At 62.2% G+C, this 57,671-nt stretch carries 53 protein-coding genes, 1 tRNA gene and 1 riboswitch (1 of these 55 cut by a window edge); of the genes, 41 read left to right on the top strand and 13 right to left on the bottom strand.

What is annotated here, in order from left to right:
* The 19 genes in view from QM716_RS24840 to QM716_RS24750 are tightly spaced (at most 58 nt apart) and all read left to right on the top strand, a layout consistent with a single transcriptional unit that may run on beyond the window.
* Positions 1-439, top strand: the 3' portion of a protein-coding gene (locus QM716_RS24840) for a TetR/AcrR family transcriptional regulator (RefSeq protein WP_283306808.1). 167 nt of this gene lie to the left of the window's left edge; only the last 439 of its 606 coding nucleotides appear in the window; its start codon lies off the left edge, out of view; the stop codon is at positions 437-439.
* A complete protein-coding gene (locus tag QM716_RS24835) occupies positions 436-1,641 on the top strand; it encodes a cytochrome P450 (protein WP_283306807.1) in 1,206 nt (401 codons plus the stop codon). Before QM716_RS24840 ends, QM716_RS24835 begins: the two co-directional genes overlap by 4 nt.
* Positions 1,641-2,447 carry an SDR family oxidoreductase gene (locus QM716_RS24830; protein WP_283306805.1) on the top strand — a complete coding sequence of 269 codons (807 nt, stop codon included), beginning with the start codon at positions 1,641-1,643 and terminating at the stop codon, positions 2,445-2,447. The genes QM716_RS24835 and QM716_RS24830 overlap by 1 nt, the downstream gene beginning before the upstream one ends.
* On the top strand, positions 2,444-3,838 hold the full coding sequence (cyp51, locus tag QM716_RS24825; RefSeq protein ID WP_283306804.1) for a lanosterol 14-alpha demethylase: 1,395 nt from the start codon (positions 2,444-2,446) through the stop codon (positions 3,836-3,838). Before QM716_RS24830 ends, cyp51 begins: the two co-directional genes overlap by 4 nt.
* Before the next feature lie 2 nt (positions 3,839-3,840).
* Positions 3,841-4,032: a ferredoxin gene (locus QM716_RS24820; protein WP_020907945.1), complete on the top strand. Its 192-nt coding sequence runs from the start codon at positions 3,841-3,843 to the stop codon at positions 4,030-4,032.
* Between the two features lie 58 nt (positions 4,033-4,090).
* The gene (locus QM716_RS24815; RefSeq protein WP_283306803.1) at positions 4,091-4,642 is read left to right on the top strand and encodes a Cif family virulence factor; all 552 of its coding nucleotides are present in this window, start codon (positions 4,091-4,093) and stop codon (positions 4,640-4,642) included.
* A gap of 5 nt (positions 4,643-4,647) precedes the next feature.
* Entirely contained in the window at positions 4,648-5,895 is a 1,248-nt protein-coding gene (locus QM716_RS24810; protein ID WP_283306802.1) for a hypothetical protein, read from the top strand.
* Between the two features lie 26 nt (positions 5,896-5,921).
* Positions 5,922-7,559, top strand: a complete 1,638-nt coding sequence (locus QM716_RS24805) for an acyl-CoA synthetase (protein ID WP_283306801.1) — start codon at positions 5,922-5,924, stop codon at positions 7,557-7,559.
* Between the two features lie 46 nt (positions 7,560-7,605).
* Positions 7,606-8,859: a cytochrome P450 gene (locus QM716_RS24800; RefSeq protein WP_283306800.1), complete on the top strand. Its 1,254-nt coding sequence runs from the start codon at positions 7,606-7,608 to the stop codon at positions 8,857-8,859.
* A gap of 1 nt (position 8,860) precedes the next feature.
* A complete protein-coding gene (locus tag QM716_RS24795; RefSeq protein WP_283306798.1) occupies positions 8,861-9,634 on the top strand; it encodes an MlaE family ABC transporter permease in 774 nt (257 codons plus the stop codon).
* On the top strand, positions 9,631-10,503 hold the full coding sequence (locus QM716_RS24790; RefSeq protein WP_283306797.1) for an MlaE family ABC transporter permease: 873 nt from the start codon (positions 9,631-9,633) through the stop codon (positions 10,501-10,503). Before QM716_RS24795 ends, QM716_RS24790 begins: the two co-directional genes overlap by 4 nt.
* A 9-nt stretch (positions 10,504-10,512) precedes the next feature.
* On the top strand, positions 10,513-11,682 hold the full coding sequence (locus QM716_RS24785) for an MCE family protein (protein WP_283306796.1): 1,170 nt from the start codon (positions 10,513-10,515) through the stop codon (positions 11,680-11,682).
* Positions 11,679-12,701 carry an MCE family protein gene (locus QM716_RS24780; RefSeq protein WP_283306795.1) on the top strand — a complete coding sequence of 341 codons (1,023 nt, stop codon included), beginning with the start codon at positions 11,679-11,681 and terminating at the stop codon, positions 12,699-12,701. The genes QM716_RS24785 and QM716_RS24780 overlap by 4 nt, the downstream gene beginning before the upstream one ends.
* Positions 12,698-13,720, top strand: a complete 1,023-nt coding sequence (locus tag QM716_RS24775) for an MCE family protein (protein ID WP_283306794.1) — start codon at positions 12,698-12,700, stop codon at positions 13,718-13,720. The genes QM716_RS24780 and QM716_RS24775 overlap by 4 nt, the downstream gene beginning before the upstream one ends.
* On the top strand, positions 13,720-14,982 hold the full coding sequence (locus tag QM716_RS24770; protein WP_283306793.1) for an MCE family protein: 1,263 nt from the start codon (positions 13,720-13,722) through the stop codon (positions 14,980-14,982). Before QM716_RS24775 ends, QM716_RS24770 begins: the two co-directional genes overlap by 1 nt.
* Positions 14,979-16,088: an MCE family protein gene (locus QM716_RS24765; RefSeq protein ID WP_283306792.1), complete on the top strand. Its 1,110-nt coding sequence runs from the start codon at positions 14,979-14,981 to the stop codon at positions 16,086-16,088. The genes QM716_RS24770 and QM716_RS24765 overlap by 4 nt, the downstream gene beginning before the upstream one ends.
* Positions 16,085-17,404: an MCE family protein gene (locus QM716_RS24760; protein ID WP_283306791.1), complete on the top strand. Its 1,320-nt coding sequence runs from the start codon at positions 16,085-16,087 to the stop codon at positions 17,402-17,404. Before QM716_RS24765 ends, QM716_RS24760 begins: the two co-directional genes overlap by 4 nt.
* Entirely contained in the window at positions 17,371-17,907 is a 537-nt protein-coding gene (locus QM716_RS24755) for an Rv1363c family protein (protein WP_283306790.1), read from the top strand. The genes QM716_RS24760 and QM716_RS24755 overlap by 34 nt, the downstream gene beginning before the upstream one ends.
* Before the next feature lie 5 nt (positions 17,908-17,912).
* Positions 17,913-18,371, top strand: coding sequence for a hypothetical protein (locus QM716_RS24750; protein ID WP_283306883.1), 459 nt, complete (start codon positions 17,913-17,915; stop codon positions 18,369-18,371).
* On the opposite strand, the gene QM716_RS24745 is transcribed toward QM716_RS24750, so the two are convergent.
* Positions 18,368-18,958, bottom strand: a complete 591-nt coding sequence (locus tag QM716_RS24745) for a TetR/AcrR family transcriptional regulator (RefSeq protein WP_003943994.1) — start codon at positions 18,956-18,958, stop codon at positions 18,368-18,370. The genes QM716_RS24750 and QM716_RS24745 overlap by 4 nt on opposite strands.
* Before the next feature lie 243 nt (positions 18,959-19,201).
* Here QM716_RS24745 and QM716_RS24740 point away from each other — a divergent pair, with 243 nt between their 5' ends.
* Complete coding sequence (locus tag QM716_RS24740; protein WP_283306789.1) at positions 19,202-20,740, top strand: FAD-binding protein; 1,539 nt, start codon at positions 19,202-19,204, stop codon at positions 20,738-20,740.
* Positions 20,741-20,770: 30 nt separating this feature from the next.
* Here the strand turns inward: QM716_RS24740 and QM716_RS24735 are convergent, their stop codons facing one another.
* Positions 20,771-21,280, bottom strand: a complete 510-nt coding sequence (locus QM716_RS24735) for a MarR family winged helix-turn-helix transcriptional regulator (RefSeq protein ID WP_283306788.1) — start codon at positions 21,278-21,280, stop codon at positions 20,771-20,773.
* A gap of 175 nt (positions 21,281-21,455) precedes the next feature.
* Between QM716_RS24735 and QM716_RS24730 the strand changes: the two genes are divergently transcribed.
* Positions 21,456-22,238: a dioxygenase family protein gene (locus QM716_RS24730; RefSeq protein ID WP_283306787.1), complete on the top strand. Its 783-nt coding sequence runs from the start codon at positions 21,456-21,458 to the stop codon at positions 22,236-22,238.
* Positions 22,239-22,294: 56 nt separating this feature from the next.
* On the opposite strand, the gene QM716_RS24725 is transcribed toward QM716_RS24730, so the two are convergent.
* The gene (locus QM716_RS24725) at positions 22,295-22,753 is read right to left on the bottom strand and encodes a peroxiredoxin (protein ID WP_283306786.1); all 459 of its coding nucleotides are present in this window, start codon (positions 22,751-22,753) and stop codon (positions 22,295-22,297) included.
* Positions 22,754-22,810: 57 nt separating this feature from the next.
* Between QM716_RS24725 and QM716_RS24720 the strand changes: the two genes are divergently transcribed.
* From QM716_RS24720 to QM716_RS24665, 12 genes are all read left to right on the top strand, one after another.
* Positions 22,811-24,397 carry an anthranilate synthase component I gene (locus QM716_RS24720; RefSeq protein WP_283306785.1) on the top strand — a complete coding sequence of 529 codons (1,587 nt, stop codon included), beginning with the start codon at positions 22,811-22,813 and terminating at the stop codon, positions 24,395-24,397.
* Between the two features lie 86 nt (positions 24,398-24,483).
* Complete coding sequence (locus tag QM716_RS24715) at positions 24,484-25,131, top strand: TIGR02234 family membrane protein (RefSeq protein WP_283306783.1); 648 nt, start codon at positions 24,484-24,486, stop codon at positions 25,129-25,131.
* A gap of 125 nt (positions 25,132-25,256) precedes the next feature.
* Positions 25,257-26,066, top strand: coding sequence for an indole-3-glycerol phosphate synthase TrpC (gene trpC / locus QM716_RS24710; protein ID WP_003944016.1), 810 nt, complete (start codon positions 25,257-25,259; stop codon positions 26,064-26,066).
* Between the two features lie 74 nt (positions 26,067-26,140).
* On the top strand, positions 26,141-27,556 hold the full coding sequence (gene trpB / locus QM716_RS24705) for a tryptophan synthase subunit beta (protein ID WP_283306782.1): 1,416 nt from the start codon (positions 26,141-26,143) through the stop codon (positions 27,554-27,556).
* Entirely contained in the window at positions 27,553-28,356 is an 804-nt protein-coding gene (trpA, locus tag QM716_RS24700; RefSeq protein WP_283306781.1) for a tryptophan synthase subunit alpha, read from the top strand. The genes trpB and trpA overlap by 4 nt, the downstream gene beginning before the upstream one ends.
* Positions 28,353-29,438, top strand: coding sequence for a prolipoprotein diacylglyceryl transferase (gene lgt / locus QM716_RS24695; RefSeq protein ID WP_283306780.1), 1,086 nt, complete (start codon positions 28,353-28,355; stop codon positions 29,436-29,438). The genes trpA and lgt overlap by 4 nt, the downstream gene beginning before the upstream one ends.
* Positions 29,435-29,860, top strand: coding sequence for a TM2 domain-containing protein (locus QM716_RS24690; RefSeq protein ID WP_283306779.1), 426 nt, complete (start codon positions 29,435-29,437; stop codon positions 29,858-29,860). The genes lgt and QM716_RS24690 overlap by 4 nt, the downstream gene beginning before the upstream one ends.
* A 127-nt stretch (positions 29,861-29,987) precedes the next feature.
* Positions 29,988-30,818 carry a TM2 domain-containing protein gene (locus tag QM716_RS24685; RefSeq protein WP_283306881.1) on the top strand — a complete coding sequence of 277 codons (831 nt, stop codon included), beginning with the start codon at positions 29,988-29,990 and terminating at the stop codon, positions 30,816-30,818.
* 132 nt (positions 30,819-30,950) lie between these two features.
* Positions 30,951-35,435, top strand: coding sequence for a glutamate synthase large subunit (gene gltB, locus QM716_RS24680; protein ID WP_283306777.1), 4,485 nt, complete (start codon positions 30,951-30,953; stop codon positions 35,433-35,435).
* Entirely contained in the window at positions 35,428-36,930 is a 1,503-nt protein-coding gene (locus tag QM716_RS24675) for a glutamate synthase subunit beta (protein ID WP_283306775.1), read from the top strand. Before gltB ends, QM716_RS24675 begins: the two co-directional genes overlap by 8 nt.
* Before the next feature lie 82 nt (positions 36,931-37,012).
* Positions 37,013-38,431, top strand: a complete 1,419-nt coding sequence (pyk, locus tag QM716_RS24670) for a pyruvate kinase (protein WP_283306773.1) — start codon at positions 37,013-37,015, stop codon at positions 38,429-38,431.
* Entirely contained in the window at positions 38,432-39,313 is an 882-nt protein-coding gene (locus QM716_RS24665; protein ID WP_283306772.1) for an acyl-CoA thioesterase, read from the top strand. It begins immediately after the preceding gene.
* Positions 39,314-39,346: 33 nt separating this feature from the next.
* Here QM716_RS24665 and QM716_RS24660 read toward each other — a convergent pair whose 3' ends face one another.
* A complete protein-coding gene (locus QM716_RS24660) occupies positions 39,347-39,850 on the bottom strand; it encodes an SRPBCC domain-containing protein (protein ID WP_283306771.1) in 504 nt (167 codons plus the stop codon).
* A gap of 174 nt (positions 39,851-40,024) precedes the next feature.
* Positions 40,025-40,105: riboswitch (ZMP/ZTP riboswitch) on the top strand.
* 23 nt (positions 40,106-40,128) lie between these two features.
* Here QM716_RS24660 and QM716_RS24655 point away from each other — a divergent pair.
* On the top strand, positions 40,129-41,031 hold the full coding sequence (locus QM716_RS24655; protein WP_283306770.1) for a bifunctional 5,10-methylenetetrahydrofolate dehydrogenase/5,10-methenyltetrahydrofolate cyclohydrolase: 903 nt from the start codon (positions 40,129-40,131) through the stop codon (positions 41,029-41,031).
* A gap of 5 nt (positions 41,032-41,036) precedes the next feature.
* Positions 41,037-42,335, top strand: a complete 1,299-nt coding sequence (locus tag QM716_RS24650) for an amidohydrolase (protein ID WP_283306769.1) — start codon at positions 41,037-41,039, stop codon at positions 42,333-42,335.
* Positions 42,336-42,358: 23 nt separating this feature from the next.
* Here QM716_RS24650 and QM716_RS24645 read toward each other — a convergent pair whose 3' ends face one another.
* Both QM716_RS24645 and QM716_RS24640 read right to left on the bottom strand, forming a co-directional pair.
* Entirely contained in the window at positions 42,359-42,973 is a 615-nt protein-coding gene (locus tag QM716_RS24645) for an AMIN-like domain-containing (lipo)protein (RefSeq protein ID WP_283306768.1), read from the bottom strand.
* A 75-nt stretch (positions 42,974-43,048) separates the two neighbouring features.
* A tRNA-Leu gene (locus QM716_RS24640) sits at positions 43,049-43,125 on the bottom strand.
* Positions 43,126-43,223: 98 nt separating this feature from the next.
* On the opposite strand from QM716_RS24640, the gene QM716_RS24635 reads away from it, so the two are divergent.
* Positions 43,224-43,850, top strand: a complete 627-nt coding sequence (locus QM716_RS24635; RefSeq protein WP_095973349.1) for an ANTAR domain-containing response regulator — start codon at positions 43,224-43,226, stop codon at positions 43,848-43,850.
* A gap of 207 nt (positions 43,851-44,057) precedes the next feature.
* Entirely contained in the window at positions 44,058-45,389 is a 1,332-nt protein-coding gene (locus tag QM716_RS24630) for an ABC transporter substrate-binding protein (protein WP_283306766.1), read from the top strand.
* Positions 45,390-45,460: 71 nt separating this feature from the next.
* Here the strand turns inward: QM716_RS24630 and QM716_RS24625 are convergent, their stop codons facing one another.
* From QM716_RS24625 to QM716_RS24610, 4 genes are read right to left on the bottom strand one after another with little or no spacing between them, the layout of a single operon-like run.
* Entirely contained in the window at positions 45,461-46,267 is an 807-nt protein-coding gene (locus QM716_RS24625; protein WP_283306764.1) for an ABC transporter ATP-binding protein, read from the bottom strand.
* Positions 46,264-47,292 carry an ABC transporter ATP-binding protein gene (locus QM716_RS24620; RefSeq protein ID WP_230813273.1) on the bottom strand — a complete coding sequence of 343 codons (1,029 nt, stop codon included), beginning with the start codon at positions 47,290-47,292 and terminating at the stop codon, positions 46,264-46,266. The genes QM716_RS24625 and QM716_RS24620 overlap by 4 nt, the downstream gene beginning before the upstream one ends.
* The gene (locus tag QM716_RS24615; protein ID WP_283306880.1) at positions 47,285-48,274 is read right to left on the bottom strand and encodes a branched-chain amino acid ABC transporter permease; all 990 of its coding nucleotides are present in this window, start codon (positions 48,272-48,274) and stop codon (positions 47,285-47,287) included. The genes QM716_RS24620 and QM716_RS24615 overlap by 8 nt, the downstream gene beginning before the upstream one ends.
* 5 nt (positions 48,275-48,279) lie before the next feature.
* Positions 48,280-49,551: a branched-chain amino acid ABC transporter permease gene (locus QM716_RS24610; RefSeq protein ID WP_283306879.1), complete on the bottom strand. Its 1,272-nt coding sequence runs from the start codon at positions 49,549-49,551 to the stop codon at positions 48,280-48,282.
* A gap of 330 nt (positions 49,552-49,881) precedes the next feature.
* Here QM716_RS24610 and polA point away from each other — a divergent pair, with 330 nt between their 5' ends.
* Positions 49,882-52,629, top strand: coding sequence for a DNA polymerase I (gene polA / locus QM716_RS24605; RefSeq protein WP_283306763.1), 2,748 nt, complete (start codon positions 49,882-49,884; stop codon positions 52,627-52,629).
* A gap of 91 nt (positions 52,630-52,720) precedes the next feature.
* Here polA and trxA read toward each other — a convergent pair whose 3' ends face one another.
* On the bottom strand, positions 52,721-53,092 hold the full coding sequence (gene trxA / locus QM716_RS24600; protein ID WP_214890358.1) for a thioredoxin: 372 nt from the start codon (positions 53,090-53,092) through the stop codon (positions 52,721-52,723).
* A 74-nt stretch (positions 53,093-53,166) separates the two neighbouring features.
* Positions 53,167-54,162, bottom strand: a complete 996-nt coding sequence (locus QM716_RS24595) for a helix-turn-helix domain-containing protein (protein ID WP_283306762.1) — start codon at positions 54,160-54,162, stop codon at positions 53,167-53,169.
* A gap of 213 nt (positions 54,163-54,375) precedes the next feature.
* On the opposite strand from QM716_RS24595, the gene QM716_RS24590 reads away from it, so the two are divergent.
* Positions 54,376-55,305 (top strand): DMT family transporter, encoded by a 930-nt coding sequence (locus QM716_RS24590; protein ID WP_283306761.1) that lies wholly within the window; start codon positions 54,376-54,378, stop codon positions 55,303-55,305.
* On the opposite strand, the gene QM716_RS24585 is transcribed toward QM716_RS24590, so the two are convergent.
* Positions 55,250-55,825 (bottom strand): 2'-5' RNA ligase family protein, encoded by a 576-nt coding sequence (locus QM716_RS24585; protein ID WP_283306760.1) that lies wholly within the window; start codon positions 55,823-55,825, stop codon positions 55,250-55,252. The two genes, QM716_RS24590 and QM716_RS24585, sit on opposite strands and share 56 nt — an antisense overlap.
* Here QM716_RS24585 and QM716_RS24580 point away from each other — a divergent pair.
* Positions 55,791-56,888 carry an isocitrate/isopropylmalate dehydrogenase family protein gene (locus tag QM716_RS24580; protein WP_283306759.1) on the top strand — a complete coding sequence of 366 codons (1,098 nt, stop codon included), beginning with the start codon at positions 55,791-55,793 and terminating at the stop codon, positions 56,886-56,888. The two genes, QM716_RS24585 and QM716_RS24580, sit on opposite strands and share 35 nt — an antisense overlap.
* Before the next feature lie 194 nt (positions 56,889-57,082).
* Positions 57,083-57,671: transporter substrate-binding domain-containing protein (locus QM716_RS24575; protein WP_283306757.1), on the top strand; the 589-nt coding region annotated here is incomplete at its 3' end.

Below are 57,671 nucleotides of genomic sequence, written 5' to 3'. Positions count from 1 at the left end.
GGCCGAGGCCGGCGTGGGAACTGCCACCGCCTACACGTACTTCGCGTCCAAGGAGCATCTGGTCGCAGAGGTCTTCTGGCGAAGACTGCAGGGGTCGTCGGCGCCCGACGGTGCCGGGCTGGATCGCACCGCGCACGTGCTGTCTGTGCTTCGCAACATCGCGCTGCTTCTCGCGGACGAACCGGAGGTGTCTGCTGCCGTGACCAACGCCCTGCTCGGTACCGATCCGGAAGTGGAACATCTGCGCGGCCGGATCGGGTTCGAGATCCACCGCAGACTCGCCTCGGCGTTGGATCCGAATGGTGAGCCCGAAGTATTGGAAGCGCTCGAAATGCTCTATGCGGGAGCGCTTCTGCGTGCAGGCATCGGGTACGGAACCTACGCGCAAATTGCCGGACGCCTCGAGGCATCCGCACTACTGATCCTGGAGAAATCATGACAGAAGCTTTGATCGATCCGGTGGTCTTCAACCCGTACGACTACCATTTTCACGACGATCCGTATCCGACGTACAAGCGTCTGCGCGAGGAATCCCCGCTCTATCACAATCCGGACGTGGGCTTTTGGGCGTTGTCGCGGTATACGGACGTGGTCGAGGGGTTCAAGGACAACAAGCGCCTGTCGAGCGCAAACGGAGTGTCTCTCGATCCCGCGGCATACGGGCCACACGCACACTATGTGATGTCGTTTCTCGCGATGGACGACCCTCGTCATATGCGGTTGCGCCAGTTGGTCTCTCGCGGATTCACACCGCGACGGGTTGCAGAACTCGACGGTCGGATACTCGAACTCACGAAGCAACACCTGATACCCGCGCTCGACGCGGGGGAGTTCGACTGGATCACGGAGGTGGCGGGAAAGCTGCCGATGGACGTCATCTCCGAGCTCATGGGAGTCCCCGAACCCGATCGAGCCGAACTGCGGCGTAAGGCGGACCTGGTGGTACATCGGGAGGCGGGTGTCCTCGACGTCCCGCAACCAGCGGTGGAAGCCTCGATCAGCCTGATGGGCTACTACAAGGACATGATCGCGCAGCGTCGGCGCGCGCGGACGGACGATCTGACCTCGGCGTTGCTCGACGCCGAGATCGACGGAGACAAGCTCTCGGATCAGGAGATCCTCGGGTTCATGTTCTTGATGGTGGTGGCGGGAAACGAAACCACGACCAAGCTTCTCGGAAACGCGCTGTACTGGGGCTCGCACCACCGCGCACAGATCACACCCGTGCTCGACGATCCCGAACGAGCCTCGGAGTGGGTGGAAGAGACCCTCCGCTACGACACGTCGAGCCAGATCGTGGCGAGAACGAGTGTTGTCGACCTCGAATATCACGGGCGCACCATTCCCGCTGGAGAGAAGGTATTGCTCCTGATCGGTTCGGCCAATCGTGATGCGGACGTGTTCGAAGACGCGGACAGCTTCCAGATCGGTCGAAGCTCGTCCGGCAAGCTTGCCAGTTTCGGTGGCGGCGTTCACTTTTGCCTCGGCGCCCACCTCGCAAAGCTCGAAGCCAAGATTGCGCTCGCAGAATTCGGCCGCCGGGTCAGCAGCTACGAGGTCGACGAGTCCGGAATCGAACGTGTTCATTCGACCAATGTTCGGGGCTTTGCGGCCCTACCCGTGAAAGTGCAGGTGCGCTGATGCCTCGTTTCGAACCCAACCCGGTTCGCCGGCCGGCACTGATCAGTGGTGCGTCGTCGGGAATCGGTACCGCCACCGCGTATGCCCTGGCTGAACTCGGCCACCCCGTTGCGCTCGGTGCGCGTCGACTTGCAGAGTGCGAGGCCATTGCCGAGAAGATCCGCAGTAACGGCGGCGAGGCCTACGCACACTTCCTCGACGTCACCGACGGTGATTCGGTGGACGGATTCGTCTCGGCAGCAGAGGCGGTGCACGGTCCCACCGAGATCGTCGTCTCCGGTGCCGGTGACCTCGAATTCGGTGCCGCGGACGAGATGGATCCCGAGGCGTTTCTCCGGCAGATTCAAGTCCACCTCGTTGGCGCGCAGCGATTGGCGCACCGCGTTCTCCCCGGTATGCGTCAACGTCAGCGGGGTGACTTCGTCCTGATCGGCTCGGACTGCGCTGAACGCCAGCGGCCGCTCATGGGTGCTTACGACGCAGCCAAAGCCGGACTCGAAGCCATGGGACGCCAGATGCGAATGGAACTGGAGGGAACAGGTATTCGCGCTTCGATCGTGCGACCCGGTCCCACACTGACCGGCATGGGGATGGACACGACGCCCGAGATCATCGGGCCGGTCGGGGAATCGTGGATCAAGTGGGGGTTTGCCCGCCACGGCTACTTTCTGCGTGCCTCGGACATCGCCAATGCCATCGTCGCAGTCGTGTCGGCGCCGCGCGGGGCTCACATCGTGCTCGTCGAAGTTCAGCCTGAGGCACCACTGGACAAACTTCCCACTGCGAACTCACAGGAGACGACATGACGCACGGAGTGCAGGAGACGTCGCGAACACTGCCCGAGCCACCGCGGGTGTCCGGGGGGGACCTCCCACACGGGCATCTCGAGGAACTGAGAACCGACCCGATAGCGCTGATGCGCAGGGTGCGCGAAGAATGCGGTGACGTCGGCGCCTTTCAACTTGCCGACCGCACCGTGATCCTGTTGTCCGGAGCCGAGGCAAACGAGTTCTTTTTCCGCTCCACCGACGAAGATCTCGACCAGCAAGCTGCGTACCCGTTCATGAAGCCGATCTTCGGTGAGGGCGTGGTCTTCGATGCCAGCCCGGAGCGGCGTAAGGAGATGCTGCACAACTCGGCACTGCGCGGTGAACAGATGCGTGGGCACGCCGCCACGATCGGCCGCGAGGTCGAGGCGATGGTCGCGCGGTGGGGAGACGAAGGTGAGATCGATCTGCTCGACTTCTTCGCCGAGCTGACCATCTACACGTCGTCGGCGTGCCTGATCGGCAAGAAGTTTCGCGACGAACTCGACGACCGTTTTGCCAAGCTGTATCACGAGCTCGAACAGGGAACGGACGCTTTGGCTTTCGTGGATCCGTACGCGCCGATAGAGAGCTTTCGGCGTCGCGACGAGGCCCGATTGGCGTTGGTTGCTCTGGTGCAGGAGATCATGAACGGCCGGATCGCGAATCCTCCGCACGGCAAGGAGGACCGTGACATGTTGGACGTGTTGGTCTCGGTCAAGGACGAGAGCGGCGACCTGCGATTCAGCGCAGACGAGATCACCGGCATCTTCATCTCGATGATGTTTGCAGGCCATCACACGACTTCCGGTACCGCAGCGTGGTCGCTGATCGAAATGTTGCGGCACCCCGACACCATGTCGGACGTGGTCGACGAACTCGACAACCTGTACTCCGACGGAGCTGACATCAGTTTCCATGCCTTGCGACAGATTCCGGTTCTCGAGGCAGTGGTCAAGGAAACCCTTCGACTGCATCCGCCGTTGATCATCCTGTTGCGAGTGGCGCGTGGAGATTTCGAAGTGGGAGGCTTCGAGATCCGAGAAGGCCATCTTGTCGCCGCGACACCCGCGATCTCCAATCGAATTGCCGAGGACTTCCCGCGCCCGGACACCTTCGATCCCGGGAGGTACATCGACCCGAATCAAGAGGACATCGTCAACCGCTGGACGTGGATTCCGTTCGGAGCCGGCCGGCATCGCTGCGTCGGCGCCGCCTTCGCTCAGATGCAGCTCAAGGCGATCTTCTCGATCTTGCTGCGGGACTTCGAGTTCGAGATGGCGCAACCGTCGGAGTCCTACCGAAACGATCACAGCAAGATGGTCGTCCAGCTGCAGCAGCCGTGCGCCGTGAGGTACCGCCGCCGAACGAGTTCGGGGAGTGAGGGGTGATCATGCACGTCGAAGTCGACCTCGACCTGTGTCAAGGCCATGCGGCATGCGAACTGGAAGCACCGGAGATCTTCGTCGTTCCGAAGCGAGGGAAGGTCAGTCTTCTGGACTCCGACCCACCCGAGTCGCTCCGCGGTGAAGCCGAGATGGCAGTCAGGTATTGCCCGACCGGCGCACTGAGAATTGTCGACTGATCACAGCGAATTGTCGACTGATTGCAGCGAATTCACGTACTCGAGGGAGGAAGTTCAGATGACCGGTTTCGACCGCGCAGAGCTCGACGAGATGGTCCAACGCTGGATCGAGGCGAACAAGAAGGCCGAAGCCGCCGGCGATTGGAAGCCATTGGCGGACATGTACACCGAGGATGCCACGTACGGCTGGAACTACGGTCCCAAGCAGGATTTCATGGCGGTGGGGCGCGAGGAAATTCGCGAAGTCGCGCTCGGTCTCGAGATGAAGGGCCTCGAAGGCTGGGAGTACCCGTATCAAGACTTCGTCATCGACGAACGAAGCGGCAACGTCATCGGTTTGTGGAAGCAGATTTCCGACGCCAAGCGTGAAGACGGGAGCAATTACTCCGTCTACGGTATCGGCGGAAGTTGGTTCCGCTACGGCGGGGATTTCCAATGGTCCTGGCAGCGTGACTTCTTCGACTTCGGGAACGTGTCGGCACTGTTCATGGAGATGATCAGCAACAACGCACTCTCGAAGGGGATGCAGGGGCGGATCCAGCGATCGATCTCTGGCGACCCGCTACCGGGCTGGTATCCCGTGGGAACCGCGCCGGTTCCGCTGTGGTGAGTCCGATGTCGGTGCGCGATTCCTTCGAGACACTCTCGCAGCGCGACCTTGCCGCGCTGGTGCCCGAGTTGCTCCTGTGTGGGCAGCTCATCGACCGCTCGGGCATGGCGCATCTGATCGTCGAGTTCGGCCGCGAAGGAATGGTGCAGGTGGCCGTCGAGGAGTGGGAATCGGCCAGTCCCTGGTACACCCGCCGCATGCAGAAGGCCCTCGGATATGAGGGCGACGACGTCGTGACGATTTTCAAAGGGCTACAACTCGACATCGGCGCGCCGCCACAGTTCATGGACTTTCGATACCGGGTCGACGATCCGCTGCACGGTGAATTCTGGCTCGATCATTGCGGAGCGCTCATGGACGTCGAACCGTTGGGCGACGAGTTCGTCACTTCGATGTGCCACGACATCGAGGACCCGACCTTTGATGCGACTGCCATCGCGACCAACCCGCACGCCCAGATCCGCCCGATTCACCGACCACCGCGTAGACCCGCGGACCGACATCCGCACTGCGCCTGGACCGTTGTCATCGACCCGTCACACACACCTCCCGTGATGACCGCACACACCGAGCAGATCGGACGCACTGAAGCGGTGACGGTCGAGCTGAGCCCGATCGATCACGGCGGGGACGGTAGGTCGGACTATTCGGGGCCGCTGTTGTCGGACCTGAGGTTCTCCGACTTCTCACGTTCGGCCTTGGTTCGTATCGCAGAGGAGATCTGCGTGCAGCATCACTTGTTGGCGTTGGGTTTTCTGGCCGCGGTTCGCCGTCGTGCCGATGAGGACAAGGCGCGCGACATCACACGGAAGCAACTCACGGGAATCGCAGGAGTAGCCGCACAGCGCATCCGAGATGCGCTCGGGCTTCCTTCGACTCTGGAATCGCTGGCGTTGGTCCTGTCCGTGCACCCCTTGCTGAATCCGAAGCAGTACGTGGAGAGCGAGATTCGACCCGACGGCGACGCTCTGGAGCTGTGGATCTCGCGCGAAGGTCTTGTCGACCGCGACGGCGGTTGGCCGACCTTGGTGGACAGCGGGCATCTCGATGCCCTCCAGGCGTTGGTTCGCGGAGTGAATCCGCACTTCACCGTGAGAGTGGTGGCCGAAGATCCCGCGGGACTCCTTCTGGCCGTGGACATCACGGAAGCTCCAGCTCCGGAATGCGTCGAAGTCGCCATTACGAAGGTCAGTACCGGCGCGGCCTTCGTGTTCGAAGATCGCGGAATTCCCTTGCCTCTCTTCGTCGTCTGAGTGACCGAACCCGAAGGACTCAACCAATGGCCTACACGTTCGCGGACCTGTTCGAGCATTCTGTCGACGCGATGCCCGATCGCCTCGCGCTGATCGTTTCCGGTGAGGAGGTGACTTACCGTGAGCTCGACGAGCGGGCGAACCAATTGGCGCATTACTTCCAGTCCGTCGGGCTGGGTGTCGGTTCGCACATCGGCATTCACCTGCACAACTCGATCGAGGCGATGGTCGCAGTCCTCGCGGCCTTCAAGATCCGCGGGGTTCCCATTACGGTGAACTACCGCTACACGAGCGACGAATTAGTCTACCTGTACGAGAACGCGGATCTCGAGGCGTTGGTTTTCCATCGTGGTTTCGCCGAACGGGTCGCTGAAGCCTTGGTGTCCACAGTGCGGGTGAAGCACGTCATCGAGGTGCCCGACGAACTCGCTCTCGGGAATGAACCGTCGGTTCCGGTGGCAGTGGCGTACGACGACGCCCTCGGTGACCAATCCCCGCTTCGTACAGGTGAACACGCATTTCCGGAGCGCTCCGGCGACGATGTCTACGTTCTCTACACGGGCGGAACCACCGGACGACCGAAAGGCGTCGTCTGGCGTCAGGAAGACATCTGGCGCGTGTTGGCCGGCGGCTACGACTTCTATTCGGGAGAGCCGATCGCCGACGAGTACCAACAGTCGCGCGGTGGCGCCGCGGCAGCCGAACCTATGCGGTGGTGCATGCTTCCACCGCTGATCCACACGTCCGCGTTGATGCCGACGTTCAATGCGCTGTTCTCGGGGAACACCGTCATCTTCGAACCCAAATTCGATGCCGCACACGTCTGGCAGGTCGTCGCCGAGTACCGGCCGCAGGTCATGGTAATCACCGGTGACGCTATGGGTCGGCCACTGGTCGAAGCCCATCGCGAATTGCAACCGGATGCGTCGAGCCTGGCTGTACTCGCGTCCGGCGCCGCACTCTTCTCCGGTTCGGTCAAAGACGCGTTCTTCGACGTATTTCCGAATCTGATGATCTCCGATTCGGTCGGTTCCTCCGAAACAGGCTTCGGCGGAATCGGATTCGCAACCAAAGGTCTCGAGCAGCGCGGTGGTCCCAAAGTGGGAGCCAACAGATTCACTGTCGTCGTCGACGACGACAACCGAGTGTTGGAGCCGGGCTCGGGCGCCGAAGGATGGTTGGCGAAACTCGGTAACGTCCCACTCGGCTACTACAAGGATCCGGTGAAGTCGGCCGAGATATTCCGCGAGGTGAACGGCGCACGGGCAGTGGTGACCGGAGACCGGGCGCGGATCGAGGACGACGGCTCGGTCACCCTCCTCGGACGGGGAAACATGGTGGTCAACACCGGCGGCGAGAAGGTCTTCGTGGAAGAAGTCGAAGCAGTGGTGAAGGCCCATCCCGACATCTACGACGCGACAGTGATCGGCGTTGCCGACGAGCGGTGGGGCAATCGAGTGGCGGCTGTGCTCCGCATCCGCAACGGTGTGGAACCGGATTTCGAATCCATCGAGAAACACGCCCGCAGTCAGCTTGCCGGCTACAAGATTCCGCGTTCCTTCTGGATCGCCGACGACGTTGTTCGAGCGCCGAGCGGCAAGCCCGACTACCGGTGGGCAAAGGAGTACTCGCAAAGCCGAGACCCTGCCCACCGGATCGACTAGCGCTCGCACGCCGCACCCGGCACCCATCCGTAAAGGAGCACCTGCAATGCCTGAGATCGACCTTCCCGACGGGTTCGACGTGACCGACCCCCATCTGTACGGCGAGCGTGTCCCGCTTGCCGAATTCGCCGAACTACGACGGTGCGCTCCGGTCTGGTGGAACGCGCAGGAACCGGGCACCGGCGGATTTCACGACGGTGGTTGTTGGGTGGTCTCTCGTCACGCAGACGTCCGTGACGTCTCGTTGCGCAGCGAGGTGTTCTCCAGCAACGTCAACGGCTGCATTCCGCGCCATGAGGACAACATCTCCGCTGAGGAGTTGGAGGCAACCAAACATGTCCTGATCAACAAGGACGCCCCCGAGCACACGCAGTTGCGCAAGTTGGTGGCGCGTTTGTTCACTCCGCGGTCGGTGGAAGCGATGCGCGCCGGCCTCGAAGCGCGCGCGGAGGCCATAACGTCGGCCGCCGTCGCGGAAGGTAGCGGTGATTTTGTCAGCCAGGTCGCCAGTGAGCTACCCATGCAAGCGATCTCGGAGCTGATCGGTGTACCGCAGGACGGGCGTCGTCAGCTCTACGATTGGTCGAATCAGATGACGGGATACGACGACGAGTCACTCGCCGGAGAGTCCCGGATGGCGTCGGCGCAGATCTTGGGCTACGCCTACCAACTGGCCGAGGCGAGACGAGACGAACCGCTCGACGACATCATCTCGCGTTTGGTGCATGCCGACATCGACGGGCAGAAACTCACCCCGGAACAGTTCGGTTTCTTCGTCATCATGTTGGCTGTCGCCGGCAACGAAACGACGCGCAACGCCACGACGCTCGGCATGATGGCGTTTCTCGAACATCCGGATCAGTGGGAGCTGTACAAGCGTGAACGTCCGCGCACCGCTGCGGACGAGATCATTCGCTGGGCTTCGCCGCTCACGTCGATGCAGCGGACAGCAGTGGTGGACACACAGATTGCCGGCACTGCGATTGCGAAGGGGCAGCGCGTCGTACTGCTCTACGGCTCGGCGAACTTCGACGAGACCGTGTTCGATAACCCCGACGTCTTCGACGTCACCCGAGATCCGAACCCGCACCTCGCATTCGGGGGAACCGGACCACACTACTGCGTCGGCGCCAACCTGGCCCGAATGGAGGTCGACCTGATCTTCGGCAAGATCGCCGATCACATGCCCGACATCAGCAAACTCGGTGATCCGAGCCGACTGTCGTCCGGATGGCTCAACGGAATCAAGGAATTCAAGGTCGATTACGGCAACTCCACGTCGTGTCCTTCGGGGCATTGACATGTACAGCGGAAAAGTTTCACTTGCCGGCCCGATGCGCGAACTCGGCCAGTTCTACCGGATGGGCGCCGATGTTGCAGTGGGCTTGTTCCGCACCCGCTTTCAGGTGCAGGAGTTTCTCGAGCAGAGCTGGATGATCGCCAGGGTGTCGATCGTGCCGACGGTGTTGGTGGCCGTGCCGTTCACGGTCCTGGTGAGTTTCACGCTCAACATCCTGCTCCGCGAGATCGGCGCCGCCGACCTCAGCGGCGCCGGGGCCGCGCTCGGTGCCGTGACCCAGGTCGGACCGGTGGTGACGGTGCTGATCGTGGCAGGTGCCGGCGCGACAGCCATCGCCGCCGATCTGGGATCGAGAACGATCCGCGAAGAGATCGACGCCATGGAGGTGCTCGGGATCGATCCGATCAATCGGCTGGTGATTCCGCGGGTGGTCGCGTCGACCGTGGTGGCTTTGCTGCTCAACGGACTTGTCTGCGTCATCGGTATTGCCGGGGGCTACGCATTCTCGGTGTTTCTCCAGGGCGTCAACCCCGGCGCGTTCGTCGAGGGAATCACTTTGCTGACAGGTCTGCCCGAGGTGGCTTTGTCCATGGTCAAAGCCGCATTGTTCGGGATGCTCGCGGGATTGGTGGCCTGTTATCGCGGACTGTCGGTACGTGGTGGACCGAAAGGTGTGGGGGAGGCCGTGAACGAAACGGTGGTGTACGCGTTCATGGCGTTGTTCGTGGTCAACACCATCGTCACCGCGGTCGGCATCCGATTGACGGCGGGGTGATCGAGGTGACCTTGTCAGAATCGCTCGCACAAATCGGCAAGTTCGGACGCACGCGCGCGCGGGTGGCCCGGACGTCGCGCTCGATCGACGACGTCGGGCGACAAGCTGTCTTCTTCGCGCGCGCTATCGCCCACATCCCGTGGGCAATTCGCAAGCACCCGAAAGAAGTTTTGCGACTGGTCGCCGAGATCAGCATGGGCACAGGCGCTTTGGCGGTTATCGGCGGCACCGTCGCAGTCGTGGGATTCTTGACACTAGCCTCGGGCGGCACCATAGCGATTCAGGGTTTCAGCTCGCTGGGCAACATCGGAGTCGAAGCGCTCACCGGTTTCTTCTCGGCATTCATCAACGTGCGAATCGCCGCGCCGGTCATCGCGGGAATCGGCTTGTCCGCCACGATCGGCGCAGGTTCGACCGCACAGATCGGTGCCATGCGCATCAGCGAGGAGATCGACGCCCTCGAATCGATGGCGATCAGTTCGGTGCCATACGTCGTCAGTACACGCGTCACTGCGGGGATGCTGGCGATTCTGCCGTTGTACTCCCTGGCACTCGTCGGATCTTTTCTGGCCGGAAGGTTCACCACGGTCGTCCTGTTCGGTCAGTCGTCCGGCCTCTACGACCACTACTTCACGACGTTCCTCGATCCGGTCGACGTCGCGTGGTCGTTCGTTCAGGTGCTCGTGATGGCACTACTGGTGATGTTGATCCACACCTACTACGGATACAACGCGTCCGGCGGTCCGTCGGGCGTGGGAACCGCAGTGGGCCGCGGGGTTCGGCTCTCTCTTATCTGCGTCGTGGCGGTGACCCTGCTCGTCTCACTCGCACTCTACGGCGGTTCCGGCAACTTCAATCTGTCCGGTTAGGGGGACTGCGTGCACAGATACGGCTACAAGTTGGCTGCGCTCGGCTTGGCCGCGGCGATCATCGGGGTCATCGCCTTGTCGGTCGCGTCTTTCAACCAGACGTTTGTCCCCCGCGTTCCGATCACGGTGATTGCGGAGCGCGCGGGGCTCGTGATGGATCCCGGCGCGCGGGTGAAGATGGCGGGGGTGACCGTCGGCGCGGTGGAGTCCATCACGCCGAGCGACGACGCCACTGCACGGCTGTCGTTGTCGATCGATCCCGAAGCGCTCGAGTCGATTCCGGCCAACGTGGATGTGGCGATCACGTCGAACACGGCCTTCGGCGCGAAGTTCGTCAGTCTGTCCTCACCGGAGCGGCCCGCGAACACGCGCCTTGCCGCCGGGGCGACGATCGACGCGTCCCAGGTGACCGTCGAGTTGAACACTGTGTTCGAGAAACTGACCACTGTGCTCCGGACGGTGGATCCGGGCAAGCTCGATTCGACATTGGGCGCACTCTCGACGGCCCTGCAAGGACGCGGCGAGCGCCTCGGTGTCGCACTCGAACAAGCCGATACGTCATTGGCCGAATTCAACACTGCACGTGAGGCTCTCGATCACGTGCTGACCGACCTGCCGACCGTCACTCAGACCTACCGCGACGCTGTTCTCGACCTCTTGGACACCCTCGACTCGCTCACGACCACCGGTACCACTTTTCTCGACGAGCAGGAGAATCTCGACCTCCTCCTGCTCAATGTGATCGGGCTGGCCCGCACCGGAGAGGACGTACTGGGAGCCAACGCCGACGGCGTCGACACCGTCCTTTCCCTGCTACGTCCGACGACCGCTCTGCTCGAGGAATACTCCCCGGTGATTCCCTGTATGTTCCACGGACTGCAGGAGAGCAAGCGGATCGGCGACGGCGCCTACAACGGTCAACCGGGTATCAAGATGTCGATAGGTCTGATTGCCGGAACCGAACCGTACCGCTATCCCGACGACCTGCCCAAAGTGGCGGCCACCGGTGGCCCGCAGTGTATGGGTCTCCCATTGCGTGATCCGAACGTCAACGCGCCGTACCTGGTGACTGACACCGGGGTGAATCCGTTTGCGCCCGAGCGTCAACCGAATGGTGGGCAGCCGATGAACACGGTTCCGGATCTGATGAGCTATTTGTTCGGGACGGAGGTCCGATGAAAGTTCGTGGGTACACCGTCAAGTTCGGACTCTTCGTCCTGGTGATGATCCTCGTCAACGCCGGGCTGATCCTCGTGTTCGGCCAGATGCGGAGCGGCGACGCCAAGTCGTACTCGGCGGAGTTCGTCAACGCCTCCGGGCTCAGAGCGGGCGACAAGGTACGCATCGCCGGTGTACCGGTCGGCTCCGTCGGCTCGGTCGAATTCGGTGGGAATCATCGTGCCCACGTGAGCTTCAGCGTGGATTCGGGTGACACCGTGACCACGTCGACCAGGGCCGCTGTTCGATATCAGGATCTGGTGGGCAATCGATACCTCGAACTGCTCGACGACCCGGGAATCGCGGAACCGCAACCCGAGGGCCAGAGCATCCCTGTCGATCGCACCGCGCCGGCACTCGATCTCGATGCGTTACTCGGCGGCTTCAGACCGCTGTTCCAAGCGCTGGACCCGGAGCAGGTCAACGCGTTGTCGATGTCCTTGCTCGACATGTTCCAAGGACAGTCCGGAACTGTGGCTTCGGTGCTGGCGCACACCGGCTCGATCACCAACACACTCGCTGATCGTGACCAACTGATCGGCCGTGTCATCGACAACCTCGACGGCGTGCTCAGTGAATTGCGCAGCCGGGGTGGTCAGTTCAGTGACACTCTCGATCACCTACAGCAACTGGTCAGTGGGCTCGCGGCGGATCGGGAGATGATCGGGAGCGCCGTCGACAGCGTGAACACCGCATCGGGTACCTTCGCCGACCTGCTCGCCGGAGTTCGCCCGGACATCGCCGGGAACCTGTCGAAACTGGATGCAAGCCTGACTCCGCTGATCGACCAGCAGAGTGAGCTCGATCGGATCCTCGCATCGATGCCGTCGAACTACAGGCAGTTGATCCGAGTGGGCTCGTACGGATCGTTCTTCAATTTCTATCTCTGCGGTATCGCACTGAAAGTCGACGGGGCAGACGGCACACCGCTCACTGTCGATTTGGTGGACCAGACGACCGGAAGGTGTGCGCCCCGATGAGAGAGATGGCACAGAACCAGGCAGTACGAGTGGGCGTCGTGGGATTGGTCGTCACGGCGGCCGTCGTACTGGCGTCGTTGCAGTATCAGAACCTCCAGTTCTTGAAATCAGGCGTCGGATGCAGCGCGTTGTTCGCCGACGCCGGCGGCCTGGCTCAGGGGGACGAGGTCAATGCCGCAGGCGTGAAGATCGGGACGGTGGACCGGATCGAGGTCGAGAACGGACTCGCGCGCGTGGACTTCACGCTGGACGGGTCGATCGGTCTGGGGGAAAGCACGTCTGCGGCGATCACCACGATGTCCCTCCTGGGCAAGCGGGCGGTGTCACTCGATGTGGACGGTGCGGGAAGGATTGCGGTCGGTGGCGAGATCCCGGTCGAGCGAACGAGATCGGCGTATTCGCTGCCCGACGTACTCGGCGATCTCACCACGACGGTCGAGGACATCGATCTCGACCAGCTCTCCGAATCGCTCGACGCAGTGGGGCAGGTGATGTCCGGCAGTGCGCCGAATCTGAGGCCGGCACTCGACGGTGTCGCGCGGATCTCCGACAGCGTCAATCGACGGGACGAGATGTTGCGCGGCTTGCTGTCCGATGCAAACGACGTCGCCGGGACGCTGGCCGAACGTGGACCACAGGTCAATGCACTACTCGTCGACGGCAACGCACTGTTGGGTGAACTGGATCGGCGACAGGCGGCGCTGGGGGAAGTGATCACGAACATCTCGGCATTATCGATTGAGCTGAGCGGACTCGTCCACGACAACGAGGCGCAATTGAAACCGGTCCTCGTCAAACTCGACACGGTTGTCGGCATTCTGCAGAACAACAAGGACAACCTCTCCCAGGGAATCGACGGTCTCGGCACGTACGTGGGCACGCTCGGTGACACCGTGGCCAGTGGACCCTTCTACTACGCGTACGTCCAGAACCTGGTACCGGCTCAGTACACCCAACCCTTGATCAACGCCATGTTCGGGCTTCCGCCTGCGCCGCTACCTATTCCGGAGGTCAAGTGATGGGTGCCGCACACGTTCCTCTGCCGTCGAAATGGCGCCGAATCGCCGCCGTCGGCGCAGGGATCATCGGCGTCGCGATCATCGTCGTATCGGGATGCGTTGTGCTGCAACACGTGCGCTACTACAACGTGACGGCATACTTCACCTCGACTACCGGACTGTACGTCGGTGACGACGTTCGTGTCGTGGGAGTCGACGTCGGTCACGTCACCGGCATCACCCCGCAAGGAGACCGGATGCTCGTCGAACTGAAACTGGCACGCGAGGTTCCGGTGGCCCGAGACGCAAAGGCGGTGATTGTCGCGCAGTCTCTGGTCTCGGCTCGCTTCGTGCAGTTGACGCCGGCGGTGACGGACGGCGCCGACGCGCTGGCCGACGGTGCGGAGATCGGTCTCGACCGCACGGCCGTGCCGGTGGAATGGGACCAAATCAAGGAACAGTTGGGCCGGGCCGCGGATGCGTTGGGCCCGAACGGAGACGATCGGGGGCCTGCTGCCAACTTCCTGGACGGTGCCGGATCTGCACTCTCGGGCAATGGTGAAGCTCTGGGACGCTCGGTGACCGAACTCTCGGAGGCGATGAGCACACTCGACGAAGGCGGCGCCGACCTGTTCGGCACGATCCGCGGCCTGCAGACTTTCACCACCGCACTCGCGGCAAGCGACGAACAGATCGTCCAGTTCCAAGGTCGGCTGGCGAATGTCACGAGTGTGCTCGCCGAGAGCCGGACGCAATTGGCCCCTGCACTTGCCGATCTGGACGCCGCCGTCGGCGACGTGCGGCGATTTGTCGAACAGAACCGAATTGGACTGACGGAGCAGGTCGCGAAGTTGGCCGACGTGTCGCAGGTGCTGGTCGACAAGCGCGCGGGGCTGGAGAAGGTGCTCCACCTGGCTCCGACGGCATTGTCGAACTACTACAACGTCTACCGACCGGCGCAAGGCGCAATGGTGGGCGTGCCTGCATTTCAGAACGTGGGTAATCCGATCGACTTGATCTGCGGCGGAATCGCCGGTCTGGCCAACGACACCTCGAAGAAGGGTGCGGATTTGTGCATCGAATACCTCGGCCCGTTGCTCAACACGATCAAGTCGAACTACCCGGATCTGAGCCTGAATCCGACCAGGGCGCTCGGCGCGTTACCGGATCAGTTGATGTACAGCGAGCCTGATCTGAAACCGACTGCTGCCTTGGGCTTTCCGACCATGCCCCCGGCGCCTGACCTGACCGGACTGCTCATGCCGTCGACGGAACCGCGATGACTACCCGGCGGTGGGTGACAGTGTCTCTGGGGGCGAGCACCGTGCTGGTTCTGACGGGTTGCCAATGGAGCGGGCTGAATTCGGTTTCGCTGCCAGGCGCGGCTGGGCGCGGTGAGGGGAGTTTCGCAGTCGTGATCGAGATGCCGGACGTCACGTCGATAAGTCCCAACTCTCCGGTCATGGTCAACGACGTGACAGTCGGAAGTATCAGTGCGATCGAGACCGACAACTGGCACGCACGGGTGACGCTCGCGCTCGACGGTTCGGTGTCCCTGCCGGCCAACGCGACGGCCAAGATCGGCCAAACCAGCTTGCTCGGATCCAAACACGTTGCGCTCGCGCCGCCCACCGACGTGGAGCCGGAAGGGCGGTTGTCGGAGGGATCGGTGATCCCCCTGGCGTCGGCCGGCGTCTATCCCACCACCGAGGAAGCGTTGACGGCACTGTCGTTGGTTCTCAACGGCGGTGGGCTCGCTCAGATTCACAGCATCACCACGGAGCTGAACGCGGCGCTCGGCGGACGGACCGATGCGGCTCGCGACCTGCTGAGTCAGATGGATACAGTGACCGAAACACTCGACCGCCAACGTGATGCGATGGTCACGACCATGGAGAATCTCGACGTCTTCGCCGGTGAAATCACGGCCCAGAGAGATGTTCTCGGTCAGGCGTTGGAGACGCTCGATCCTGCCTTGGCGGAACTGAGCGCCCAGCGCGTCAGCCTGACCACCGCGCTCGATGCGGTCGGTAGGTTCGGGGACGTCGGGACCGATCTGGTCGATCGGACCCGCGACGATCTGAAAGCCAATTTGAGTTCCTTGGAATCGACGCTGCAGAAGGTGGTCGAAACGGGGCCGGACCTGATCAACAATTTGGGCAACCTGAGTACCTTCCCTTTCCCCCAGACGACCATCGACGACGGAATGCGCGGCGACTACACCAATCTCTGGGCGTTGATCGACCTCACGAGTAATCGTCTCCAGTCGGGGCTCGGCTTCGGCACTCCGTTCGGGGCGCCGCAAACCCCGGTGGAGAACGGAATCCTGGTCGATCCCTTGACCGCCCCACTTGGCGCAGGGCAGACCGCCCAGGGCGGTGGACGATGATTCTCACGAAGTTGGTGCGCAGGCAATTGACGATCTTCGCGATCCTGGCGGTTATAGGCATGAGCGCGGCGGCGATCTCGTATCTGAGAGTTCCGACGATGCTCGGAATCGGGCGCTATACGGTGACTGTCGAACTGCCCGACGCCGGTGGCCTCTATCGCAACGCGAACGTGACGTATCGCGGCGACACCATAGGTCAGGTCAGGTCGGTGCGTCTCTTTCCGGGAGATGTGCGAGCCGAATTATCCTTGGAGAGTGCGATTCCCGTTCCCGCCAGCGAGCTGACGGTAGCGGTGCGAAGTGTGTCGGCCATCGGCGAGCAATACGTCGACATGCAACCGAGTACCGCTGACGGACCCTTTCTGGCCGACGGAGACGTGATCGGTCTCGACGCTGTCACGATCCCGACCGAGATCGGACCGGTCCTCGATCAGGCGCAGGCGACGCTCGCATCCGTACCGCAGGACAAGTTGCGATCGGTGATCGACGAGTCCGCGGCAGCGTTCGGCGGCAGGGGAGAGGACCTGGCCCGTCTGCTGGATTCGACCACCTCGTTCGTCGATCAGATGTCTGCTGCCACAACCCCGGCCACGACGCTTGTACAGCAGTTGGATCCGCTCCTTCAGACCCAGGTGGTGACGGGGGACCAGATCCGCCAGTGGGCGTCCAGTGTCGCTCAGCTCAGTGGGCAGTTGGAAGTCGCCGACGGATCCGTGCGCAATATCCTCGAAACCGGACCGGGCCTTGCGACCGAGGCCGACTTGCTGTTTCAAGGCTTGAAACCCACTTTGCCTGTGTTGCTTGCCAATTTCACCAGCACCGCTCAGGTGGCCCTGACCTACAACGCGGGGTTGGAGCAAGTACTGGTCATCCTGCCGCCACTGGTCGCGGCTCAGGAAACCGTCGTCCAACGTGGGCAGGTGGACGGCGCCGCGAACGTCAACTTCCACCTCCAGGCGCAGGACCCTGCGGCCTGCTCGACCGGCTACCTTCCGGCCGATCAGCGACGAGACCCGACCCAGATGAGTGTTCCGGACACCCCGGCCGACTTGTACTGCAAAGTTCCACAGAACTCGGTCTTCGCAGTTCGTGGATCCCGGAACATTCCCTGTATGGAGGTACCGGGCAAACGAGCACCGAGCCCGGAGATCTGTCGGAGTCCATATCCGTACGTCCCCTCGGGAACCAATGCTCCCGGCGAGTTGTACACGGGGCCAGACGGAGTCGACTATCAACACACGGAATTGGCTCCTGCTGCTTCCGATTCGGGGGAGGGTGAACCGTGGCAACAGTTGCTGACGCCGCCGAATCGCTGAGAGGCGGGGTGCTGGAACCGGTCCGAGGGAAACGCGGTGTTCTCACTGCCCTGGCATGGATCGCACTCGCGGCTCTGAGCGTGGTTGTCGTCTTCGGTTGTCTGGCAGTTCGATCCGACCGGGCGCGAGAGACCCAGCGTCACGAGTTCGTCGACGGTGCTGTCGCGGGAGCCCTCGCTCTGATCGACGTTCACTCCGCCACAGTCGACGAGGATCTCGAGACGCTGCAGTCGCTGAGTACGGGAACCTTTGCCGACGAACTGAAGTCCGGCGAATCTGCGTTCGTCGCGTCCATCCGTGATTTTGCCGTCGAATCCGACGGGCGTGTCGACACCGCAGCCCTGGCATCGGAATCCGGTAACTCGGGGGTGGTGCTGATCGCGGCATCTTCCCAGGTCGGCAATTCAGCGGGAGAATCTTCGGCGCGAACCTACCGTCTGCGAGTCGGTGTCGAGGAGGTCGACGGGCGGGTACTGATGTCGAGTGTGGAGTTCGTGCCGTGAAGCGCATGGTCATGGCGCTTGCAGCGCTGGTCTTGATGGGAGTCGGCGGCACTGCGATCTGGAGTCACCACCGTTCGGGGGACGCTGAAACTGCACGCGTCGAGGTGATCGGTGTGGCGCCCACGCTCGTCGAGAAGCTCCTGAGTTACAACAGCGATACCGTCGACGAGGATCTCGCACGAGCGGCCGATGGTGCCGGTGGATCGTTTCAGGACAGTTTCACCGAATTCGGATCGAAAACAGTTGCCCCACAGTCGAGGGAGCAGGGAATCAGCACGAAAGCCCGGGTGGTCGATGTCGGAGTGCTCTCCGCTGGTGCGGACCGCGCGGAAGTGCTCATGTTCGTCGATCAGATCACGACGAGTACCGCGCAACCGGCACCGGCGTCGACGTCGAGCCGAGTCGAGGTGACGCTCGATCGAGTCGAGGGAACATGGTTGGTGAGTGCCATGACTCCCGTCTAGTGGAGGTTGTCGCGACCCGCCATGATCAGCCTGGCGGTGACTTCGAGACGATCTGCGATCTGCGAATACGACTCGTACCCCATGCCGGCTCGGACAAGCGCTCCGGACCAGGAGATTTCGAGTGCTTCGAGCACGTCGGGATCGTATGACGGCCCCAGTGCCTCGATGAGCCGCTCACGGATGTTCTTGCCGATCCGCCCGCGGAGGTGTTCGACGTCGGGATCGTTGCCCATCATCGCCGTGGTCACTGCCGCCGCCAGCTCCGGTTCGTCGGAGACGAGCAGTGCGACGCTGCGTAGGACCGAGCAAACCTGCGCTTCCCGTTCCGCTTCCGGGGAGGGCTCGTGAGGTACCGCGTCGAGGCGGCGCCAGAACAGTTCTGCCACAAGGTGACTCTTGGACGAGAAATAGGTGTATGCCGTTGCTGCGGCGACACCGGCTTCCGCTGCCACCATCCGCACCGTCAGATCGGCAAACCCTTTGTCTCGCAGGACCGTGATCGCTGCCGCGGTCAATCGATCGACGGTTTCGGCTTGCTGCTGCGTCAGCCGGCGGCGAGTGGACTCGAACTTGGTCTTACCAGACATGTGTCCAGACACTACGGGATCGAACCCACGCGAGCAAAGTGTGCGCTATCGCCCCGCGTTCTCGCTCCCACTCGGTGTCATGTCTCGCTCCCACTCGGTGTCATGTCTCGCTCCCGCTCGGTGTCCTGTCTCGCTCCCGCCCGGTGGGAGAGAATTTCGAACCCTCGCGATCGCTAAGTCCATGTGTTAGAACGATTTCTAGAACATGTTCGGAAAATGTGCCCAGAATCAGAGAGGCTGACGATGACGAAGTGGGACGAGACGTGCGACGTGCTCGCAGTGGGATCAGGCGGTGGACTCGCCGGTGCGTACACGGGCGCCCGCGAAGGTCTCGACGTCATTGCGATCGAAGCAACCGACAAGTACGGCGGCACAACGGCGTACTCGGGCGGCGGCGGAATGTGGTTCCCGTGCAACGCTGTTCTACGCCGCGGTGGCGACGACGACACCATCGAGGATGCGCTGGAGTACTACCGATCAGTGGTGGGTGATCGTACGCCCGCCGACGTCCAGGAAGCTTACGTTCGAGGTGGCGCCGGGTTGATCGACTATCTCGAAAAGGACTCGAACTTCGAATTTCAGATACTGCCGTGGCCTGACTACTTCGGTGAAGCGCCCAAGGCTCGAGCGAGCGGACGGCACATTGTTCCCAAGCCGATGAACGCGAACAAACTGGGTGCGCTTCGTGATTCGCTTCGCCCGCCGCTGGCGACGGAACGGCTGGGAGCGGAGTTGCCGAAGTACCTCGTCGGTGGCCAGTCGTTGATCGGCCGATTCCTGTTGGCTCTTGCAGAACTCCCGAACGCCACCATGCACCTGAAGACCACTCTCGAGGAACTGGTTGTCGAGGACGGAGTGGTGGTCGGCGCCGTCGTCGACCGCGATGGTCGGCGTCGAACCACCCAGGCATGCAGAGGAGTGATCCTCGCCGCCGGCGGATTCGAGCAGAACGAGACCATGCGTGCCGAATTCGGTGTTCCCGGATCCGCTCTCGACACGATGGGCTGCCCCGGCAACCTCGGGAAGGCGCACCAGGCGGCGGTCGCTGCGGGTGCCGACACCGACCTGATGGGCGAAGCTTGGTGGTCGCCGGGACTCACCCATCCAGATGGGCGCTCCGCGTTTGCGCTGTGGTTCACGGGCGGAATTTTCGTGGACGACAACGGTTGTCGGTTCGTCAACGAATCTGCGCCGTACGACCGCTTGGGCCGCGCCGTCATCGAACACATGCGGGCTGGGAAAGTGACCACGCCGTATTGGATGATCTACGACAGCCGGGAAGGTTCAGTGCCACCGGTGAAGGCACCCAACGTCCCGTTGGCTCCGTCGGAGCAGTACGTGGATGCCGGATTGTGGAAGAGTGCCGAGACACTCGAAGACCTTGCCTCCCAGATCAATGTTCCCGCGGAGAATCTGGTGGAAACCGTGAAGCGGTTCAACGCATTGGCGGCAACCGGCGTCGACACGGACTTCGGTCGAGGAGGTACTGCGTACGACCGAGCCTTCTCGGATGGCGCGTCGCCACTCGTCCCGATCGATCAGGGACCGTTCCACGCCGCTGCTTTCGGTATCTCCGATCTCGGGACGAAAGGTGGTCTACGTACCGATGGGACCGGGCGCGTGCTGAAGGCTGACGGGACGGTCATCGCGGGGTTGTATGCGGCCGGAAACACGATGGCAGCGGCCAGCGGGACGGTGTATCCGGGCGGTGGAAACCCGATCGGAGCGAGCATGCTGTTCAGCCACCTGGCTGCGCTGGACCTGACGAAGCCGCCGTCGTAGGCAGAAGTCGCCCGTTTCGGGACTGGCTGGTCAGGCCTTGCCGAGTCCGGCGGCGATTCCTTTGTCCAGTTGGGTGAGCATTGCCGTACCCAGGGACGAAAGCTGGGCAACTTGGCGATCGTCGAGGCCCTCGAAGAGCAGGCCTTGGACAGACGCGACGTGCGGTGGCGCGGCCGCGACAACCTTTGCCATGCCTTCGTCGGTGAGTACCGCGTTGGATCCACGGCTTCCGCGGATGACTTCCCGTTTCACCCAGCCGGCCTTCTCCATCTTGGTGATGACGTGCGATAGACGGGACAGGGACGCGTTCGCGCGCTGCGCCAGTGCCGACAACTGGAGTTTGTGGTCGGGGGCGTCCGAGAGTGCGGCCAGAACGAAGTACTCGAAGTGTGTGAGTGCGGAATCTCGTTGCAGTTGAGTGTCGAGTGCAGCCGGCAACCGAGTCACGAGAGCGATCAGTGTCAGCCAGGCTTCCTGCTGCTCGGCTGTGAGCCACTTCGGCTGAGACTGCGCGTCGGTCTGCGCGGTCGGTTCACTCATCGGTGACTTCTCCTTCGGGTCGAGCATTCTTCTTGCACAGAGCGTGCTGGTGTACAGCGTCTCAGACGCATGTCCAGAAGAATCTTGCGGGGAATAGTTGCGGGACGCAAGTGTTGAGTTCTATATTAGGTTGAAACTTCAACTTAACGACAAATGTCTATCCCGAGGAGTCCGAATGTCCACCACGACAATGCCTGCGCTGTATCTCAGCCACGGTGCTCCGCCCCTGGTGGACAGTGCGTTGTGGGTCGAGCAGTTGGGGGCGTGGGCCGGCGATCTTCCGAGACCGACGGCAATTCTCGTCGTCTCGGCGCACTGGGAATCAGCACCGCTGACGATTGGATCGACGACAACGGGGACCCCGCTCATCTACGACTTCGGCGGTTTTCCCGAGAGGTTCTACCGCGCCAAGTACAACTCTCCCGGCGCTCCGGACCTCGCCGCACAGGTTGCCGCATTGATGCCGGACAACGAACGGGTGGTTCAGCAGCCGAATCGGGGCCTCGATCACGGTGCCTATGTTCCGTTGACGGTGATGTACCCGGATGCAGACATCCCGGTCCTGCAGATTTCGCTGCCCACTCTCGACCCCGAGCGTCTGCTCCATCTCGGTGAGCGCCTGCGGCCCCTCCGCGAGCAAGGTGTGCTGATCGTGGGATCCGGATTCACCACGCACGGGCTACCGTTCCTGCGCGATCCGTCGCCGGAAGCGCAGGCCCCGGGATGGTCGGCGGAATTCGATGCGTGGGCAGGCGAGAGGTTCGCTGCCGGTGACGTCGATTCGTTGATCGACTTCCGCGCCCAAGCTCCCGGGATGCCGTACGCGCATCCGACCATCGAGCACTTCGCCCCGTTGTTCGTCACGCTTGGTGCGTCTTCCGATCCGGAACAGGTGCCCACCCAGGTGATCGACGGATTCTGGATGGGACTTGCGAAGCGCTCGATTCAGGTCGCCTAGAGATTCAGGTCGCCTAGAGATTCAGGTAGCCCGGAGAATCAGGTTGCCCAGGAAAGTCAGCTCCGATTACGAAGGAACTCGAGTGCCTGGTCGCCGTGTGTGTTGGCGCGCAGCTCGCTCGAGATGACTTTGAGAACAGTCCGGTCGGTGTCGATCACGAAGGTCGAGCGTTTGACCGGAGCCAGCTTGCCCAGAAGCCCGCGCTTGACGCCGAACTGTTCGGCTACGGCGCCGTCGGTGTCGGCAAGCAGGGGGTAGTCGAACGACTGTGCCGTTGCAAAGGTGGACTGGGCTTCGACGGTGTCGGTGCTGATACCGGCCCGCGAAGCGCCCACCGCGGCGAATTCGCCGCCGAGGTCACGGAAGTGACACGCCTCGGCGGTGCACACCGGCGTCGAGGCGGCCGGGTAGAAGAAGAGGACCAGGGGTCCGTTCTCGAGCAGGCTCGTCAGCGAGCGCGGAGTTCCGTCCTGGTCGGGCAGCGAGAAATCGGGAGCGAGTTGGCCTGGTTTCATTCGGCCGAGGTTACCCGCGCACGACGACCGAGTGGGGGAGCCTGGGATGATGGAGCCATGCACGGCGAGCCCACCTCCATGTCCGCACGGTCGTCCGACACCGCGATCGTCGGTGACGCGTCCGATTCCACCACCACTCGGGAGCAGTTCCGTGCTCTCGCAGCCGAGCACCGGGTCGTTCCGGTCACTCGGAAAGTGTTGGCGGACTCCGAAACTCCGCTCTCGGCATACGAGAAGTTGGCCGGCAATCGTCCCGGCACCTTCCTGCTCGAGTCGGCCGAGAACGGTCGTTCGTGGTCGCGGTGGTCGTTCATCGGCGTCGGAAGCCCGGCTGCGCTGACCGTCGTGGACGGGGAAGCCGCCTGGTACGGCAATGTTCCCGCCGGTGCTCCGGCCGGCGGCGACCCGATCGACGCGCTCGATGCCACCCTTGAACTACTTCGTTCGGAGCGGCTGCCTGACCTGCCGCCTCTGACGGGTGGGATGGTCGGATTCCTCGGCTACGACGCGGTTCGGCGACTCGAGAAATTGGGTGACTCGGCGGTCGACGACCTGCAGATACCCGAGATGGTCATGCTGCTCGCTGCCGACATCGCCGCCGTCGATCACCACGAAGGGGCGATCACCCTCATCGCCAATGCCGTCAACTGGGACGGTACCGACGAGCGCGTCGACACGGCGTACGACGACGCAGTTGCCAGGTTGGACGCGATGACTCGCGCTCTCGCAGCGCCGGCGAAATCGACGGTCTCGACATTCTCGAAAGCCACTCCGAACTACCGCCGTCAGCGCACCACCGAAAGTTTCGGTGTCGACGTCAAGAAGCTGATCGGCGACATCGAAGCGGGCGAGGCATTCCAGGTAGTCCTCTCGCAGCGATTCGAGATCGATTGCACTGCAGCTCCGATCGACGTGTACCGGATGCTGCGCGCGTCGAACCCCAGCCCGTACATGTATCTGCTCAACGTGCCGAACGGTGATGGTGAGACCGCGTTTTCGATCGTCGGTTCGAGCCCCGAGGCACTGGTCACGGTCGCCGAGGGCGTCGCGACCACGCACCCGATCGCGGGAACCAGATGGCGCGGTGCCACCGAGGAGGACGACATCCTGCTCGAGAAGGATCTCCTCGCCGACGAGAAGGAAAACTCCGAGCACCTCATGCTCGTCGATCTCGGGCGAAACGATCTGGGTCGTGTCTGTCGCCCGGGCACCGTGAAGGTGCACGACTACCGGCACATCGAGCGTTACAGCCACGTGATGCATCTCGTGTCGACCGTCACCGGTCATCTGGCCGAGGGAAAGCACGCTCTCGACGCCGTCACCGCATGCTTCCCTGCTGGAACCCTCTCGGGGGCGCCCAAAGTGCGGGCAATGCAGTTGATCGAAGAACTCGAGCCCACCAGGCGGGGTATCTACGGCGGCATCGTCGGCTACCTCGACTTCGCCGGCGACGCCGACACCGCGATCGCGATCCGAACGGCGTTGATCAAGGACGGGGTCGGATACGTCCAAGCGGGCGCCGGCGTCGTGGCCGACTCGGATCCCGTGTACGAGGACACCGAGGCCCGCAACAAGGCGATGGCAGTACTGAGCGCCATCGCGTCGGCGCACACCCTGCGCACCATCGGAGGTGACGATCAGTGAGTGAGAACGATTCGACCGCAGCGCAGCAACCTACAACGCAGCAACCTACAACCGGGCGGTCCACAGGTACTTCGCGTGGAACGGCAGTGCCGAGAACGCTTCTACTCGCATTGGCGGCGGCTGCTCTGTGGGGCAGCTCACGAATGACGTGGGTTCATCTGACCTCGAGCGACGGCAAGACGCTGGAGCGGACGACGGACCTCGACGGCAGCACGTGGGCGGCGGCGATGACTCCGCTCGCGCTTGCGCTGCTGGCGGCGATCGCGGCTTCGTTTGCGGTGCGAGGTTGGGCCCTGCGGGTAGTCGGACTGTTGGTGGCACTCGTCGCAATAGCGGTTGCGGTTCCGGCGGTGCAGTTGTTGGTTTCCGGAGCTTCTGCGGATCGAGCGGTGGAGTTGGCGGAGTTGTCCGGTCACCCTGAAGATCTCTCGACGACTGTTTCGGTACTGCCTGCCCTGCTCGCCTTGGTCGGAGCGGTGGCGGCGCTCGGTGCGGCAGTGCTCCTGATGCGCAAACCTCCAGTGCGAGGCGGGTTGTCGTCGAAGTACGACAACCCCGCTGCGCGTCGGGAGGCGGCCGCAAAACTGGGCAAAGCTGACACAGTTGCATCGGACGAGCCTGTGACGCAACGGATGTTGTGGGACGCGCTCGACGCCGGAGAGGACCCGACAGTCGCTGACGGGGACGACGGAGCTGGGGGAGGCAACGGTGCGAAACCGGGTTCGACGCACTGAGTAAGACTGAACCCTCACCTGCGTGGGTACCCCGACGGAGTAGCAAAATTTCGTCCCACTAGGCTGAGACCACCCTGATGACGTATCTCACATCGGGCTCTTGCCCAGAAAGGATTCGGGCCACGATGACCGTACTCGACTCGATTCTCGACGGGGTGCGCGCTGATGTCGCCGCCCGCGAAGCCGTACTCGACTTCGCTGCAGTCAAGGCTGCTGCGGCCGCTGCACCGCCTGCACTCGATGCTGCAGCAGCACTTCTGGAATCGAGCATCGGCGTCATCGCCGAGGTCAAGCGAGCGAGCCCGTCAAAGGGTGCGTTGGCCGACATCGCCGATCCCGCAGAGCTTGCCGCGGCCTACCAAGCCGGTGGCGCACGCATCATCAGTGTTCTCACCGAAGAGCGCCGTTTTCACGGCTCGCTCGCCGATCTCGACGCGGTCCGCAAAGCGGTCACCATTCCGGTGCTGCGCAAGGACTTCATCGTGGGGCCGTACCAGATTCACGAGGCTCGCGCTCATGGCGCCGACGTCATCTTGCTGATCGTTGCCGCGCTCGAACAGCAGGCGCTCGCCTCGCTGATCGATCGCACCGAATCCCTCGGAATGACTGCCCTCGTCGAGGTGCACACGGAAGAAGAAGCCAACCGCGCGCTCGAAGCCGGCGCCAAGGTGATCGGTGTGAACGCCCGCAATCTCAAGACTCTCGAGGTGGACAAGAACACCTTCGGTCGCATTGCTCCCGGTCTACCGACCGAGACGATCAAGATCGCCGAGTCGGGTGTTCGCGGAACAGCCGATCTGTTGGCGTACGCCGGTGCGGGTGCCGACGCGGTGCTCGTCGGTGAAGGCCTCGTGACCAGCGGCGACCCTCGCAAGGCCGTCGCAGATCTGGTCAACGCCGGCGCACACCCGTCCTGCCCCAAACCGTCTCGATAAAGCGCATCACCGGCCCGGCGTGCTTTGACGCACCCGGGCGGTGACCAGCGGCACCCTTGGGGCAGACTGGTGGGGTGACTTCACGTACTCAGGAACCAGGCTCCGATGCAGTATCAGGTGCAGCATTCAAGGGCGGCAATCTGCCGCCCGCCAGCGCAGGACTCACCGAGCGCTCACATGATCCCGATGCCGGAGGCCATTTCGGCGTCTACGGCGGACGGCATGTGCCGGAAGCTCTCATGGCGGTCATCGAAGAGGTCACTGCGGAGTACGAAAAGGCTCGCGCGGACGACACGTTCTTGAACGAACTCGATCGCTTGCAGCGCGATTACACCGGACGTCCGTCGCCGATTTTCGAGGCAACGCGAATGAGCGAGTTCGCCGGCGGTGCGCGCATCATTCTCAAGCGTGAAGATCTGAACCACACCGGTTCTCACAAGATCAACAATGTTCTCGGTCAGGTTCTGCTGGCAAAGCGCATGGGTAAGACCCGCATCATCGCCGAGACCGGAGCAGGCCAGCACGGTGTGGCATCGGCCACCGCCTGTGCACTGCTCGGTCTCGAGTGCGTTATCTACATGGGTGCTGTCGACACCGAACGTCAAGCACTGAACGTCGCCCGCATGCGCCTACTCGGCGCGGAGGTCGTCTCGGTCGAGACTGGTTCGCGCACGCTCAAGGACGCGATCAACGAAGCCTTGCGTGACTGGGTTTCCCACGCGGACAACACCTATTACTGCTTCGGTACCGCGGCAGGTCCGCACCCGTTCCCGACCATCGTTCGCGACTTCCAGCGAGTGGTCGGCCTCGAAACACGTGTCCAGGTTCAGGCACTGACCGGCCGCCTGCCCGACGCAGTCACAGCCTGCGTCGGCGGTGGTTCGAATGCGATCGGAATCTTCCACCCGTTCATCGACGATCTGTCGGTACGGCTGGTGGGCTACGAAGCAGCCGGTGACGGTGTCGAAACTGGTAGGCATGCAGCAACATTCGCCGGTGGTACACCGGGTGCATTCCAGGGCGCCTACTCCTACCTGCTCCAGGACGAAGACGGTCAGACCATCGAATCGCACTCGATTTCTGCCGGTTTGGACTACCCGGGTGTCGGGCCCGAGCACGCCTATCTCAGCGACATCGGGCGCGCCACCTACGAACCCGTCACGGACAGCGAAGCCATGGATGCGCTTCTGCTGCTCTCGCGCCGCGAAGGCATCATCCCGGCCATCGAATCCGCTCATGCCGTCGCCGGCGCGCTCCGACTGGGCAAGGAACTCGGCGAGGGCGCGATCATCGTCGTCAATCTCTCCGGTCGCGGTGACAAGGACATGGACACCGCCGCAAGCTGGTTCGGACTTTTCGACGGATCTTCGGATCAGGCAACCGCTCCGGATGACGCAGCAGTTCCGGATGACGCAGCAGTTCCGGATAACACAGCAGTTCCGGATAACACAGCAGACCAGAACGACAACACGGAAGGCTCGGACAAGTGAGCGAACGACCATCACGCCTCGCACCCACTTTTGCAGCGTGCAAGGCTGACAAGCGCGCCGCCCTCGTCGGATACCTTCCTGCCGGTTACCCGACGGTTCCCGAGTCGATCGACGTGTTCAAGGCGATGGTCGACGGTGGCTGCGACATCATCGAAGTCGGTGTCGCGTACTCCGATCCGGTCATGGACGGTCCGACCATCCAGCGCGCAGCCGAAACTGCTCTCTCGAACGGTGTCCGTCTGCGCGACATCTTCACCGTCATCGAGCAGATCAGCTCGGTCGGCGGCAAGGCCGTCGTGATGACGTACTGGAACCCGGTGCTGCAGTACGGCGTCGACAAGTTCGCACGGGACCTCGCCTCCGCCGGTGGACTCGGACTGATCACCCCCAACCTCATTCCGGAAGAAGCGGGCGCTTGGATGGAAGCATCCGAGGAGCACCACCTCGACCGGATCTTCCTTGTCGCTCCATCCTCGACCGAGGAACGGCTCGCGATGACGCTCGACGCAAGCAGTGGATTCATCTATGCGGCCTCGACAATGGGTGTCACCGGCGCGCGAGACGCCGTCTCGTCCATGGCTCCGGAACTGACCGCACGAATCCGCGCGCACTCCGACATCCCCGTCGGCGTCGGATTGGGAGTTCGCTCCGGCGCACAAGCTGCCGAAATCGCGGCCTACGCCGATGCCGTCATCGTGGGTTCGGCCCTGGTCTCCGCGGTCGAGAACGGGTTGGGTGCGGTTCGCTCGCTCACCGAAGAACTCGCCGAGGGCGTCCGCTCGGCTACCGTGGCGTCGTGACCTCAACTGTGGACCTGCTGGCCTATATCCCCAGCCCTCCCCAAGGCGTCTGGTACGTCGGACCGGTGGCGCTGCGCGCCTACGCGCTCTTCATCATCCTCGGCATCATCGTCGCGATCGTGTGGGGAGATCGTCGTTGGGTTGCCCGCGGTGGCGAGAAGGGGACCGTTCTCGACATCGCGATCTGGGCTGTTCCCTTCGGTCTGATCGGTGGCAGGCTCTACCACGTATTGACCGACTGGCCCGCCTATTTCGGCGAGAATGGTCAGCCGCTCGACGCACTCAAAGTGTGGCAGGGCGGCCTCGGAATCTGGGGAGCAGTGTTCCTCGGCGGTATCGGTGCGTGGATCGGCTGCCGGCGACGCGGCATTCCCGTATCTGCCCTCGGTGACGCGATTGCGCCCGGCATCCTGCTCGCACAGGCCATCGGCCGTATCGGCAACTACTTCAACCAGGAGTTGTACGGTCGCGAGACCACCGTGCCGTGGGGCCTCGAGATCTTCGAGCGTGTGAACTCTTCCGGCCAACTCGATCAGCTCGCGGGTGTTTCCAACGGAGAAGTCATTCGGGTCGTTCACCCGACGTTCCTGTACGAGGCTGTGTGGAATGTCCTGATCGTGATCCTGCTGGTCCTCGTCGACCGCCGTTTCAAGATCGGCCACGGACGCCTGTTTGCTCTGTACGTCGCGGGCTACTGCCTGGGCCGGTTCGTTGTCGAACTGATGCGCGACGACTTCGCCTACGAGATCGCCGGCATTCGAGTCAACACCTTCACTTCGGGGATCGTCTTCTTCGCCGCACTGGCCTACTTCTTCCTGGCGAAGAAGGGGCGTGAGGATCCGGCTGATTTGAAGTCGAAGAACTACGTTGCTGCGGTATCTGCCGGTGAAGCAGGAGCAGCGACGCCCGCCTCCGCGAGTGATTCAGCACAGTCCGATACAAAGGCCGATACAAAGGCCACTGAATCTGATTCCCCTCAATCTGATTCCCCGGAATCCGATTCCAGTGAGGCAAGCGACTCCACGGCAGCATCGGATGAGTCGTCGGACGCGGTGACGCTGTCGAAGAAAGACAAGCCGTGACGGGTCCCTATTCGCAGGGGGGATTCCCCGAGGACCAGGGGCCGGTCTACGGCGTGCCCAATCCGTACGGCTATCAGCAGCCACTGCCTGCTCCGTCGATGTACGGGTTCGGTGATCCCTACGCGCCGTACGGTCGGCACCCGGTAACCGGGGAACCGTATTCCGACAAGTCGAAGGCCACCGCTGGACTGTTGCAGATTTTGCTGGGCTTCTTCGGAATCTGTGGAGTCGGCCGTCTCTACATCGGAAGTGTCGGCATCGGACTGTGCCAACTGCTCGGCATGTTCTTCGCGCTGTTCATGTCGGCGTTCCTCATCGGAATTCCATTTGCCATCGGAATTTGGACCTGGGCGTTCGTCGACGGCATCGTGATACTTTCGGGCAATGCGCGGGACGGTGCTCGCCGGCCATTACGAGGATGAGCCGCGAGCACGAACTGAGGACAGATGTGTGGGGGACGGGCCACGAGAAGGTCGAACCCTTCTCGCGGCCCGATAACAAAAGCTATTACGTACCGTCGTCGAATCGAAGGAAAGTACGTTGCCTAACTTGAACAAGAATCCGGAACCTTCCGAGTCGGGGGACTCGTCTGGATCGCAGCCGCCGGTTCCACCGCAGTTCGGGTCGCCGTTCGACTACGACGCGACGGCGGATGCGTCGTTGACGGAGACCTCGGCGCCCACGGAAAAGACCCCGTCGACGGAGACCACCGGCACCGGTCCAGGCTGGGACACGTATTCGGGAGTCGGAAACGGTCCGGGTTGGGGTAACCACCCCATTTACCCGCCGCCGACCGGAACCGAATCGACCACAGCGTTTCCCACTGCTGATTCCACACCGAATCAGCCCACAGCGCCGTACACGTCGCAGGAAAGCTACGCCGCTCAAAACTATCCGGCGCCTGACTACTCGAGCCCGACCCAAGCCCCGACGGACGGTCCCGTCTACGGTGCGCCGGCAGATCAGACTCCGAATCCCTACGCGGCTCCGCCGCAGGGAAGCCAGAGTTACGGTCAGCCGCAGAGCTACCCCCAGTCCGGATATTCACAGCCGGGTTACGGTCAGCAGGGATACGCTCAAGCACAGGGATATCCTCAGGCTGGTTACGGCCTGGTCGATCCGTCCGCACCGTACGGACGTGACCCGATGACCGGCGAACCGTACTCGGACAAATCGAAGACGACCGCCGGATTGCTGGGTATTCTGCTCGGAGGATTCGGAGCGGGACGGTTTTATCTCAATCAGCCCGGCATGGCTGTCGCGCAGATCGCGGTCACTTGGTTGACGTGTGGCATCGGCGGTATCTGGCCGCTCATCGACGGAATCATGATGTTGACCGGCAGCGTGCGCGATCAGTACAACCGTCCTTTGCGAAGCTGATCGAGACGACGTTCGGAACTGTGACCCCCTGATGCCTCGGTATCAGGGGGTCACAGTTTTACTCTCGCGACCTGCGGTTATGGGCTGATAAACTAGCGCTCGTCGGCTGCATGTCCGCGTGGAGGTCGCCGAGTGCCGTTTTCTCGAATACCTGATCCTCGAGGCCTGTACGACCCCGATCAGGAAACAGATTCATGTGGTGTAGCCGTGGTGGCAGACACCTCTGGACGGCACATGCATTCGATTGTCGACGAGGCGCTCGCGGTCTTGGGCAATCTCACCCATCGCGGCGCAGTCGGGCGCGAATCCAACAGCGGCGACGGCGCGGGCATTCTGATTCAGCTGCCGACGGAGTTCTTCGACGCTGTGACCGAGTTCGAGCTTCCACCGCCCAATTCGATGGGTGAGAACACCTACGCAGCCGGAAACTGCTTTCTCCCGGTGGACGAGGAAGCACGTCGTCAAGCGGTTGTTCGGATCGATCAGTGCGCAGCGCCAGAAGGACTGCGAGTTATCGGGTGGCGAGAGGTACCGGTCGACAGCGACTGCGTCGGAACCGTTGCCGCGCAATGTGCTCCGTACATCAACCAATGTTTTGTGACGTGCGCCGAGCCTAGAGATCGCAGTGTGGGCGGAATTGCCTTGGACCGACGAGTGTTTGCGCTCAGGAGGCAAGTCGAGCGGCTTCACTCGGACGGCACTGCAGTGTATTTCCCCTCGTTGTCTGCGCGAACCATCGTGTACAAGGGCATGCTGACGCCGACGCAGTTACCCGATTATTTCACCGATCTACGCGATGTCAGAATGCGAAGTGCCTTGGCGGTCGTGCACAGCCGATACTCCACGAACACTTTTCCGTCGTGGCCACTTGCTCAGCCGTATCGCTGCATCGCTCACAACGGCGAGATCAATACGATTGTGGGAAACAGGAATTGGATGCGCTCTCGCGAGCCGATGCTGCGGAGCGCACTTTTCGATGGGGACATCGATCGCCTGTTTCCGATCTGTACCCCGGGCGGATCCGACTCTTCGTCGTTCGACGAAGTACTCGAGCTTTTGACGCTCGGGGGCCGCAGTGTGCAACACGCCATCGCGATGATGATTCCCGGTGCCTGGGAGAACGATTCTTCGATGCCCGACGAGATACGGGCCTTCTATCAATTTCACGGTTGTCTGATGGAACCGTGGGACGGTCCGGCGTCCGTCACGTTCAGCGACGGGACTGTTGTCGGGGCGGTATTGGATCGCAACGGACTTCGACCAGGGCGTTGGTGGCTGATGAAGAACGGCCGTATCGTGTTGGCCAGTGAGAGCGGTGTGTTGGATGCCCCCGCGTCGGACGTGCTGGAGAAGGGGCGCCTCGAACCGGGGCGCATGTTCCTCGTCGACACCGCTCGCCGTCGCATGGTTCCCGATGCGGAGATCAAGTCGGAACTTGCGAGCACAGCTCCCTACCGGGACTGGCTCGCCGGGGGATTGGTCGATCTCGAGGAGATCCCCGAGTCTGCGCCTGCCCGAGGTGATCCGGTGCCGCTGTTGCAACGTCAACTGCTCTACGGATACCAGGCCGAGGACCTGCAGGACATTCTCGTTCCGATGGCAAGCTCAGGATCGGAGCCGTTGGGATCGATGGGCGTCGATACGCCGCTCGCTGTGCTCTCGGACCGACCGAAGCTGTTGTACGACTACTTCGTTCAGCTCTTTGCCCAGGTGACCAACCCGCCGTTGGATGCGATTCGCGAGGAAGTCGTCACAACTCTCGCATCCACGCTCGGTGCCGAGCAGAACTTGTTCGAAGCATCTGCCCGATCGTGCCGGAGGATCGTTCTACAGAAACCGGTAATTGGTCCGGTGGCAATGCAGAAGATCGTCGAACTCCGCGGCGCTCGAACTCCGACAAGCACTGTCCTGCAGGGAATCTTCGATGTGCGGGGAGGTCTCGCCAAGGGTGTCGAGAGGCTTCGTGAGGCCGCTCGAACTGCCGCCGCCACCGGTATCGACATTCTTGTGATCTCCGACCGTGGATCGGACTGCGAGCAGGCTCCCATTCCGTCGTTACTCGCAGTATCGAGCGTTCACCACGATCTTGTTCGTCATGGCCTGCGAACCAAGGTCTCACTCATTGTCGAGTCGGGTGACGCCCGCGAAGTTCATCACATCGCGCTGCTGATCGGCTACGGTGCGGCGGCCGTCCACCCGTATCTTGCTCTCGAATCCGTCGGAGCACTCAGCGAGCAAGACGAACTTCCCGGGACAGATCCGACGACGGCAACGAACAACTATCTGAGAGCAACAAATTCCGGTGTGCTCAAGGTGATGTCGAAGATGGGAATCGCTACGGTGCACTCCTACACGGGTGCACAGGTATTCGAGGCCGTGGGCTTGAGCCGAGAGTTGGTCGACGAATACTTCTGCGACACACGAAGCCGGATCGGCGGCATCGGTATCACCGAAGTCGCCCGAGAAGTTCTGATGCGTCACGCGGCCGCGTTCTCGCCGTCCGCGGTTCGGCATCGTCAGTTGAGCAGCAGTGGAGAGTTCCGGTATCGCCGCGGTGGTGAATTGCATCTGTTCACGCCAGAGTCCGTGTTCTTCCTTCAACATGCGACACGGTCGGGACGAAGTGAGATGTTTCGTCGCTACAGCGACGAAGTCGATCGACTGAGTGCGCAGGGCGGAACGCTGCGGGGATTGTTTCGATTCCGACGCGGGATTCGTCCGCCGATTCCGCTCCGTCATGTCGAAGCCGTCGAGATGATTCTCGCTCGATTCAACACCGGTGCGATGAGCTACGGCTCCCTCTCTGCTGAGGCGCACGAGACGATGGCGGTTGCGATGAACGCTCTCGGCGGACGTTCCAACACCGGTGAGGGCGGAGAGTCACCGGAGCGGTTGCGTGACGACAAGCGTCGAAGCGCAGTCAAGCAGGTCGCGAGTGGTCGCTTCGGGGTGACCAGCGATTACCTGGTCAATGCCACCGACATTCAGATCAAGATGGCCCAAGGCGCTAAACCGGGTGAAGGAGGGCAGCTTCCGGGGTCGAAGGTGTACCCATGGATCGCGCAAACCCGGTACTCGACGCCAGGGGTCGGGCTCATTTCTCCGCCCCCTCACCACGACATCTATTCGATCGAGGATCTCGCCCAACTGATCTACGACCTCAGATGCGCAAACGATCGTGCGCGGATACACGTGAAGCTGGTCAGCGCAGTCGGAGTCGGGACAGTTGCGGCAGGTGTGGCCAAAGCGCACGCCGACGTGGTCCTGATCTCCGGTCATGACGGCGGGACGGGCGCGGCGGCACTCTCGTCCATCCATCACGCTGGTACGCCGTGGGAGATCGGGCTGGCCGAAACTCAGCAGACTTTGGTGCTCAACGGGTTGCGCGATCGGATCGTTGTCCAGTGCGACGGGGGTTTGCGCACGGCGCGGGACGTCGTCATTGCCGCGTTGCTGGGGGCCCAGGAGTACGGGTTTTCCACGGCGCCACTCATCGCGGCCGGTTGCGTCATGATGCGGGTATGTCACCTCGACACCTGCCCCGTCGGAGTAGCGACGCAAAATCCCGAACTGCGCGAGCGCTTCACGGGCCGGCCCGAGTACGTCGAGAACTTCTTCCGCTTCATCGCCGACGACGTACGACGGTTGTTGGCAGAACTGGGGTTTCGCAGTATCGATGACGCTCTGGGACACGCGGACGTATTGGAAATGACTCCGGAGGTGGCGCACTGGAAGAGTCGGACGTTGGAACTCTCACCACTCTTCGACGTTCCGGCCGCGCCGGCCGGCGCGGCCTACCAGCCGTGTGTACCTTTTTCAAGCGAACTCGAACGCACCCTGGTCGAGTGTGCCGCGAACTCACTCGAGGACGCTCGCCCCGTGCATATCGAACTGCCGGTACACAATACGGACCGGGCGGTGGCAACGACGCTGGGTGCTGAGGTGACCAGACGCTACGGCGCCGTCGGGCTACCTGAAGGCACCATCGACATCGTGCTCAGTGGAACGGCAGGCCAGTCACTCGGTGCGTTCTTGCCACCCGGCATCTCGCTCGTCGTCGCCGGCGATGCAAACGATTATGTGGGGAAAGGTCTCTCGGGTGGACAGATCGTACTTCGGCCGAGCGAGGACGCGCCCTTCGTGGCCGAGGAGCAGGTGATTGCGGGCAATACCTTGCTGTACGGCGCCACGAGCGGTGCACTCTATGCCAGGGGGCGTGTGGGGGAGCGATTCGCCGTACGTAACTCGGGTGCGGTCGCTGTGGTGGAAGGCGTCGGAGATCACGCGTGTGAGTACATGACCGGGGGGAGCGTCGTCATACTCGGCCCAACTGGTAGGAACCTTGCTGCGGGAATGTCCGGCGGAATTGCCTTCGTACTCGACTTGAATGCAGAGAAGGTCAACTGCGACATGGTCGTTCTCGAGCGGCCTTCGGCGGAAGACTGTAGTCGGCTGGTCGAGATTCTCGGTGATCATCTGGCCGCGACCGGCTCGTCGGTCGCGGCAAAACTTCTCGACGACTGGGTTGGCCAGAGTCCGAGATTCACCAAGGTTCTGCCTGTCGACTCTCAGAAGGTCGTGGAAGAGAACCAACAGGTGGAGCCGGCTCATGCCTGACCCACGTGGGTTCCTCAGCGTGAAGCGATCCGGCGCACCGACCAGGCCGACCGATTCGCGTGTCGGGGACTGGGAATCGGTATACGAGTCGCTCGATCCCGTCGTGCGCAATCGAGACGTTGCTGCACAGGCCTCGCGATGCATGGACTGTGCTGTGCCGTACTGCCATTCGGCTGGCGTGGGGTGTCCGCTCGGCAATCTCATCCCGGAATGGAACGACCTGGTTCGGCGTGGACGGTGGTCCGAAGCCTCGGAGAATCTGCATTCCACCAACAATTTCCCCGAGTTCACCGGACATCTGTGCCCCGCTCCGTGCGAAACGGCGTGCGTTCTCGCACTCGACAACGAGCGCACGTCGGGAGGTGTCACCATCAAGCGCATCGAACAGGCGATCGTCGACAACGCGTGGGAGTCGGGTTCGTTAGGGCCACGGGCGCCAGCAGTTCACAGCGGCCACCGTGTTGCGGTTGTCGGTTCGGGACCGGCGGGACTGGCTGCGGCTCAACAACTGACACGTGCCGGACATCGTGTCACGGTGTTCGAGCGGAGTGATCGAATCGGGGGACTGCTTCGCTACGGAATCCCGGAATTCAAGTTGCCCAAAGCCTTGATCAATCGACGCCTGGCCCAGTTGATCGCCGAGGGGACCCGATTCGTCACGGGCTGCGCCGTCGGAGTCGACGTGAGCGCACAAGACCTCATGACGGATTTCGAGGCGATAGTCCTGGCGGTCGGGGCCGATCGTGCCCGAGACACCGACGTACCGGGTCGTGGTCTTCGCGGAATCCATCTTGCGATGAAGTACCTGCGTGCCGCCAACCGTGAATGCGAGGGTGACGGCGCGTCGAGCATCTCGGCGCGAGGTGAGAACGTCGTGATCATCGGTGGCGGTGACACGGCGGCCGACTGCCTCGGCACGGTGCATCGCCAGGGCCCGCGCTCCGTGACGGAATTGGATTACCACGTCCCACCCCCGGGGCATCGCGATCGAGACCGCGACCCGTGGCCGTTGTGGCCGCGGGTCCTGCGCAGCTCGCCGGCAGACGACGAGGGCAGTGACAAACGGTTCCGATGGGCGGCGCAGGAATTTCTCGACGACGGTGACGGTGCGGTTTGTGCAATCCGGATGGTTCCGGTCGCCGTGTCGCGAGGAGAGAACGGACAACGGACCCTGGTGCAGACCGGGGACACGACGGATCTGGTGTGCGAGATGGTCCTGCTCGCTCTCGGATTCGACGGCGTCGAAACCGCGCCACTACTTACCGACCTCGATGTCGGCACCGATCCGCTCGGCAGAATCGAGTGTGATGTCGGGTGGCAGACCCGAACACCCGGCGTGTTCGTCTGCGGCGACGCGCATCGCGGGGCGTCGCTCGTCGTGTGGGCGATTGCCGAGGGACGGTCGGCCGCACATGCCGTCGACGTGTATCTCACAGGCGGGTCCGACCTTCCGTCGCCGGTACATCCGAAGGCATTTCCGCTGTTCGTGAGGTGAACAACTGAATCGAGTAAGAACAGAAAGTGCACGTCGCAAATGCCGGATAGAAGTGCGGTGGGGTAGCGACTAGGCTCGAGCCGTGAACCGACGGACAAAAATTGTATGCACACTTGGACCTGCGACAGCTTCTGGCGACCGCATCCGTGAGCTCGTGGAGAGCGGCATGGACGTGGCTCGCCTCAACTTCAGCCACGGCGAGCATGCCGATCACGAAGAAAACTACATTCGCGTCCGCGCCGCGTCGGACGCCACCGGAAAGGCCGTCGGTGTTCTCGCCGACCTCCAGGGGCCCAAGATTCGCCTCGGCCGATTCAAGGACGAGCGGACCACCTGGGCCAACGGTGAAGAGATTCGTATCACCGTCGACGACGTCGAGGGAACACACGATCGCGTCGGGACCACGTACAAGGAATTGGCGCGCGACGCCAAGGCAGGCGATCGACTGTTGGTCGACGACGGAAAGGTCGGCCTGGTCGTCACTTCCATCGACGGTAACGACGTCGTCTGTCGGGTCACCGAAGGCGGTCCGGTCAGCAACAACAAGGGCCTCTCGCTGCCTGGGATGAACGTCTCCGTTCCTGCCCTGTCGGGCAAGGACATCGCCGACCTCGAGTTCGCCCTCAAGCTGGGCGTCGACTTCATCGCACTCTCCTTCGTTCGCTCACCCGCGGACGTCGAATTGGTTCACGCCATCATGGATCGAGTCGGTCGCCGCGTTCCCGTCATCGCGAAGCTCGAGAAGCCCGAGGCCATCGACAATCTCGAAGCCATCGTGCTCGCATTCGACGCCGTCATGGTCGCCCGCGGTGACCTCGGTGTCGAGTTGCCGCTCGAGCAGGTCCCGCTCGTCCAGAAGCGTGCAATCCAGATTGCTCGTGAGAACGCGAAGCCGGTCATCGTCGCCACGCAGATGCTCGAGTCGATGATCGAGAACTCGCGTCCCACCCGTGCAGAGGCATCCGACGTTGCCAACGCCGTTCTCGACGGCGCGGATGCAGTCATGCTCTCGGGTGAGACATCAGTGGGCAAGTACGTCATGGAAACCGTTCGCACCATGGCCCGCATCGTCGAGGCCGTCGAAAACGAATCGACCCGAGTCCCACCCCTGACTCACGTCCCGCGCACCAAGCGCGGTGTCATCTCGTACGCAGCGCGTGACATCGGCGAACGTCTGGACGCCAAAGCATTGGTTGCATTCACACAGTCCGGTGACACGGTGCGACGACTGGCTCGCCTGCACACTCCACTGCCGCTGCTCGCCTTCACCCCGTTGCCCGCAGTACGCAGTCAGCTGACGCTGACGTGGGGAACCGAGACGTTCCTGGTCGATGCGGTGGCCACCACCGACGAGATGGTGCGTCAGGTAGACAATGCTTTGCTCTCGCTCGGGCGGTACGTCAAGGGCGACCTCGTGGTCATCGTTGCCGGGTCCCCTCCGGGAACCGTCGGCTCCACCAACCTCATTCACGTCCACCGCATCGGCGAAGAGGACCACTGAGTGACCCACGCGAATGCGTCCACCGACCTCGGTACTCTCCTTGGTTTGTTGGATCTGGAGCAGATCGGTGACGACGCGTTCCGTGGACACCACCCCAAGCAAGTAGGTTCGCGGACGTTCGGCGGTCAGTTGGTGTCTCAGGCACTGATGGCCGCCGGACGGACCGTTGACGGTGAACGCCCCATCCATGCCGTCAACGCCCATTTCATTCGGGGTGGAGATGTCAAGGCGCCCATCGAGTATAGGGTGGAGCGTCATCGTGACGGGCGTGCTTTCGCCAACCGTCAGGTGACGGCCTATCAGGGTGACAACGAATTGTTCGTGATGCTCGCGGCGTTCCAGGACTCCGGCAAGGGGCTCGACCATGCCGTCGAGATCCCGGACGTTCCACTTCCGGAGTCACTGCCGCCGATCGGCGATCATCTGGTGGGGTACGAGGAAAAACTGCCGCATTTCAGTGCGGCGCTCAAGCCGATCGACATGAGGTACGCCAACGATCCGGCGTGGATCCTCAAAGGCACCGGTGAGAAACTCAACCACAATCGGGTGTGGATGCGCCCCGACGGTGATCTTCCGGATGATTCACTCGTACATGCTGCGACGCTTGCATACTCGTCGGACACCACTGTGCTCGATTCGATTCTGACCACTCATGGATTGTCCTGGGGCCATGATCGTATCGTCGCGGCAACGGTCAACCACTCGATCTGGTTCCACCGTCCGTTTCGATTCAGCGATTGGGTTCTGTACGCGACCGAATCGCCCGTCGCTGCAGGTTCGCGTGGTTTGGCGACCGGACGGTATTTCTCGGTGGAAGGACTCCTGTTGGCGACAGTGGTTCAAGAAGGAATGATCAGGCACTTCCCGCGCAAGGGGGAGTGAGAGGCGGGCCCGAGACTGTACTCGGGCCAAGATTCAGGCCGACTTGCGATATTGCGGTGAGAGTTCGTCGGCGCGGTCCCACGGAGACCAGTCGACTTCGCGTCCATCGAGTTGGGCTGCAACAACTTCCAAGCCCGCGTGCCAGCCGGCGGCGTGGGCGTACGCGGACTCTTCGTCTTCCATCGTGTGGGTGAGGGTCAGCCAACAGCCGCCGGTGCCGTCCGGAGCCAGCTCCCAATGCAGAGTGTCTGCGTCCCAGAGGAATTCGAGAATTCGGTGCGGGTGGACGCTGATGACCGTCCCACGCGTCACGTGATCTGCGGGTAGTCCGAAACGCGCGACTTGTTCCGGTGTCACCTTGAACAACAGATCCGCGCCGGGAGTGAGATCGAAATCGACATCCGCCGGGAACCAGGCGTCGAGGTACTCGCGTTCCGTTATAACTTTCCAGACCTTGTCCGGTGCGTGCGGAATCGCCAGTTGAAAGCTCAGTGACACCCGACCGTCATAGGTCAGGTTGATCTTGCCGTTGTCCATCGGTGCCTCCAATGCTTGGTGCCCGTGCGGTTGCCCCCATCGTGCCATCTAAATGCACAGGATGGAATAACTGCTGGTCAGATCGTTACCTATTGATAGGTTATGTCGATTTATCTCGTTTTGAGAGCGGCGTTCTCGATGCATTTCGTGGCGGTGAAACAACCGCGCGGTACGCTGACCACGCACGACTGGCGCGGGTGGGACCTACCACCGGGGAGTGCACATCGCGAGGTATCGACCGCCTGGGTGCTTCACACATCTTGTGTGAAGGGAGAACTATGTGCGCGAAGAATCTGTCCACCAAGAATCTGTCCGCGAATAACGAGCCCGCTCGAATTATCGACGGACGCGCCATTGCCGATGCTGCGCTCGCGAAACTGTCAGTGCGCACCAGACAGTTTCATGAAGAGACGGGTCATGTTCCCTGCCTGGCTGCCGTCATCGTGGGATCGGACCCGGCCTCGAGGGCCTATGTGCAGATGAAGGCCAAACGGTCTGTCGCTGTCGGAATGACGTCGCGAACAATGGAACTACCGGAGAGTGCGACCACGGGAGACCTCGTCGACGTGTTGACGGCGTTGTCGGTGGACCCTTTGATCGACGGCATACTGCTGCAACACCCGGTGCCAGACCACATCGACGAACGGGCCGCGTTCGATGCCATCTCGGCCGACAAGGACGTCGACGGCGTCACTTCGGCATCATTTGCGGCAACGGCGTTGACCGGAGGGGGATTCGAATCGTGTACGCCGAGTGGCATCCTGCGCCTCCTCGACGCCACAGGCGTCGAACTTGCTGGAAAGCATGCCGTTGTGGTCGGCAGAAGCCCGATACTCGGATTGCCGATGGGAATGCTCCTCCTGCGTCGGGACGCAACCGTGACGTACTGCCATTCGCGAACCGTCGACCTGGCCGCTCACGTCGGTACGGCGGACGTCGTCATTGCTGCCGTCGGCGTTCCGGAACTAATCAAAGGTTCGTGGATCAAGCCCGGGGCAGTAGTGATCGATGCGGGGTACAACGCGGGCAACGTCGGAGACGTGGAGTACGGCGCCGCGCTCACTCGCGCCGGTGCAATCACACCGGTGCCGGGTGGCGTCGGCCCCATGACGGTTGCAGTATTGCTGGAACAAACTCTCGCCGCGGCTAGTTCGGGCGACTGCAGTTCGGGCATACAGTGAGAATCATGACCAATGTGTTGGACCGAATCGGTGATGTCAGCGCTTCACTCGTAGACCTGTACAAAGATCTGCACGCGCACCCCGAGTTGTCGTTCGCGGAGCATCGGACCGCCGGAATCGTCGCGGATCGATTGCGAGACCTCGGTTTCGAGGTGCATTCCGGAGTCGGCGGAACCGGAGTAGTAGGCGTTCTCCGAAATGGCAGTAATCTCCGAAACACCAGTAGTCTCCGAAACAGCAGTAGTCTCCGAAACAGCAGCGGCGCAACCGTTCTGCTTCGGGCCGACATGGACGCATTGCCGGTCGAGGAAGTCACCGGTCTCGATTATGCAAGTACGGAGCGAGGAACCGACAAGGAGGGCAACGACGTTCCGATCATGCACGCGTGCGGGCACGACATGCATGTCGTTGCGTTGCTCGGCGCCGCTCGGATCCTCAGTGAAACCGTCGACTCGTGGTCGGGCACGCTCGAGGTCTTGTTCCAGCCCGCAGAGGAACTCGGTGCCGGCGCGCAGGCGATGGTCGACGACGGGTTGTACGACCGCATTCCCAAGCCCGATGTGGTTCTCGGCCAACACGTTGCACCGGCACCGGCGGGAATCGTCGGATTGCATTCCGGGGCAGCATTCGCTGCGGCTGACAGCATGCTGGTGCGGATGTTCGGGAGGGGCGGGCACGGATCGCGGCCCGAGACCACGATCGATCCGATCGTCATGGCGGCATCGGCAGTGATGCGGTTGCAGACGGTGGTTTCCCGAGAGATCGCCGGAAGCGACATAGGGGTACTGACAGTCGGCCAGTTTCACGCAGGTACGAAGAACAACATCATCGCCGATCATGCGGAGTTCGGTCTGAGCATTCGGACCGTCAATCCGGAAGTTCGAGCCCGGGTTTTGGACGCGGTGCACCGAATCGTCCGCGCAGAGGCGCAGGCATCCGGTGCGCTCCGTGAGCCCGAACTGATTGCACAAGAGTCATTTCCGGTGCTGATCAACGACGGCGCGGCCTGCGATCGTGTGAGCGCTGCGTTCAGGGGCGTATTCGGGGAACACGGCGTCATCGATCCTGGACCGGTCACCGGGAGTGAAGACGTCGGGATCCTCGCCGACGCGGCCGGAGCGCCGCTGGTGTACTGGCTCCTCGGCGGTGCGGATCCCGAGGCCTATCTGAAGGCCGCAACAGCGGGAACCGTCGAGGAGGACATTGCATCAAACCACTCACCGCGGTACGCCCCGGTGATTCAACCGACCCTCGACAACGGAATCACCGCGTTGACCACAGCTGCGCTGGAATGGCTGAGCTGAGCGCGTAATTGGGTAATCGACGGTCAGTTGTCGGCTGCGGGAATGTCGATAGTCAACTGAGATGGGGAATCGGATGTCGACACCGTGTACGCCGGACGGGTCTGGAGTGTGCCGACAAACGACTGAAGGATCGTATCGTTCGTGCGGGCACTCGCCATGCGGGTGATGTGTGTGCCGTCGAGGGGAGCCGAGACCAGAGTCGGATCCGACCGGACCCCCATCAGATCGACCTGAAGTATCGATCGACTACCGACGTCCACGACTTGGCTGTCACCCGCTCGGATTGCTTCACTGACGTATTCGGTTTTCCAGAACACCGGTCCGTTGCCGTCGAAGCGGTAGGTGATGCGGGTGAAACCCTCGTGATCGGTCACGTCGATCTCGGTCACGTCGACGCGTGGATTCGGTGAAGGGATCTCTGTGTCGTTGGGGAATGGGGGAAGCATGGAGATCTCGGTGGACGGGGCATCGATCGGGCGAGAGCCGACCTGAAGGGTGCCGGTCCGTGTTGCAGCGTCGAGGACCACCTGGGTGGAAGATCCGCCGGCAGTGTCGGATTCGTCGTCTGTCTGACACCCGGTGAGCAGCGAGAGACATGACATGGCTCCGAGCAGAGCAATCAACCGGCGACCGTTCATGGATCGAACCTAGCGGCGGTTGATCCGGGGTACAGCCGAATGCCGAAACCTTGCGGTACGGCCGGCTGCGGCAGGTGGTGCCCTCGGTGAGACTCGAACTCACACTGGACGGGTTTTGAATCCGTTTCCTCTGCCAATTGGGATACGAGGGCTTGTTGCGATGACTACATTAGAAGATGCGATTTCAATGTCAAACACCGGTACCCTCTAATCGTTCGCGTCTCGTGTCGGGGCGGTTCGATGGAGGAGGATGGTGGCCATGAATTCGCCGCAGCCGCAAGGCAATCAGCTCGCACCCCGTCGTGTTGTCGTCGCTGAAGACGAGGCGTTGATCCGCATGGATCTGGTCGAGATGCTCCGCGAAGAGGGCTACGACGTCGTCGGCGAGGCCGGTGACGGACAGGTGGCGGTCGAGTTGGCCGAGTCACTCAGGCCTGATCTGGTCATCATGGACGTGAAGATGCCCAGGAGAGACGGCATCGACGCGGCGTCGGAGATTGCCGCCAAGCGCATCGCTCCTGTTGTCATTCTCACAGCGTTCAGTCAGCGCGAGTTGGTCGAGCGCGCACGCGACGCCGGCGCCATGGCCTACTTGGTCAAGCCGTTCTCCATCAGTGACTTGGTGCCTGCCGTCGAATTGGCGGTCAGTCGCTTCCGAGAGGTGACGGCGCTCGAGCGTGAGGTCGCCGATCTGTCCGATCGGCTCGAAGCGCGCAAGCTGATCGAGCGCGCCAAGAGTGTTCTGATGGTTCGCCAAGCGCTCACCGAACCCGAGGCGTTCAAGTGGATTCAGCGCGCCGCGATGGACCGGCGCTCCACGATGAAGGCCGTCGCACAGGTCGTACTGGAAACTCTGGGCGGCGAACCGGACGCTTGAGCACAGTGACCGGGTTATCCGGCTGCTGCGTCGACGTCGAAACGTCGCGCAGCGCTACAGCCGTGTAAACACTGTGCGCCTTCAGATAACAGTCAGGTCACAGGGCTTTCTTGAAGGATCGCGAAACCGTTCCAAGGTCTAGCGTCTGATCCCACAGCGAGCGCCAGTTCGGGTGGCGCGAGCACCGGCTGATCTTAGGAGCGTGGGATGGCTAGACGAACACTTGTGCGTACTGCTGCAGTTCTCGGCGCGGCATCACTGGCACTTGCAGGCTGTAGCTCGGACAAGTCGGATGACTCGTCTTCGAGTGGCTCTACGTCCGGCGCTTCCGCCGCGACGACATCCGTCACGACCGATTGCACCCCGGAGCAGGCCAAGGCCGGCGCCACCCCGTCCACGGAAGCGCTGCGCATCGGCACGCTTCTTCCTGACACCGGCAGCTTGTCGTTCCTCGGGCCGCCGATGGTTGCAGGTACCCAGCTGGGCGTCAACGATGTCAATGCCGCTGGAGGCGTTCTCGGCCAACCCGTACAACTGATTCCTGGCGACTCGGGTGACACCACGACGGACACCGCCAACTCCACCGTCGACCGCGAATTGGCGGCAGGCACTCAGGTGATCGTCGGCGCCGCGTCGTCGTCGGTCTCGCTCAAGGTGATCGACAAGATCGCCAGCGCGGGCGTCGTCATGTTCTCTCCTGCCAACACGTCGGACCAGTTCGTCTGCTATCCCGACAAGGGCATGTACTTCCGCACCGCTCCGACGGACGTACTGCAGGCTCAGGCCGTCGCACAGCTCATTTCGGACGATGGTGGTCAGCGTGTAGCCATCATGGCCCTCAACGACCCGTACGGGACGGGTCTGGCCGACAACATCGAAAAGAATCTGGTCGATTCGGGTGTCCCCTCAGATCAGATCGAGAAGATCATCTACGACCCGAACGCGCAGTCGTTCAACTCCGAAGTCGATCAGGTCAAGAACTTCAATCCGGATGCTGTTGCACTGGTGGGCTTCGAGGAGTCGGCGAAGATCATCACGCGAATGCACGAGGTGGGCATCGGCCCGTCGGACGGAATGGCGATGTACGGCGTCGACGGCAACATGGGAAATGCGCTCGGCGAATCCGTGGCGAAGCCGTTGCTCGACACGATGCAGGGAACGACGCCGCTGACGGATGTCGGAGCTGCCTTCCAAGATCGTTTGAAGGCAGTCAACCCCTCGCTGATCGACTTCAACTACGCCGGAGAGTCGTACGACGCGGTGGTGATCTCAGCACTTGCTGCCGAGCAGGCGAAGTCGACGGCGGGCACGGACATCGCGGCGAACATCAACAGCGTCACCGAAGGTGGCACCAAGTGCACGTCCTACGTGGAGTGCCTGCCGTTGGTGAAGGCGGGAACCGACATCGACTACGACGGCATCACCGGTGAGTTGGACTTCAACGATTCGGGCGAGCCGTCCATCGGTTCGTACGGAAAGCTCAAGTTCGGCCCTGAGAACACGCTGACCACAGAAGGATTCGTGGTCGTGGGCAAGTAAGTCGTGGGCAAGTAAGCAGCCAATGAGAAAGGGCCAGGGGCACGAGTCCCTGGCCCTTTCTCACGTCGTGCCTACTTCTCTTTGCTGCCGGCGAGCGTTCCCAGATACAGCTCGATCACCTTGGGGTCGTTCATCAGATTGGCGCCGGTATCGGTGTACGCGTTCTTGCCCTGATCGAGCACGTAGCCGCGGTCGCAGATCTGAAGGCAGCGGCGCGCGTTCTGCTCGACCATGATGACCGAGACACCCGCAGCATTGATCTTCTTGCAACGGATGAACACCTCGTCCTGGAACATCGGGGACAGGCCCGCGGAAGGTTCGTCGAGGAGCAGGACCGACGGATCCATCATCAAGGCCCGGCCCATCGCGACCATCTGACGTTCGCCGCCCGAGAGTGCGCCGGCTTTCACCTTTCGTCGTTCACTCAAGAGTGGAAACAAGTCGCTCACGAAGGCAAATCGCTCTGCGAATGCCTTGGGACGGAGATAAATTCCCATCTCGAGGTTTTCTTCGATAGTCAGAGTCTGAAAGACGTTCTGTGTCTGAGGGACGTACCCGACTCCCTTCTGCACGAGGACGTGAGCGGGCGCGGACGTGATGTCGTCCTCGCGGAGAGTGACCGATCCTTCGCGAACCGGTATCAAACCGAAGAGTGACTTCAGGAGTGTCGACTTGCCTGCGCCGTTCGGTCCGATGATTCCGACGATTTCTCCTTCCTTCAGGAAGAAGTTGCACTCACGCAGGATGTTGACGCCGGGAATATAGCCGGCGACGAGGCTGTCGGCGCGAAGCAGGGCACCTGCCGACAGTCGCTGATGCTCTTCGGCTGTCGCGGCGAACTCTGCAGGCGTGAGTGAACGTGCTTGGTTCTCGCTCATGGCTTCTCGTGCCTTCCGCGCGGTTCCTCGGGACTCGATTCCAGCGTCGCGGCGAGATCGGCCGGAAGGTTGTCGATGTCGGGTTCCGAGAGGTCGCCGCCCGCCTCGAGGGTTTCGACCTCGGCTTCTGCCAGGGCGGCGGCCAGAACGGCCGTCTCGCCCACCGGATTTCCGTTGTCGTCGAACTCGAGGGCCTGGTCGTGGTGGCTGCCCAGATATGCGTCGACGACAGCTGTGTTGGACGAGAGTTCGTCCGGAGTGGACTCGGCGATGACGCTGCCCTGCGCCATGACCACCACCCAGTCGCTGATGTCTCGGATCACGTCCATGTCGTGCTCGACGAAGACGACCGTCATTCCGTCGTCGCGCAGTGATTTGATGTGTCCGAGCAGACTTTGCGTCAGAGCGGGATTGACGCCTGCCATGGGTTCGTCGAGCATGACCACCGAGGGCGAGGTCATGAGTGCGCGAGCCATTTCGAGCAGTTTGCGCTGTCCGCCGGAGAGGGAACCGGCCAGGTCGTCGGCTTTCGTGTCGAGTTTGAAACGCGCGAGGAGTTCGTTGGCGCGCTCGGTGATCTCGCGTTCCTGGCCCTTCCAGATCCACGGGACAAGCGAGGCGAAGATGCGTTCACCTCGTTGACCGGTGGCGCCCAGGCGTACGTTGTCCAGCACCGTGAGTTTGGACAGCGCCTTGGTCAACTGGAACGTCCGTACCACTCCCTTCCTGGCTACCTGGTGGGGATACATGCGACCCAGCGATTGACCGTCCATCGACCACGTACCGGTGTCCGGCCGGTCGAAACCGGTGAGGAGGTTGAAGAGGGTGGTTTTCCCGGCGCCGTTGGGGCCGATCAGACCCGTGATGCACCCGCGTTGAATCTCGAGGTGGTCGACATCGACGGCTTTGAGGCCGCCGAACGTGCGCGAGACGTTGTCCGCGATCAGTACCGGGTCGGGTTTTGCCGATCCCGGAAGATGAGGAACGTCGGCAAAGATCTGTGCTCTGGTATCGGCGTCAAGCATTGAGTTGCACCTCCCGCTTGTTACCCAGTATTCCCTGCGGCCTGAAGACCATCAGAAGAGCGATCATCAATCCGAGCAGGACGTACCTGGTGGCTCCGACCTGTTGTTCGGTCAGTGAGAGCAGCGGATTTTCGCCGGAGATCGCCTGACGCAACAGAGCGTCTGGAATGGCGAGGAGGAACCAGAACAACATTGCGCCCACTACCGGGCCGAAAACCGTTGCCGCCCCGCCCAGAATCAGTGCGCCGAATGCAAAGAACGTCTGCGCGGTCGAGTAGAAGTCCGGGTTGATGGACTTGGTCTGGAGGGCGTTGAAAACACCGGCCAGACCACCGATCACACCGCCGAGAACCAGAGCCTGCATCTTGTACACGAAGACGTTCTTGCCCAACGATCGTGCTGCATCCTCGTCTTCACGAACCGCCTTGAGGACGCGCCCCCACGGGCTGTGCGTCAACAGGTAGACAAATCCGCACAAGATCAGGACCAGGGTCCAGCCGACAACCATCGACCAGAGGTCGTCTCCGTAGAACTTCACTCCGAGAAACGAGTACTGCTTGGCCGAGTCGAATGGGCTCAGTGCGGTGAACGGATCTGCGAAACCGAACAGGCCGTTGGTGGAACCGGTCACCGAATCCGACGCGGTCGAGCGGAAGATCAGACGCAAGATCTCCGAAGCCGCGATGGTGACGATGGCGAGATAGTCGGCGCGCAGACGCAGCGTCGGGATACCGAGCACGAGCGCGAGGAGGCCGGCTGCGGCAAGTCCGACGAGGATGCCGAGCCACAACGGCTGGTCGTAGGTCACCGTCATGATGCCGACGCCGTAGCCGCCGAGAAGGGCAAAACCGATCTGACCGAAGTTGAGCAGTCCGGCGTAGCCGAAGTGCAGGTTCAGCCCGATGGCCAGCAGTGCGTAGAAGATTGCCGACGGCCCGATCAACTGGGCGAAGGAAACCTGGAAAGCTCCCATGATGTCCATATTCGTCACCCGATCCTTTGTCTGGATCCGAGGATGCCCTGGGGGCGAACCACGAGGATCACGATCAAGACGAGAAGTCCGCCGATGTATTTGAGGTCGGGATTGATGATGAGCGTCGAGAGTTGGACCAGAAGTCCGACGATGACGCAGCCGAGTAGCGCCCCGTACGCCGTTCCCAGACCACCGAGGGTGATTCCGGCGAACATCAGCAGCAACAGTTTGAAGCCCATCTCCCACTGGACGCGTCCGCCGAGCTCGGAAATACCGAACAGCACACCGCCGAGTGCGGCCAATCCGCCGCCGAGGCCCCAGACGAACATGATCACGCGCTCGACGTTGATTCCCGACGACGCGGCGAGGTCGCGATTGTCGGAGACGGCGCGCATCGCTTTTCCGATGCGAGTCCTCTGGAGAAGAAGTGCGACGCCGACCAGGACGACCAGACTCACGATCATGACTACGGCGTTCGCGTCGGTCAACGCGATGGGGCCCCAGTTCTTCTCGACCTGCCCCTGATAGTCGTCGAAGGGTTCTGCTCGATCGGAGAAGAAGATGAGGATCAGGTAGCGCAGCGAAATCGCGAGACCGATGGAGACCACCAGTTGTGCGATCAACCCGGTCTTGCGTTTACGCAGGGGCTTCCAGACGATTCCGTTGGTCAACAGTCCGATCCCGATACCGACGAAGATCGCGAGAACGGTGGCGGGAATCAGCGGAATGCCGAACGAGGTGTTGATCACCCAGGCGGCGACGGCACCGAGGGTGACCATCTCGCCGTGCGCGAAGTTCGTCAGGCCGGTCGTGCCGTAGATCAAACTCAGACCCACACCGGCGATCGCGATCACGAGACCGAACCGCAGACCGTCGACCGTCGTGCGGATCAGCTTCTCGCCGAAGCTGACATTCGAGGCGGTGCGAACCTCGCCGAACGAGAAGATCACGGTGTTCGCGCGGCCGGCCACCACCTCGCGTTCGACAGCGGCTTGCACACTCACTCCGTCGGGGAGGGTGTCCGCAACGATCTCGAATGTGTAGGTGCCCGGTGCCACCGCCAATTCCCAACGGCCGTTCGATGCCGACTCGCCGGTGGCGACTTCGGTGCCGGAGGAATCGAGCGCGCGCACCGTGACACCGGCGAGACGTGTTCCGCCGTTATTGAGGTTGCCACTGACCGGAACGGCGTTTGCCGGGACTACCGGGGCGCTCGACGAGGTGGGCGGAGCAGGGGAGCTGGTTGGTTCCTGAGCGGATGACGTGGCTGCGAGGCTGAGCGTCATGAAAAACGTGAGTAGTGCGAAGGCCAGTATTCGGCTCAATGTCGAGAGCGTGTGCCGTTTCACTACCGGTTGTGCCACGTACGTCCTCCGAGTGGGTCGGGACAAGCGTGTTGGTCAGGTTAGGGGCCTTAAACGGATAAATCTCCGGTAACGCGATTTCCGGACTCTAGCGGCTCTGTTCGCGTGTCGGTGTGTTCTGAGATTTCCACCGCGTTTCGGTTGCGTATCAAAGCCCCCCGGGCGGCGTCCGTCGTTCGGAATTCGTAGCGCTTGCTGGGTAAACAACGGCGAAGGCGTCGATGTCGGTCGCGATCCCTAGACTGATGAACCGTGAGCCCCGCAACCACAACTCGGTCCAGCACGTCCACCGCTTCAGCCGGCACCACCGGCAAGGCGGACGATCGCCCTCTTCTGATGCTTCTCGACGGGCATTCGTTGGCGTTTCGCGCCTTCTACGCGCTGCCTGCAGAGAACTTCAAGACACACAGTGGGCAGGCCACCAATGCGGTGTACGGCTTCACGTCGATGTTGATCAATCTTCTTCGCGACGAACAGCCGACCCACTTGGCTGCGGCCTTCGACGTGTCGCGTCAGACGTTTCGCGCCGACCTGTTCCCTGAATACAAGGCGCAGCGTGCGAAGGCTCCGGACGAATTCAAGGGCCAGATCGACATCACCAAGGACGTTCTCGGCGCGCTGGGAATCCCGGTCATGGCCGAGGAAGGTTTCGAAGCCGACGACGTGATTGCCACGTTGACCACGCAGGCGGAGGCCCTCGGATACCGAGTTCTCGTCGTGACCGGCGACCGCGACTCGCTGCAGTTGGTGACCGACAACGTCACTGTGCTCTACCCGAAGAAGGGCGTCTCGGAGCTCACCCGATTCACGCCGACGGCCGTCGAGGAGAAGTACAGCCTCACTCCGTCGCAGTACCCGGATTTTGCTGCCTTGCGCGGCGACCCGAGTGACAACCTCCCCGGTATCCCTGGCGTCGGCGAGAAGACCGCGACCAAGTGGATCCGTGAGTACGGCGACCTGCAGGGACTGGTCGACAACGTGGACAAGGTCCGTGGCAAGGTGGGCGACTCACTACGCGAGAACCTCGCAAACGTCCTGCTCAATCGCCAGCTGACCGAAATGGTTCGCGACGTTCCTTTGCCGTACACGCCCGAGCAATTGGTGTTGGCTCCGTGGGACCGCGAGAAGATTCATGCGTTGTTCGACGATCTCGAGTTCAAGGTTCTCCGCGATCGACTGTTCGCGACCCTGTCGTCGTCCGAACCCGAAGCCGAAGAGGGCTTCGAGGTCAGCGGCGACGCACTCGCCCCGGGTACGGTTGCCGCGTGGCTCGACGCTCACGCGCGAACCGGTGAGCGTCACGGCGTGACGGTGCTCGGAACCAGAACTCCGTTTGCCGGTGACGTCAGTGCACTCGCGATCGCGGCCTCCGACGGCGAATGCGCATACATCGCGGCGTCGACGGCAACGCCGGAAGATGAAGCGGCTCTCGGTGATTGGCTTGCCGACACATCGCAGCCGAAGGCGCTGCACGAAGCCAAGTGGGCGATCCACGCTCTGCGTGGGCGTGGTTGGACGCTCGGCGGACTGACCAGCGACACCGCTCTGGCCGCTTACCTCGTCCGGCCAGGCCAGCGCACCTTCAATCTCGATGATCTGTCGCTCCGCTACCTCAAGCGTGAACTGCGTGCCGAAACATCCGGCCAGGAACAGCTTTCACTTCTCGACGACACCGAACAGCTTGATGCCGAAGCGGCCGATACCGCGATGCTCAGCGCTCAGGCCGTTCTCGATTTGGCAGCTGCGTTGGACACCGAGTTGGAGTCGATCGAGTCCAAGTCGCTCCTCTCCGACATGGAACTGCCGTTGACGATCGAGCTCGCGCAGATCGAGGCCACCGGCATCGCCGTCGACAGCGCGCATCTGCACGATCTTCAGAGCCGTTTCGCGTCCCAGGTCGCCGACGCCGCAAACTCCGCGTACGAGGTGATCGACAAGCAGATCAACCTGGGTTCGCCGAAGCAGTTGCAGGTGGTCTTGTTCGAAGAACTCGACATGCCCAAGACCAAGAAGACGAAAACGGGCTACACCACCGACGCCGAGGCGTTGCAGGGTCTGTTCGAAAAGACGGGACATCCGTTCCTCGAACACCTTCTCGCGCACCGTGATGCGACGCGTATGAAGGTGACCGTCGACGGTCTTCTCAAGGCCGTGGCCGAAGACGGTCGTATCCACACGACGTTCAACCAGACGGTTGCCGCGACCGGACGTCTGTCGTCGACCGATCCGAACTTGCAGAACATCCCGGTCCGCAACGATGCGGGGCGCGAGATTCGCGACGGCTTTGTGGTCGGACAGGGGTTCGACATTCTGCTCACTGCCGATTACAGCCAGATCGAAATGCGCATCATGGCGCACGTGTCAGGCGACGCGGGACTGATCGAGGCATTCAACACCGGTGAGGATCTGCACAGCTTTGTCGGCTCGCGCGCATTCGGTGTACCGATCGAGGAGGTAACTCCTGAACTGCGTCGCCGGGTCAAAGCGATGTCCTACGGTCTGGCTTACGGACTGAGCGCTTACGGGTTGGCGTCGCAGCTGAAGATTTCGACCGAAGAAGCGAAGCAGCAGATGGATGCGTACTTCGCTCGTTTCGGCGGTGTGCGGGATTACCTCCACGCAGTAGTCGAGCAAGCGCGTAAGGACGGTTACACCTCGACGCTCTACGGCCGTCGTCGTTATCTGCCCGATCTCAACAGTGACAACCGTCAGCGTCGTGAGGTGGCCGAACGTGCTGCCTTGAACGCGCCGATCCAGGGCACCGCGGCCGACATCATCAAGGTCGCGATGATCAACGTGCAGAAGGCTCTCGCCGACGCCGGATTGAAGTCGCGCATGCTGTTGCAGGTTCACGACGAATTGGTGCTCGAAGTGGTTGCCTCCGAGTTGGAGGAGGTCACCGCGCTGGTCAAGGACAAGATGGCCACAGCCATCGAGTTGTCGGTACCGCTGGATGTTTCGGTGGGAACGGGTCGAAGCTGGGACAGCGCGGCTCACTGAGTCGGCAACGAAAAAGGCTTGCTAGGAAAAAGGCTTGCTAGGAAAAAGGCTGGGCCGGAATCGCATTCGATTCCGGCCCAGCCTTCGTTCGTTATTCAGCAGAGGCGGTCTGCTCTGCGATCTGCTTGCGGACCTCGTCCATGTCGAGTGCCTTGACCTGAGTTACCAACTCTTCGAGCTGAGCGGCGGGAAGTGCGCCGGCCTGATTGAACACGAGAACGCCTTCGCGGAAGGCCATGATCGTGGGGATGGAGCGGATGTTGGCGGCCGCTGCGATTCCCTGCTCGGCTTCGGTGTCCACCTTCGCGTGAACGACGTCGCTGTGCTTCTCGGAGGAGGCTTCGAACGTCGGCGCGAACTGGCGGCACGGGCCGCACCAGGAAGCCCAGAAGTCCACGAGGACGACGTCGCTGCCGTTGATCGTTTCGTCGAAGTTCTGCTGGGTGAGTGTCTGGGTGGCCACAGGGGTCCTTTCCATTGTGCGGGCTGTTGGTGTGTGCAACGCCCCGGAACCGCTGATTCTTCCCTGAGTGGATTTCAGCTTGCGCTCTCGGTCGCCCGAAACGTCCGGCGGTAGGCCTGGGGCGTGGTGCAACGCAGGCGAATGAAGTGCTGGCGAAGCACGGCGCCGCCGCCGAATCCGACGCGTTCTGCGATGACGTCGACGGAGAGGTCCGAATTCTCGAGTAGTTGCTGGGCGGCCAGTACTCGCTGATCGCTGAGCCAACGTGCGGGGGTCGTCCCTGTTTCCGCTTGGAAACGGCGCGCAAAGGTGCGAGAGGACATGTTCGCGCGCGCTGCAACCATGCCGACAGTGAGGTCGAGGGCGAGGTTCTCCGTCATCCAGTCGAGAAGTGGGGCAAGAGTTGCGCTCGGCGTCGAGGTGAGGGGAGTGGCGACGTACTGGGCCTGCCCGCCGTCACGATGCGGCGGTACCACCATCCTTCTCGCGATGCCGTTGGCCACGCGAGAGCCCTGTTCCTTGCGGACGATGTGCAGGCACAGGTCGATTCCCGCAGCGGTACCGGCGCTGGTGAACACCGGATCTTCGTCCACGTACAGCACGTCCGGATCGACCTTGGCTTCCGGATACATCTGGGCAAGCCTTTCGGCGTGCCGCCAATGCGTCGTGCATCGCTTCCCGTCCAGCAGCCCCGCCGCCCCGAGGACAAACGCTCCGGTGCACAGACTAGCCACCTTGGCGCCCCGGGCCACGGCCTCACGGAGCTTGACCAGCAGGGGATCGACGCTCGAGTCGGGACTTGGCGAGCACATGTACGCGTCGCCTGCGTCGTAGGTGCCGCCGGCGGAGACGACGATGAGATCGGCGTCGTCGAGAGAGTCGAGGTTGTACGGAACATCGATGTTGTAGCCGAAGCGCGTTCGGATCGGGCCCGGAACTGCGGCGATCAGAGAGAAGTCGTACGTCGGGAGGCCGTCGTCGGATCGGTCGAAGCCGAATACTTCACATGCCACGCCGAGTTCGAACGCCTCGGTCATCGGCATCAGCGGGACCACCACTTTCGCGAGCATCTTCCGAGTGTGACAGAAAAACGAAAAAGTGGCAGAAAATCGACCAAGTCTGGCTTTTCTGCCACTATTGAAGGGCGCGGCCTTGCGTCAGGCTGGACACATGGCAATCATCGTCATCAGTCTCCTGGTCCTCCTGGTCCTGAACGTACTAGCTCTTGCCGGCCGTACACCCGACACCCGTCACGACGTCAGTCCTCATGGCGACTTCACTCTGTGAGGGTGAGTCTGGTTTTTCAATACACCGCAGCTGCGGTGGTGTGGGGAGCCAGTTTCCTCTTCATGAAGGTCGGGCTCGAGGGTTTGTCCTTCACACAGGTAGTTCTGTGGCGCTTGGTCTTCGGCGCTCTCGCGCTTGTTCTCGTGTCAGCGGTGAGTCGGATCGGCATACCGAGGGACTTTCGCGTCTGGAAACACATGGCGTTTCTCGCAGCGACGCAATGCATCGTGCCGTGGTTGCTGTTCAGTTGGGCCGAGCAGAGCATGTCCTCAGGGCTGGCGAGTATCTACAACGCCACCACGCCATTGATGACTATGGCTGTCTCCCTTGCCTTTCTACCGGGTGAGACGCTGACGCGATACAAATCGCTGGGGTTGCTGCTCGGGTTCGCCGGTGTGCTGACCGTATTGGCGCCGTGGAATCTCGGGGTCGGCGGAAGCTTCAGTGCTCAGATGGCCTGCCTGGGAGCGACTGCGTCGTACGGGATTTCGTTTGTCTACCTCAGACGCTTCGTGCTTCCGCTCGGGATCGACACCCGTACGGTCGCGCTTTTGCAGATCAGTATCGGTGCACTCGTGATGGTTCTTGCCTCTCCGGTCATCGCCAATACGCCGATGTACCTGACGCCGGCAGTTGCGCTGTCGATGATCGCGCTGGGCGCGCTGGGGACCGGGCTCGCGTTCATCTGGAACACCAACGTCGTTCAAGGGTGGGGGCCGACTGCAGCGTCGACTGTCACTTACCTCAGTCCAGTGGTGGGCGTTGCGCTCGGGGCAATAGTGTTGGACGAGAAGATCGGCTGGAATCAACCGGTTGGGGCACTCGCGGTGATCGCGGGAATCTTGGTGACTCGACGAGCAACCCGGACTGTCACAGCGGCGGCGTCAGTAACCATTCCGTCTTCTGTTCGCCGTCCCAGCGCCTGATCGCGCCGCTGCGCCCGTGAATCACGTCGGTGCCGACCAGATCGATGGCCTCACCCAGACGTGCAGGCTCGACGCGTCGGGCGAGCGTCACATGCGGCGTCCACCCGCCAGGCTCGACGTGGGCGGGAAGCGCAGTCGAGCCGACTGTTGCTTCGGCTACTTCTTGGTGCAGGTGAAGGAGCGCGCGCGAAGGAATGACCGAGCGGGCCAAGACCATCTGCTTGCCGCCGAACACGACGTAGCCACCCAGCCGGACTTCGAAGTCCGGGGCCGAGAAGCGTCGCTTCAACAGTTCGTCGATCTCCGCGGGGATCTCGCGGGCGACGAACAGCGTGATGTGCGGGCGGTTGGACGGGCTGTGATGGGAGGCCTGACTTGGCAATCCGGCGTCGGCGAGAAGCTGCCATTGCGCGCGGACTGCCGACTCACTCACCGGATCGAGGAGCAATTCCACCGACTGGACCATGGTGAGCAATGATTGCCTGATGACAGGTGCGAGCGCAATCGGTACGCCGGCCATGCGGCTGGGACTCATGCACGGCGACGGAATCGGCCACGAAATCGTCCCGGCGACACGGCAGATCGTGGATGCGGCGTTGTCAGCGGTTCATGCGCCGCCCGTCGAGTGGGTCGAGCTTCCGCTCGGGAGCACGGCCATCGACAGTCACGACACACCGATTCCCGACGAGACCATCGATGCGTTGGGGCAACTGCAGGGTTGGATTCTCGGACCACACGACAGTGCGTCCTACCCGGAGAGGTTTCGCGGACAACTCACGCCCGGCGGCGTCATCCGGAAGAAGTTCGAGTTGTTCGCGAACATCCGACCGGCAGCAGCGTTCCCCGGCGTCAAGGCGATGGTCCCCGACATGGATCTGGTGATCGTCCGCGAGAACACCGAAGGGTTGTACGCGGACCGGAACATGGCAGTCGGCAGCGGCGAATTCATGCCGACGCCCGACATTGCCTTGGCAGTCGGTGTGTTCACACGCGCCGCGTGTGAACGGATCGCACGCACTGCCTTCGCATTGGCGTCGCGTCGGCGCAATCACGTCACGATCGTCCACAAAGCCAACGTCCTCACGCTGACCACCGGGCTCTTCCGCGACGCCTGCCGAACCGTCGCCGCAGAGTTCCCACACGTAGTCGTCGACGACGAGCACGTCGACGCGATGGCGGCGCACCTCGTTCGACGCGGCGGCGACTTCGACGTCGTAGTGACCGAAAACATGTTCGGCGACATATTGTCCGATTTGGCGGGCGAGCTGTCCGGTTCACTCGGAACTGCCCCGTCTGTCAATGCTTCCGAGAAGCAGGTCATGGCTCAGGCCGCGCACGGTGCAGCACCTGACATCGCCGGGAAGAATCGGGCGAACCCAACGGCACTCTTCCTCTCGAGCGCGATGATGCTCGACTGGCTCGGAGACGCGCGGAGCGATCGGTTGTTGTCTGCGGCGGCAGGACGGATTTCGGACGCCGTTCGCACGACCATCGCGTCGGGCATCGCCACCGCCGACCTCGGCGGTTTGGCATCGACCAGCGAGTTTTCCGAAGTCGTGTACGCGCACACTCTGCGTCGCTGATTCTTGTACGACAGGCCGGAATCTTGCGAAGTCGGCGACGATGGAACTCCTGCCGTAACCTACCGTTCGACTGAATTTCGGATGGACGTTGCAAGTGCGGCGATCGACGAGTGGAGAGCAGAGTCGTGGTCGGTGAAAACGCACGGGCACCAAGGCCACGTGGCGTGGGTAGTGGCTGGGGTACTGGCGGGGGAATGCGTGCCAACCTGGTGCGAGTCTTGTTGGTGGGCTTGATCGCCGCCTTGTGCGGCGGGTGCGTCACCAACAACGAGGGACTCGTTCCCGAAGGACCTCCACTCGATGTCCAGAAGGTGCCGGAAATCGCTGCTCTCCTGCCGCCCAAGGTGACGGAGTCGGGCAAGCTGCAGGTCGGGGTGAACATTCCTTACGCCCCAAACGAATTCAAAGATGAGAATGGCAATATTGTCGGCTTCGACGTCGACGTCATGAACGCAGTGGCGACCGTGCTCGGTGTCGAAGCTGTCTTCAACCAGGCAGACTTCGACAAGATCATCCCCGCTATCCAGTCGGGAAGCTACGACCTCGGCATGTCTTCGTTCACCGACTCCAAGGAGCGGGAGAAGACGGTCGACTTCGTCACGTACTACAGCGCGGGTATCCAGTGGGCGCAGCGTCCGGACAACCCTGTCGACCCCAACAACGCCTGCGGATTGCGGGTGGCGGTGCAGACCACGACCACCGAGGACATCGACGAAGTACCCGCCAAGAGCGAGGCATGCGTTGCTGCAGGCAAGCCGCCCATCGACAAGATCAAGTACGACA

Source organism: Rhodococcus sp. IEGM 1409, from assembly GCF_030056735.1.
GTDB lineage: Bacteria > Actinomycetota > Actinomycetes > Mycobacteriales > Mycobacteriaceae > Rhodococcus_F.
Note: the sequence above shows the minus strand (reverse complement) of the source record. Positions and strands in the feature narration are given on the sequence as shown.

Excerpts from the sequence above, each read along its gene's own strand:
- QM716_RS24835 (WP_283306807.1), top strand. The coding sequence starts at position 436 with ATGACAGAAGCTTTGATCGATCCGGTGGTCTTCAACCCGTACGACTAC.
- QM716_RS24830 (WP_283306805.1), top strand. The coding sequence starts at position 1,641 with ATGCCTCGTTTCGAACCCAACCCGGTTCGCCGGCCGGCACTGATCAGT.
- cyp51 (WP_283306804.1), top strand. The coding sequence starts at position 2,444 with ATGACGCACGGAGTGCAGGAGACGTCGCGAACACTGCCCGAGCCACCG.
- QM716_RS24820 (WP_020907945.1), top strand. The coding sequence starts at position 3,841 with ATGCACGTCGAAGTCGACCTCGACCTGTGTCAAGGCCATGCGGCATGC.
- QM716_RS24815 (WP_283306803.1), top strand. The coding sequence starts at position 4,091 with ATGACCGGTTTCGACCGCGCAGAGCTCGACGAGATGGTCCAACGCTGG.
- QM716_RS24810 (WP_283306802.1), top strand. The coding sequence starts at position 4,648 with ATGTCGGTGCGCGATTCCTTCGAGACACTCTCGCAGCGCGACCTTGCC.
- QM716_RS24805 (WP_283306801.1), top strand. The coding sequence starts at position 5,922 with ATGGCCTACACGTTCGCGGACCTGTTCGAGCATTCTGTCGACGCGATG.
- QM716_RS24800 (WP_283306800.1), top strand. The coding sequence starts at position 7,606 with ATGCCTGAGATCGACCTTCCCGACGGGTTCGACGTGACCGACCCCCAT.
- QM716_RS24795 (WP_283306798.1), top strand. The coding sequence starts at position 8,861 with ATGTACAGCGGAAAAGTTTCACTTGCCGGCCCGATGCGCGAACTCGGC.
- QM716_RS24780 (WP_283306795.1), top strand. The coding sequence starts at position 11,679 with ATGAAAGTTCGTGGGTACACCGTCAAGTTCGGACTCTTCGTCCTGGTG.
- QM716_RS24775 (WP_283306794.1), top strand. The coding sequence starts at position 12,698 with ATGAGAGAGATGGCACAGAACCAGGCAGTACGAGTGGGCGTCGTGGGA.
- QM716_RS24770 (WP_283306793.1), top strand. The coding sequence starts at position 13,720 with ATGGGTGCCGCACACGTTCCTCTGCCGTCGAAATGGCGCCGAATCGCC.
- QM716_RS24765 (WP_283306792.1), top strand. The coding sequence starts at position 14,979 with ATGACTACCCGGCGGTGGGTGACAGTGTCTCTGGGGGCGAGCACCGTG.
- QM716_RS24760 (WP_283306791.1), top strand. The coding sequence starts at position 16,085 with ATGATTCTCACGAAGTTGGTGCGCAGGCAATTGACGATCTTCGCGATC.
- QM716_RS24750 (WP_283306883.1), top strand. The coding sequence starts at position 17,913 with ATGGTCATGGCGCTTGCAGCGCTGGTCTTGATGGGAGTCGGCGGCACT.
- QM716_RS24745 (WP_003943994.1), bottom strand. The coding sequence starts at position 18,958 with ATGTCTGGTAAGACCAAGTTCGAGTCCACTCGCCGCCGGCTGACGCAG.
- QM716_RS24740 (WP_283306789.1), top strand. The coding sequence starts at position 19,202 with ATGACGAAGTGGGACGAGACGTGCGACGTGCTCGCAGTGGGATCAGGC.
- QM716_RS24735 (WP_283306788.1), bottom strand. The coding sequence starts at position 21,280 with ATGAGTGAACCGACCGCGCAGACCGACGCGCAGTCTCAGCCGAAGTGG.
- QM716_RS24730 (WP_283306787.1), top strand. The coding sequence starts at position 21,456 with ATGTCCACCACGACAATGCCTGCGCTGTATCTCAGCCACGGTGCTCCG.
- QM716_RS24725 (WP_283306786.1), bottom strand. The coding sequence starts at position 22,753 with ATGAAACCAGGCCAACTCGCTCCCGATTTCTCGCTGCCCGACCAGGAC.
- QM716_RS24720 (WP_283306785.1), top strand. The coding sequence starts at position 22,811 with ATGCACGGCGAGCCCACCTCCATGTCCGCACGGTCGTCCGACACCGCG.
- trpC (WP_003944016.1), top strand. The coding sequence starts at position 25,257 with ATGACCGTACTCGACTCGATTCTCGACGGGGTGCGCGCTGATGTCGCC.
- QM716_RS24675 (WP_283306775.1), top strand. The coding sequence starts at position 35,428 with ATGCCTGACCCACGTGGGTTCCTCAGCGTGAAGCGATCCGGCGCACCG.
- QM716_RS24660 (WP_283306771.1), bottom strand. The coding sequence starts at position 39,850 with ATGGACAACGGCAAGATCAACCTGACCTATGACGGTCGGGTGTCACTG.
- QM716_RS24655 (WP_283306770.1), top strand. The coding sequence starts at position 40,129 with ATGTGCGCGAAGAATCTGTCCACCAAGAATCTGTCCGCGAATAACGAG.
- QM716_RS24650 (WP_283306769.1), top strand. The coding sequence starts at position 41,037 with ATGACCAATGTGTTGGACCGAATCGGTGATGTCAGCGCTTCACTCGTA.
- QM716_RS24645 (WP_283306768.1), bottom strand. The coding sequence starts at position 42,973 with ATGAACGGTCGCCGGTTGATTGCTCTGCTCGGAGCCATGTCATGTCTC.
- QM716_RS24635 (WP_095973349.1), top strand. The coding sequence starts at position 43,224 with ATGGTGGCCATGAATTCGCCGCAGCCGCAAGGCAATCAGCTCGCACCC.
- QM716_RS24630 (WP_283306766.1), top strand. The coding sequence starts at position 44,058 with ATGGCTAGACGAACACTTGTGCGTACTGCTGCAGTTCTCGGCGCGGCA.
- QM716_RS24625 (WP_283306764.1), bottom strand. The coding sequence starts at position 46,267 with ATGAGCGAGAACCAAGCACGTTCACTCACGCCTGCAGAGTTCGCCGCG.
- QM716_RS24620 (WP_230813273.1), bottom strand. The coding sequence starts at position 47,292 with ATGCTTGACGCCGATACCAGAGCACAGATCTTTGCCGACGTTCCTCAT.
- QM716_RS24615 (WP_283306880.1), bottom strand. The coding sequence starts at position 48,274 with ATGGACATCATGGGAGCTTTCCAGGTTTCCTTCGCCCAGTTGATCGGG.
- QM716_RS24610 (WP_283306879.1), bottom strand. The coding sequence starts at position 49,551 with ATGACGCTCAGCCTCGCAGCCACGTCATCCGCTCAGGAACCAACCAGC.
- QM716_RS24595 (WP_283306762.1), bottom strand. The coding sequence starts at position 54,162 with ATGCTCGCGAAAGTGGTGGTCCCGCTGATGCCGATGACCGAGGCGTTC.
- QM716_RS24580 (WP_283306759.1), top strand. The coding sequence starts at position 55,791 with ATGACAGGTGCGAGCGCAATCGGTACGCCGGCCATGCGGCTGGGACTC.
- QM716_RS24585 (WP_283306760.1), bottom strand. The coding sequence starts at position 55,825 with ATGGCCGGCGTACCGATTGCGCTCGCACCTGTCATCAGGCAATCATTG.